Here is a 57,671-nt window from a genome sequence, read left to right as displayed (position 1 = left end):
CGCGCCTCGAGGAGCGGCGTGAAGCCGTCGTCGTCGAACACGCGCTGGATCGACGGGCCGCTCGTCGGGCGCTCCTCGACGAGGCTCTCGCCATCCCAGCCGAACCAGGTGCTCTCGCCATTGCCGTGCGCCTGCGCGACGCAGCGGCCGAGGGGGTCGTAGAGGTAACGGACGGCGAGGCCGTCGCCGCGGACCGCTGCGACGAGGCGGTCGCGCTCGTCGTACTGGTAGCGCCAGGTCTGCAGCGGCCCCTGGCCGGCGCGGCCCGCGAGGCGGCCGCGGGCGTCCCACTGGATCTCGGCGCCGCCCGCGCGCAGGGGACGGCCGTCCCCGCCGATCGACCACGCGGGGCCGCGCGACGGGATCGGGGTCCCCTGGGGCGCGTACGCGAACTGCTCGTCGGCGCCGAGGCCGTGGAGGCGGAGCGGCCTGCCCTCGACATCGAGGTCGTACCGGCGCGCGCCGCGCTCGCTGTCCTCGACCGCCGCGACCGGGCCCACCCGGCTCCAGGTCCACGCGCGCGTCCGGACGGGCTCGCCCCGCCCATCCAGGATGGCGACGCTCTCCGGCATGCCCTGGACGTCACGCGACCAGACGAGCGCGCGCGTCCCGTCGAGCCGCCTCCGCCGCGACTCGCCGCGCGCGTCCCGTTCGAAGGCGAGCCCGTCCGCCTCGGCGGCGGCGACCTCGAGCGACGCCGGCTCGCCATCTTCCTCGCGCCGGTGCACCTCGACCGACCACCCCGTCGCATAGCGACGCTCCAGCACGCGGCCCGCGTCGTCGAAGCGGCGTGCGACGGCGAACGCGAACCCGGCGGCCTCCTGGACCTCCCGGACGACCCGGCCGTCCTCGTCGCGCTCGAACGTGACCATCACGTCCGCGTTCCGCGCGCGCGTGAGGTGGCCGAGCGCGTCGTACTGGAGCTCCTCCACGAGCCCGCCCGAGGTCTCGAGCTTCGTCACGCGACCGGCGCCGTCGCGCTCGTAGCGCACCCACGTTCCGTCGGCGTGGGTCGTCCGGACGAGGTGGTTCGATCCGTCGTACTCGTACGCCATGATCGAGCCGCCGAACGAGGTCTCGCGGGAGAGGTTGCCGCAGCCGTCGTAGTCGCGCGCATGGCGCTCGCCCGCGGCGTTCTCGATCCAGCGGAGCCGGAGGAGCGCGTCGTAGCCGAGCCGGAATCGCCTGCCGTCCGGGCGCACCACCTCGACGAGCGCGCCGGCGACATAGCGGTACCTGGTGATCCCGCTCGCGTCGGAGCGCGCGGTGACGCGGCGGCTGGCGTCGATCTCCAGCTCCTGGACGTTGCCGTTCGGCTCCTCCAGGCGCACCAGCGCGAAGCGCGAGTCGTACGCGAATCGATAGACGCCGCCCTTCGGGGTGCGCGCCTCGACGGGGCACCCGAACAGATCGAAGACGTACTCGTAGACGTCGCCGGCCGGCGTCTCGACCCGCAGCGGGTTGCCGTGCGCGTCGTAGTCGTACGTGAGCTCGGCGCCGTCCGGCCCGGTGGACGCCCGCACGAGGCCGTGCGCGTCCCACTCGAGGGCGTGCTCGCGGCCGCGCCAGTCGACGCTCCCGGTCGGGACGCCCCTCCGGTACGTGGTGCGGGTCTTCTTCCCGTCGGGCCGCGTGCGGACGATGGCCTGCGCCTCTTCGTCGACCGCGTCTCGCCAGGTCGCGCCGCCGGGCTCGGTGACGCTCGCGAGGTGCCCCGCGGCGTTGTACGACAGCCGCGTAGTCCGCCCGCCGCCGTCGCGGATCGAGAGCAGCCTGCCAACCGTGTCGTACGTGTAGGTGCGCGCGTGGCCGCGCGGATCGACATAGGAGGTCACGAGGCCGAGCGCGTTGCCCGTGTATGTGTGGGTCGCGCCCTCGCCGTCGATGACCACGGTCCTGCGCAGGGCGGTGTCGTACGAGAGCCGGGCGTGGTGGATGCCCTGGGCGCCCGGGAGGCAGGGCGCGCCGAGCTCCGCGAGCACGTCGCGGCCGGCGATCTCGCCCCACGTCTCGACGCACCGCCTGACGCCGTCGATCGCCTCGTACCTGAAGCGGAAAGCGAGCCCGTCGGGCAAGATCTCCCGGATGAGGTAGTGCTCCTCGTCGTACTCGTACCGGATCTCGGCGCCGCCCGCGTCGATGACCCGCACGAGATCGCCCGCGCCGTCGAGCTCGTAGGTCACGGCGCGGCGGGTGTGCGGGGTGCCATGCCCGTCGGTCGCGGTCACCTCCCACCAGGCGAAGGGTCCCTGGCGCTCGAGCCGGGCGCGCCGCCCGACGGCATCGACGATGCCCGTGAGCTCATCGCCTCGCCATTCCAGGGTGGCCTTGTTGCCGAACGCGTCGCGGAGCTCGACGAGCGCGAAGCGCTCCTCCGGGCCGGCGCGGCGCAGCACCCGCACGAGGCCGTCATCGTCTTCGACGAGGAGATCCTCTCCGACGGCGGCGACGCGAACACCGAACGGCAGGAGCAGGACCTGATCCTGCGCGGGCCAGGAGAGCACCTGGGTGCGACCGCCCGGCGACGTCAGCTCGAGCGCGTCGCCGCGGCGCCGGGCGCTCCAGGCGAGATCGTGCGACCACCCCCACCCCATACCGCAGCGGTGCCGCACCGCCGCGGTCGAATAGCTTCGCTCCAACGTCACGACCAGGGGCCCCGGCAGCTCGACGTCCGCGACCGGGTTCGTGTACATGGCCCCTGTCACGACGTCGACCGGGTGCCCCGCAGACGCCTGGCCGTCCGCAGACGGCGGCGCGGGTGGGCTCGGCGGCCCCGCGCCCTGACCGCTGCCCCCGCCGCCCCCGCCGCCGTTGCTTGGGCCCTGAGGGCCGCCGCCGCCCGGACCGCCGCCGCCCCCGCCGCCCCCGCCGCCCCCGCCGCCCCCGCCCGCGGCGTTGCTCGCACTCGCGCCTGCGCCGACAGCGATGCTCTTGTTCATCTGGCCCATGCTGCCCGTGATGCCGGCCATGCCGAGCTCGATGAGGACGTTGGGCGCGCCCAGCCAGGGGAAGCACGGTCCTCCCGTGTTGAGGCTGACTACCTCTTTGAGCGTGCCTGGCTCGTTGCCGTGACAGGCCTTCATGCAGCCGCCGACCGTGAGGATCTTCGCCCCTTCGATCTTGGTCCGCATGCACGGATCGATGATCCCCTCGGCCACGGTGCCCATCGTCGGATATGGGATCGGCAGCGGACTCGGCGCTGCGGGCGTCAGGCACACGCTGACGGCCATGCCGGTCATCTGGTGGCCCGACTTCTCCGTGATCGTGGCCATGTGAAGGGCGGTGACCTTGGCCATGACGCTCTCGAGCGTCTCACGAGAGGTGCCCCGTCCTCAATGCGGAGGTCGGCGTGACGCGCGCGGGTCCGTGTCAGCCGACCTCGCGATCGCGCCCGGCGTTCTCCCGGCCGCGTCCGCGGCGCTCGCGCCCGGCGCCGCGACGACGGCGACGGCGCTCACCCGCCGAGCGGCGCGGCCTCCTCGGGCGCCACCGGGGCCTCGCCACCCGGCTCGGCCGGCGGCGCGTCGGCCTCGATCTGGCCGGGCCGCCGCGAGGACGGGCGCACCCGCGCGGCCAGCTCCGGGTGACCGGCGAGCCGGAACAGCCCCACGAGGAACGTCGCGGCGCGGCTGAACCGCTCGTCGTACGCCGCGATCGCAGCGGTCTTGGCGAGCAGCGTCGCCTCGGCCTCGCGCGCCTCGCGAGCCACATCCTTCAGGTGGCCGCGGAGCGCGCCGCGCAGGCCCTCGATCCGGAGCACCGTCTCCTCGGCGTCCCAGCGGATCCCCTTGCGGCGCGGCTTCGGCAGGTCCTTGGCGCCGAGCGCGCGCGCCACCTCGCCGGCGAAGCGCTCCAGCTGCGCCGGGTCGCGCGGCGTCGCGTCCGTAAAGCCGAGGCGCGTCAGCGCCGCGGCGCCGTACAGGCCGGTGAGCCACTCGCGGAGCTCGGTCAGCTCGGTGTACAGCGCGGCGGCGGCCTCGTCGCGGGCATCCCGCGGGGCCGCGTCGTCGGCGAGCTCCGCCTGGTGCGCCTCGTCGGCCGCCACCATGCGATCGCGCGCCTCGCCGAGGGCGCGAGCGACGATGTGTGTGAAGAGCGAGACGTCTGGCATCTTCTCTCCCTTGCGCAGGTGCGGAGAGAGCAGCGCGTCGAGCTCCGCGGCGATCCGGCCGGCGTGGGCCTCGCCGGACGCGACGACGGAGTTGGCGCTCTTCTGACGATCGGTGACCAGCTTCGAGGGCATGACAGCTCCTTCCCGTGAGGGTCGACGCGCGACGGCGGGCGCCGTCGCGGCGCGGACGAACGCCGCGCAACCGCGCAGGGTACAGGGTCCGGCCGCGCGCCCTCCATGGCCGGGCAGGCTTCCGGCGCTCGAGATCGCCGGATCGGGGTGGAACGCCTGCGGAGGAGCGCACCCGCTCGAGGAGGCGACGACCCCCTCGGGGCGTGCCGTGACGGTGCTGCGGGCCTAAACGCCGGCCCGAGCGATCCTGGCTCAGTTGCACTCGGCGGGCGGCGTGCTCCCGGCGAGGCTCGCTCGGATCTGGGTGAGCGCCTTGGCGCGCGGGGTTTTCCCGCTCTTCACGAGCTTCTCGATGCCGGCGCAGAGATGGGATGCCGTCGCCGCCTTCGACTTGGCTTCCGGCGACTTGCCCGACTTGGTGGCGACCGCGTGGAGCGCCGTGCAGCACGCCTGGATGGAGGCGCCTCCCCCCCGTGACGTCGCCCCCTCGGCCGTCGCCGCCCCCGCATCCGCTGTCGCCGCAGGCTCCGCGGAAGCCGCCGCCGCGGGCTCTTGGGCCGCCGCGGGCTCCTGCGTCGCCGCCGCCGTCGGGGTCGCCGTCGGCACCGGATCGGCTGCCACAGGCGCGACCGTCGGCGTAGGCGCGGGGATCGTCTCCGGCTCTGCCTCTTCTTTCCGGCAGGAGCTAGACAGGATGCTGCAGGCAAGAACGACGAAGGCGATGGACGAACGCGACCGGTTCATGCCCGTCTTCTACAGAGCTTCTCCGAGCGCATCCATACGGCTGCCCGAGTACAAGCCCGTACGGCCCCACCCGCCGCGCTCTCGCCCCCGCCCCACCCCAAACGCTCCGCGATCTCCCCCACCCTCCCCGTTCCCCCCCGAGTCGGCGGGGGTGGGGGTGACGAGGGAGGGGTCGGCGGGGGAGGGCCCCACGAACCCGAGCGCCGGCCCGCATCGCAGCGACGCCTTCCAGACCGAGCTCCCCCGTTCACGAGGCAACAGCCACGAAAAGGCGCGAGTTCGTGGGAGGGCCCCCCGCCGGCCCCTCCCTCGTCACCCCCACCCCCGCCCGTCGCAGCTCAGCTGCATCCCATGCTGTTGCCGCAGTTGAGGCACTTGTAGCAGGCCCCGTTCCTCACGGTGATGTGCCCGCAGCCGTCGCAGACCGGCGCGTCGCCCATCATGTCCTCGAGCTGCGCGTCGAGCGCGCTCGCCGCCCGCCCCCCGCCCTCGACCAGCGCCGCCGCGGCCGGCGCGGTTTGCGAGAACGACGCCACGCCGCTCTCCTGAGCCCGCGACTCGACAGGGTCCTCCATGGCCGAGGTGACCGGCTGGACGTGGGCGAGGTCGTAGCGGTTCAGGTACTCGACCCCGAGCACGCGGAAGAGGTAGTCCACGATCGACGTCGACATCTTCACGTAGTCGTGCCCCTCGACGATGCCCTGCGGCTCGAAGCGGGTGAAGGTGTACTGCTCGACGAAGGTCTCGAGCGGCACGCCGTACTGGAGCCCGATCGACACCGCCATCGCGAAGCAGTTCATCATCGAGCGGAACGCGGCGCCCTCCTTGTGGAGGTCGATGAAGATCTCGCCGAGCGTCCCGTCGTCGTACTCGCCGGTGCGGAGGTAGATCTTGTGCCCGCCGACGCGCGCCTCCTGCGTGAAGCCCTTGCGCTTCCTGGGCAGGCGGAACCGCTCGGGCGCCGCCGCCGAGGGCGAGCGCGGGCGCGCCTGGCTCGCCAGCGCTGTCGCTGCCTGGACGATGGGCGCGGCGACCTCGGCCTTGTCGGCCTTGCCCTTGCTCTCCTTGCTGTCGCTCGAGGAGGTCGACGAGAGCGGCTGCGACGCCTTGCAGCCGTCGCGGTAGAGCGCGACCGCCTTGAGCCCGAGGCGCCACCCCTCCTCGTAGATCCGCTGCACCTCCTCGACCGTCGCGTCGTTCGGCAGGTTCACGGTCTTCGAGATGGCGCCGGACAGGAACGGCTGCGCGGCCGCCATCATGCGGACGTGCGCCATCGGCGCGAGGTACCGCCGGCCCTTCTTGCCGCAGCGGTTGGCGCAGTCGAACACCGCGTAGTGCTCCTCGCGCAGGTGCGGCGCCCCCTCCACCGTCATGCGGCCGATGATCGTCTCGTTCGCCTCCTCGATCTCCGCGGCCGAGAAGCCGAGGTGCTGGAGCAGCGAGAAGCCGAAGCGCGCCCGCGACTCCTTGGAGACGCCGAGCCTGTCATAGGCCTCCTCGCCGAGGATCCAGGGACCGAAGGCGAGATCCAGATCGAAGACGCCGGGGATCGCGGCCTCGACCTTCGCGAGGTCGTCGCTCGTGAGCCCCCGCGCCTTGAGCGACGCCCGGTTCACGTGCGGCGCCGCCAGGAGCGTGTTCGTGCCGGAGACGTAGGCGACGATCTCCTGCACCTCGGCCTCGGGGTACCCGAGCCGCCGGAGCGCCTCGGGCACGGACTGATTCACGATCTTGAAGTAGCCGCCGCCGGCGAGCTTCTTGAACTTCACGAGCGAGAAGTCGGGCTCGATGCCCGTCGTGTCGCAGTCCATCAGGAGGCCGATGGTGCCGGTCGGGGCGAGCACCGTCGCCTGGGCGTTGCGGTAGCCGTGCTCCTGCCCGATCCGGACCGCCTCGTCCCAGTCGGCGCACGCCGCCCGCCAGAGCGACTCCGGGCAGCGGTCACGGTCGATCGCGTAGGCGGCGTCGCGGTGCATGCCCATCACCCGGAGCATCGGCTCGCGGTTCCTGGCGAAGCCGGCGAACGGCCCCTTCGCGGCGGCCATCTCCGCCGAGACCCGGTAGGCGTGCCCGCAGAGGATCGCGGTGAGCGCGCCCGCGACCGAGCGCCCCTGATCGGAGTCGTACGGGATGCCCTGCAGCATGAGCAGGGTGCCGAGGTTGGCGTAGCCGAGCCCGAGCGGGCGGTAGTCGTGCGAGTTCTTCGCGATGGTGCGGGTCGGGTACGCCGAGAAGTCGACGAGGATCTCCTGCGCGACGAAGAACACCCGCACCGCGTGGCGGTAGCCCTCGATGTCGAACGAGCCGTCCTCGCGGAGGAACTTCGTGAGGTTCAGGCTCGCCAGGTTGCAGGCCGAGTCGTCGAGGAACATGTACTCCGAGCACGGGTTCGAGGCGTTGATGCGCGCCGTGTTCGGGCAGGTGTGCCAGCGGTTGATGGTCGTGTCGTACTGCACGCCCGGATCGGCGCAGCCCCACGCCGCCTCGGCGATCTGGCGCCAGAGGTCCTTGGCGCTCAGCGTGTCGACGACCTCGCCGGTCGTCCGGGAGCGCGTCTCCCACGCCGCGCCCGTCGCCGCCGCGCGCATGAACTCGTCGCTCACGCGCACCGAGTTGTTCGAGTTCTGCCCGCTCACCGTGTGGTACGCCTCGCCGTTGAAGTCGGAGGGGTACCCCGCGCCGATGAGCGCCATCGCCTTCTTCTCCTCGCGGACCTTCCACTGGATGAAGTCGACGATCTCCGGGTGGTCCATGTCGAGGCAGACCATCTTCGCGGCGCGCCGCGTCGTGCCGCCGCTCTTTGTCGCGCCGGCGGCGCGGTCGAACACCTCGAGGAAGCTCATGAGCCCCGAGCTCGTCCCGCCGCCCGAGAGCTTCTCCTGCTTCCCGCGGATCGCGCTGAAGTTCGTCCCCGTCCCCGACCCGTACTTGAACAGCCGGGCCTCGCTCTTCACGAGGTCGTAGATGCTCATCAGGTCGTCCTGGACCGCCTGGATGAAGCACGCGGAGCACTGCGGCCGCTCGTAGGCGTTCCGGGTCTCGACGATGTCGTCGAGCGCGCCCGTCGCGTTCGCTCGAGGCGCCGACGCCTTCCCGTTGGCGCTCCCGTTCCCCGCGTCGGCCGAGGCCTCGTTCCAGGCGAAGTTGCCGCCCGACCCCTCGATGCCGTACCGGTGGTAGAGCCCGCAGTTGAACCAGACGGGCGAGTTGAACGCGCCGTACTGGTGCACGAGCAGGTAGGCGAGCTCCGCCTCGAAGGTGTCCGCGTCCTTCGTCGAGGCGAAGTAGCCACCGAAGTGCTCACCCGCCTCGCGGATGGTGCGCGCCAGCCGGTGGACGACCTGGCGGACGCTCGTCTCGCCGAGCTCCTTCTTGCCGTGGATCCCCGCCTTGCGGAAGTACTTGGAGACGACGATGTCGGTCGCTAGTTGCGACCAGCCGGCGGGGATCTCGGCGCCTTCCATCTTGAAGACGACCGAGCCGTCGGGGTTGGTGATGACGCTCGATCGGCGCTCCCAGGTGACCTCATCGAGCGGATCCGCGGCCCGGTGCGTGAACCGCCGGTCGAACCCGAGCCCGCGGGGGCGCGAGGCCCCCTTTTTCGCGCTTTTCTTCGAGGCTGCGCCGTCGACCTGCGCCTTGGTGGCCCCCCCGGTCACCGGACGCCCACCCCCATCTTCCTTCGTCCGTGCCGTCATCTTGCCGTTCCCGGCGGGGAGCTTACCGCCGTCACCCACAACTGCCGACTGGGCCATTTCCAAGTCCTCCTGTGAACCACCGCACCTGGCGGTGACCCGGGTCCTACCGAAAGCACAAAGAGTTCCCTGGAGAACTCCGAGGCATCATCGCCTCGATCTCCACAGGTCTCGTCGCTTCTCCCCTACTACCTGCTCAAACGTTCCGTCTTCCGACCAGTGAGCATAGTTTCAGGTGCCATGCCTGAAAGGCGTGCGCCGACATGCGGGAGCGCCTGACCGCCTGCTATCCAAACTCGCGAACGGCCCGTGCGTCAAGGAGAACCGCTACAGGTTGGGATCTCCCTCCGAACAGGGCCCACATATAGGGTCTCTCTGTCCGGTGCGGGATTCCTAGCGATCCGTGATCAGTTCTGAACAGGTGCTACCCACCGGGCGCACAGATTACGCACAGCTTCTCCCGCGACAAAATCCGCCGCTTCCATGGAATGCGCCCAACCAACCACCAGCTCTTCCATGAAGCCGGCCGTCGCCGCCTAGTCCAGGTCGTCGGCCTCCGCGCAGTACGCGAGCACCCGCTCCCCCTCGCAGTGGATGGCGAGCGCCACCTCCTGGGCGATCCCGCGAAGCCCGACGAGCTCGAGCAGCGTGGGCACCGGCGCGGGCAGCAGCGGCGGAGGTGGGATGTACCGCGACGCGCGCACGATGGCCGGCTCGATGGCGGCCGCCTTGGGCCCGATCATCTGGCGCAGCTCGTGGAGCGCCCGCTCGAACCCGCCGAGCATGTCGACGAGGCCGCGCGCCTGCGCCTCGGCGCCGCTGTAGACGCGCCCCTGCGCGAGCGGCTCGATCTCCTCGACCGGGCGGCGGCGGCCGCGGGCGACGACGCGGAGGAACGCCGCGTAGATCGCGTCGAGCTCGCGCTCCACCACCGCCCGCTCCCCCGCGTCGAGCTTGCGCGACGGAGAGAACAGGTCCGCCCGCGCGCCGCGCTTCACGACGTCGGTCGAGACGCCGAGGCGCTCGAGCAGCGGGCCGAGCGCGAAGCGCGCCGACACCACGCCGATGCTCCCCGTGATCGTCTGCGGCTGCGCGACGATCGCGTGCGCGGCAGCCGCCACGTAGTAGCCGCCGCTCGCCGCCACGTTCGACAGGCACGCGACGACGGGCTTCACCTCCGCGAGGCGGGTGACCTCGTGGTGGATCCTGTCGGAGGCGAGCGCGGAGCCGCCCGGCGAGTCGACGTGGAGGATGACCCCCTGGACGCGCGGGTTCTGCCGCGCCGCGCGCAGGCTCGCGACGAGCCGCTCCTCGCTGGCCAGCGACGCGCCCCGGAAGTGGGCGCGGCTGACGATCGCGCCGTGCACCTCGATGACGCCGAGGACGGGCCGAGGCCACACCGGCGTCAGCGAGAGAGCGCGCCGCGCGCCCAGGTAGCGGTCCGCCGACACGAGGCGGTTCTTCGAATGCCGCGCAGCAGCAGGAGCTCCTCCGCCCGACGCGCCGTCCGCGTCTTGCGCGCCGCTCTCGGCGCGGCGCGGCGCCGCGGTCGCGGACGGGAGCGACCCCGACACGAGCATGTGCTCGAGCTCATCCTCGTACGCGACAGCGTCGACGATGCCTCGCGCGACGGCCTGCTCCGCGCCGAAGGGGGCCTCGTCGATCCACCGCGCGGCCGTCTCGCGATCGACGCGGCGCCCCTGGGCGAGCGCCGCGGTCAGGTCCCCGAGGCGCCCGTCGAGCAGGGCGCCCACCTGCTCGCGCTGCGCGGCGCTCATCGTGTCCCGCACGAGCACCTCGCCGGCGTTCTTGTACATCCCCTTCGCGAACACCTCGGGCTCGACGCCGACCTGCTCCAGCGCGCGGCGCACGTAGCGGCCCTCCACAGCGAACCCGAGCGGCGACACCATCGTCTCGGGCCCGACGACGATGGCCCGCGCGGCCGAGGCGAGCAGGAGCGTCGTGGTGTCGGCGCCCATCGGCAGGTAGGCGACGACGTCCTTGCCCCCCGCCCGGATCTCGAGGAGCGCGTCCCGGAGCGAGGCCGCCACCGCCGGCCCCGCGTGCACCGACCGGATCCGGAGGAGCAGCCCCGCCGGGCGCGGATCCTTCATCAGGTGCTTGCCGAGCTCGCGGACGCGCTCCACCGAGAGCGGTGCCCTCTTCCTGGGACGCCACGAGAGCGCCAGGCGGACCCTGGGCGGCTGGAGATCGACCACGCGGCCGTCGATTTCGAGAACGACATACCCGCCCCGGGGTGCAGCAAACGCCCAGCGGAGCGCGCTGACGGGGAGCAGCAGCAGGCGGAGGAGATTGACGAGCAGGGCAGCGATCACCGGAGGCTCCTCGAAATCTGGGGAAAGGCGGCTCGGCGTCCGCCGGCGGTCACGATGGGGTGGGGGGAGACAGGGTGTGCAGGAACCGGTCCGCGCGGCACGAGATCCGGTGGCGAGGTCGGCGCCGCCTGGCCCCGGCGCCGGAACTGGAAAGAGAGAGCGTGACGCAAGGGGCCACCCTGTGGCTACACTGTCGCTCCAAGTTTCGAAGGGGACGGCGAGCCGATGTGGGTTACGTCTTGAAGAAGTCGTCCTCTCTCTTTCAGACCAGCTCAGCAAGCTGCGGGCCGTAGGCCCCCGGCGCCCTGGGTGGCAGACCCCCTCCACCGAACGTGCATCCCGAGCAGAGCGCCCCCGCCCCGAGCCAGCTCCCCCTGCCACCGCCGTCCACCTTGCGGCTCGTGCCCCTCGGAGGGCTCGGCGAGGTCGGGATGAACTGCCTCGCGCTTCAGCAGGCGGATGGGCTGCTGCTCATCGACTGCGGGGTGACGTTCCCGAGCACGGACCTCGGCGTCGACGTTTACCACCCGCGCTTCGATCACGTGCTCGCGCTCCGCGATCAGGTGCGCGGCATCGTGCTGACGCACGGCCACGAGGACCACATCGGCGGGCTGCCGTTCCTCCTGCGTCACCTCGACGTCCCCGTCTGGGGCCCGCCGCACGCGCTGGAGCTGGTGCGCTACCGGCTCGCGGAGCACGCGCTCGAGGACAAGGTGCGCCTGCTGCCCACGCAGGTCGGGCGCGAGGTCGCGATCGGCGGCTTCGTCGTGGAGCCGCTCCGGGTGACGCACTCGATCGTCGACGCGACGGCGCTCGCGATCCACACGGCCGCGGGGCTCGTCGTCCATACCGGGGACTTCAAGCTGGACCCGACGCCGCTCGACGGCGAGCCGACCGACGAGGCCCGCTTCCGCGCGCTCGGCGACGCGGGCGTCCGGCTGCTCCTGTCCGACAGCACCAACGTGGACTCGCCCGGCGAGGCGGGGAGCGAGCGCGCCGTCGCCCACGCGCTGGCGGAGCTCGTCGAGACCGCGCCCGCGCGCGTCGTGGTCGGCGTCTTCGCCTCGAACGTGCAGCGCCTCCTCGCCCTCGGTCAGGCCGCGATCCGCGCGCGCCGCAAGATCTGCCTGCTCGGCCGCAGCGTGCAGACGCACGTGCGGGCCGCGCAGACCGTGGGGAGGCTCCCGTGGCCGAGCGACCTGCTCGTCCCGCCCGAGGTCGCCTCGTCGATGCCGCGCGAGCGGCTCCTCGTCATCGCGAGCGGCACGCAGGCCGAGCGGGCCTCCACGCTGACGCGGTTCGCCTCGGGGACGCACCCGCTCCTGCGCCTCGAAGAGGGGGATCGGGTCGTGCTCTCGAGCCGCGTCATCCCTGGCAACGACCGCCCGGTCGTCGACATGATGGCCGGGCTGCTCCGCCTCGGCGTCGAGCTCGTGACGTGGTCGACGGATCGGCGCGTCCACGCGAGCGGGCACGCGCACCGGACGGAGCAGGCGCGCATGATCGATCTCACCCAGCCGCGCGGCTTCCTCCCCGTGCACGGCGCGCTGCACCACCTGACGCGGCACGCTGAGCTCGCGCGGGAGCGCGGCGTGGCCGAGGTGCTCGTCGCCGAGAACGGCCACGTCGTCGAGATCGGCACGACGCAGCCGCTCGGCCGGAGCGGCCGGGCCGTCGCCGGCCGGGTGGCGACGGCGGGCGGCGAGGAGCTCGGGGAGGAGGTCCTCCGGGAGCGAGCGACCCTCGGTCGCCAGGGGGTGGCCTTCGTGTCGCTGGTCGTCGATGTGCACGGCGCCCTCGCGGCGCCGCCGCAGGTCCTCGCCCGCGGGGTCACCGGGGAGCTCGAGGGCGGCGCGCTGAGGGCCGCGGCGCGCGCGGTCGCGCAGGCGGTGAACGACTGCGAGCCGCGCGCGCGGCGCCGCGACAACGACATCATCGAGATCGCCCGGCTCGCGGCGCGCCGGACGCTCGAGGCGAAGCTCGGGAGGCGCCCGCTGGTGACGGTGGCGCTCACGCGTCTGTGACGCCGCTCGAGGGGAGCCCTCCGCCCTCGGGTGGCGCCGGAGCCGGCGACGGCGGCGGCGCGAGGCTCTCCGCGCGAGATTTCCTGGGCCCGGTGCTGCTCTCCCACATCGAGCGCGTCCGCGCCGATGCGCGGCGCGTCGTCACCGGGAGCGAGCAGGGCGCGGAGCCGGACGCGGAGGCGGTGCACGACTTCCGGGTCTCGCTTCGCCGGCTCCGGACGCTGCTCAAGCCGGCGCGACGCATCTACGGACGGAGGCGGCTCCGCCCCGTGGCCGAGGGGCTCCGGGAGTTCGCGCGGGCGACCGGCGCGCTGCGCGACGAGGAGGTGCTGCGCGAGACGCTCACCGCGCTCGATCTGGACGAGGCGGCCCGGGCGGCCGTCGCTGGGTGGGTCGCGCAGCGCGCGCGCCGCGAGCGCGAGGCGAGGGCCCACATCGTCGAGCTGCTCCAGCAGGATCGCCCGGACGACACGGGCGTGGCGCAGGCCGACGCGCCGGCCGAGGGCGACACGGGTGCGACGCAGACCTACGCGCCGGCCGAGGGCGAGCGGCTCCGGCTGGAGCCTCACCTCGCGCGCCTCGAGCGGCGCATCTCGCGCCGGAAAGCGAGGAAGCGCGGCGCCGAGGCGCTCGCGAGGCGAGCGATCGGTGATGCCCTGGACGACGTGCGCACGCTCGCCGCGAGCGACCCGGGCGACGGCGCGGCCATGCACGCGCTCCGGATCCGCTTCAAACGGCTGCGCTACTCCGCGGAGACGTTCTCACCGCTCTTCGGAGAGCGCGCCGAGCGCACCGCGAAATCCGCGTCACGGATGCAGCGCCGCCTCGGCCAGCTGCACGACGCCGATGAGGCGCTCGCGCAGATGACGAGAGCGGAGGCGCTGGCGCCTGACGCGCGCGCTGCCGTCATCGAGGCGCTCGCCGCAGAGCGGGCGCGGCTCGCTCACAAGGCGACCGAGGAGCTCGCGCGAGAGCTCGATGCGCTCACATCGCTCTGGTCGGGCGATCCCCGCGCGCTCCCGAGCGGATGACGCAGCGCACGGGGCGCGGTGCAGCAAGGAGCGCCGCAGCAGGCGCGCTCCGGACTGGGCGAACGGGCGCCGGGATCGCCGGCTGCGGAGCTCGCCGTGCGGACAGGCGCTTCGTGGTACCGTCGGTCGGGCTCCTTCGAACCGAGGCGAAGCCCGCCGATCCCGGAGGTCGTGTTGCGCCGCTCTGCGTTCCAAAGCGTCACCGCGCTCGTCGCTCTCCTCGCGGCGAGCGCCTGCACCCAGGACTTCGACCAGTTCGAGCCCGCGCTCTTCCCGGGGCCGTCCGGGAGCGGCTCCGGCGGGGCCAGCAGCTCGGGCGGAGATGGAGGAGGCCAGACGGCGGCCGGGAGCACCACGAGCGGCGGCGCCGGCGGCGGCGAGCGGTGCACCAACGGCGAGGATGACGATGGCGATGGCGCCGTCGACTGCGCCGACGACGACTGCGGAGGGTTCGCCTGCGTCGCCGCGCCCGAGGACTGGCAAGGGCCCGGCCTCCTGTACCAGGGCCCCGACGCCGCGGACGTCGCCTGTCCCGAGGGCTTCTCCGAGCGGGTGGACGTGGGCGGCCGCGAGCCGCTCGACACGCCCGCGACCTGCAGCGCGTGCGCGTGCGGCGCGCCGACCGTGGCGTGCGAGACGCCCGCGGTCACGGTGTACACGCGTGGCGCGTGTGGCGGAGCGAACGCGACGCTGCCGGTGCAGACGGAGGACTGCATCAACCTCGGCGGCGACCTCCAGGCCGGCAGCTACAGCGCCGAAGCGCCCGGCGTGGATTCGGCGACGTGCGCTCCGTCGGGCGGCGAGGCGACGTTGCCGCCGCCGCGCTTCGGTATCGAGGGGCTCGTGTGCGCCGCCGGGCCGGACGCCGGCGGATGTGGAGCCGGCGAGGCCTGCGCCCCGCGAGAGGTCGACGCGCCGTTCGAGCAGGGCGTCTGCGTCTGGCGCGACGGGGACCAGCGCTGCCCCGAGGGGTTCGGCGAGCGACACGTGTTCGCGAGCTCGATGGTCGACAACCGCGGCTGCACGCGATGCACGTGCGACACGGGCGGCGTGCGCTGCGCGGCGACGCTGACGCTCTTCGAGCAGAGCCGCTGCCGGGGGCCCGGCGAGACCGTGCCGTTCAACGGGGCCTGCGTCGACGATCCGCCCCCTGCCGTCTCGGTGTCGCTCGAGGTGACCGGGACCGGCAGCTGCCAGCCGCGCGGCGGCGGCCCCACAGGCGAGGTCGAGGAGGGCGAGGACAAGATCACCGTCTGCTGCGCCCGCTGAAGGAGCGGAGCGGTGCGCTGGCCGCGCGGCGCTGAACGGCGCCGCGCGGCGCGCCGCGCGCTTACTGCCGGAAGATCTCGACGCGCTCGAGGACGACGTCCTGGTTGGGCCGATCGCGCGTGGTCGCCACGTTGGCGATGCGGTTGACGATGTCCTGCCCGCTCACGACCTTGCCGAACACCGTGTGACGGTTGTCGAGGTGCGGCGTCGGCCCGTCGGTGATGAACCACTGCGCGCCGTTCGTGTTCTTGCCGGCGTTGGCCATGGAGAGCACGCCGGCGCCCTCGTGCCTCAGCGAGGGGTTGAACTCGTCGGCGAACTTGTACCCGGGGCCGCCCGTGCCCCAGAGCGCCGCCTTGTCCGGGTAGCGCGAGAGCGGGTCGCCGCACTGGATCATGAACCCCGAGATCACGCGGTGAAAGCGGACGCCGTCGTAACAGGGAGTCCCCTGCATCCCCTGGCCGGTCTTCGGATCGGTCCAGTTGATGGTGCCCGTGGCGAGGCCGACGAAGTTCTTGACCGTGTTGGGGGCGCCCTCCTCCTCGAGCCGGACCGTGATGTCACCGAGCGAGGTCTTGAGCCGGGCGTGGAGCTTGCCGGTGCCGGGCACGTTGATCTGGGGGAATTCCATCGGGACTTCTCCTTGTTTTGGCCGCCGAGGCGGCGCCGTCAGCCGAGGGAGGTGAGCCGCGGGCCCCCCTTCCTGCGTTCTGCTGCGCCGGTCTTATCTCATCTGGCGCCGCGGACGAGCGGCGAAATGACCTCACGCGCGCTCGAAGAGCGTCGCGATGCCCTGGCCGACGCCGATGCACAGCGAGGCGACCCCGACCTTGGCGCCGCGCGCGCGCATCGCATGCACCAGGGTGCACGCGATGCGCGCGCCCGAGCAGCCGATCGGGTGCCCGAGCGCGATCGAGCCGCCGCGGACGTTGACGCGCGCCGGGTCGAGCTCGAGCGCGCGCGAGCACGCGAGCGCCTGGGCCGCGAACGCCTCGTTGAGCTCGAACAGATCCACGTTGGGTACGCGCAGCCCGGTCCGCTGAAGGAGCTTCTTCACGGCCGGGATCGGCCCCTCCCCCATGAGGTTGGGATCCACCCCGGCGGTCGCCGTCGCGATCACCCGCGCGCGCGGCGTCGCGCCGGCGGCCTGCACGGCGTCGCCCGAGGCGAGCAGGAGGGCCGCGGCGCCGTCGTTGAGGGGGGACGAGTTGCCCGCCGTGACGGTCCCGCCCTCGCGAAAGGCGGGCTTGAGCTTCGACAGCGCCTCGAGCGTGGCGTCGGCGCGCACGCCCTCGTCGCGCTCGAACAGGACGGGATCGCCCTTCTTCTGGGGGACGAGCACGGGGACCACCTCGTCGGCGAAGCCCCCCGACTCCCACGCGAGCGTGGCGCGCTCGTGGGAGAGGAGCGCGAACCGATCCTGCTCGTCGCGGCTGATGCCGTGCTTCTTGGCCACGTTCTCGGCCGTCTCCCCCATCGACTGGAGCTCGAACCGCGCGGCCATCCTGGCGTTCGGATAGCGCCAGCCGAGGGTCGTATCGTAGAGGGTCGGCGCGCTCCGCTCGAAGCGCTCGGCCTGCTTGGGCATCGTGAACGGCGCGCGCGTCATGCTCTCGACGCCCCCCGCGATCGCGCAGTCGGTCTCGCCGGTGGCGATCATCCGCGCGGCGTCGGCCACCGCCTCGAGCCCCGAGCCGCAGAGGCGATTCACCGTGACGCCCGGGACCTCGTAGGGGAGGCCGGCGAGCAGCGCGGCCATGCGCGCGACGTTGCGGTTGTCCTCTCCGGCCTGGTTCGTCGCGCCGAAGACGACGTGATCGAGGCGCGGCGCGAGCGAAGGATTGCGACGCACGAGCGCGTCGAGGACGTGCGCTGCGAGGTCGTCGGGGCGGACCGTCGCCAGCGCGCCGGCGTAACGGGCGATCGGTGTCCGGACGGCGTCGACGACAAAGACAGGGCGCAGGGCAGCAGCCATGACGAGAGCGTAGCGTCGCCTGGTCAGCGCGCAGCGGAGATCGTGCGCGCCCTGGAATCTCCGCTCGGCTCGACGCGCGCCGCGCCGGCGTCGATGTCGCGTGCGCCCGCCCGATCACGCCAGGGGTGAGCACGGGGGCCGATCGGAAGGCCGGTGCGGAGGACGACCGATCGGCCTGGTCCGTCCTGCACAGGGTGGAAGAGGCGGCGCGCAGCGGCTCAGTAGCTATCGCTGGATCCGCCCCCGCCGGAGCGACCCCCGCCGCCGCCGCCGAACCCGGACCCACCGCCGCCGCCGCGGCCGCCGCCGCCACCTCGGAAGAGGAGCGCCTGGAGGACGAGCCACAGGAACCAGCGGAAGGAGGGCGAAATCAGCGCGAGCACGAGCGCCCCCACGATGGCGACGACCGTCACGCCGATCCTGATCGGCGAGACCGGGGCGGGCGCCGGCTGGGCGCCGGGCGCCGGGCGCCGTTCCTCCTCGGGTGTCCCGGCGACGAGCGTCCTGGCGATCTCTGCAGTTCCCTGGTCGATGGCCTCGCGGAATCGATCCTGCCTGAGCAGCGGGTTGATGGTCTGCCGGATGATGTCGTTCGACTGGAGATCCGTGAGCGCTCCGCCCACGCCCTTGCCCGTCTCGATCCGGACGCGCCGCTCGTTCGGGGCGATCACGAGGAGAACGCCGTTGTCGGCCCCGCGCTGGCCGAGCTGCCAGGTATTGAAGGCCTCGTAGGCGACGTCCTCGATCGTCTCGCCTTCGAGGGATCCGGCCACGAAGGCGACGATCTCGAACCCCGTCTCGCGGCGGATGCGATCGAGCTTCGCGTCGAGAGCGCGGATGTCGGACGGCTCGAGCCGTCCAGCGGTGTCGACGACGTGCCCTGTGAGCGTCGGCGGCGTGAAGTCGGCGAGGGCCGGCCGCGCGACGAGCGCGCAGACCAGCGCGAACGCGGCCGCGACGGCCCTGGCCACGGCCCGCAGCCGCGCCCCGCCCATGCCGATCCGGCGCATCGCCGCGCCCCTCATCAGAACGAGACCTTCGGCGCCGACTGGACCTCGGGAGACGCGGTGAAATAGACGCGCGGCTTGAACGGCTGGCCCGTCGCCTTGTTCACCACCTGGCCCCGGATCTTCAGGAGCTCCGCGTTGTACTCGCGCGCCGCCTGGTTGTACTCCTGGCGCGCCCGGAGGATCCGGTTCTCGATTCCCTCCAGCTGGATCTGGAGGCTGTGGAAGGCCTGGTTCGCCTTGAGATCAGGGTATTGCTCCTGCACGACGAGGAGCCGCGAGAGCGAGCCGCTGAGCTGCTCCTGCGCCTTCTGGAAGGCCTGCACCTTCTCCGGATCCGTCAGATCGTCGGCCTTGAGCTGGACGCTTGTCGCGCGGGCGCGCGCCTCGGCGACGCTCGCGAGCGTCTGCTCCTCGTGCTTGGCCGACCCCTTCACGACGGCCACCAGGTTCGGGACCAGGTCGTAGCGCCGCTGGAGATCCGCCTCGAGATCGGACCATTTCTGGGCCGCGATCTGATCTTTCTCGACCAGCAAGTCGTAGCGCTGGCAGCCGACGACGGACGTCATGACGGCGAGCACCGCCAGGAACAGGGAGGCCACCGCGAGGCGCTTCCGAAATGTCGATTTGTGAACAATCCGCATGACTGGCTCCAGGGTCGCTTGCATTACCCGTCGGGGTTGCGTCGCGAGACGCCTTGCAAAACCCGGCCCCATGGCGCCCGCGGCGGGCTGGCGTGCTGCGGCGCCCCCGCGACGTGATACCCTTTCCCTGTCGTGCCCTCGGTCGGCGCGCGCCATGCACCGTGCAGGAGGGCCGCAGGGAGGCCACACGCGTGGCGCGCCGCCACAGTCGCCCATGACGATGAGCCACCGCCCGCGCATCGCAGCCCATTCGCTCAGCCCTGCAGCTTATGCGCCGTACGGCGACATCCTCATGGCCTCGCCGCACGGCGAGCCCGGGAGGCCTGCCAACCAGGGGACGGCGCGGCGCTTCGATCACCTCGCCGCGATCGAGAACCTCCGCCCCGGGCACGCCTCGCTGAACGTCTCGGTGTTCCGCTGCGCCCCGCGCTCGAGCTTCCCGCTCCCGATCGCCCTGCTCGAGAAGCACCCCGGCTCGACCCAGGCGTTCGTGCCGATGAGCGCGCGGCGCTACCTCGTCGTCGTGGCCCTCGGCGGCGACCGGCCCGAGCTCGCGACGCTCGGCGCCTTCATCGCCCACGGCGCCCAGGGCATCACCTATCGCCCCGGCGTGTGGCACCACCCCATGATCGCGCTCGACGCCGAGGCCGACTTCGTCTGCCTGTCCTGGGAGGACGGCTCTCCCGGCGACTGCGCCGTTGTCGAGTACGCAGAGGGCGAGCGGATCGCGGTCGCGATCGACGCGATCGGCGCGATCGACGCGATCGATCGCTGACGGCCGGACGTCGCCTTCCTCCTCGCCGATCCCGCGCGGCGCGATGGCCCGCGCCGCCGCTGCTGGGAGGCACCGCGGCGGCCTTGGGGGGCGGTCGCCTCCGGGCCGCGCTGCGCCGCAGCCTCCGGGCGCGCGCCGCGCTATAGAGGCGCCCTCCCCCGCCATGCGCCGCTCGACCCCCAATTGCTCGTTCGTCGCGCAGGAGCAGCGAAGGCTGCTCGCCGCGCTCGACTCCCTCGACGTCGCCGACGTCGCCCGCATCCTCGAGGAGTTCGTCACGGACGAGCGCAGGGCCCGGCTGCGCGGCGTCATCGCGGCGCGGCTCGATGCCGTCACCGTGGCCATGGATGCGCCGCACGATCCGCACAACGGGGCCGCCGTGCTCCGCTCCTGTGACGCGTTCGGCTTGCAGCGGCTCCACATCATCGAGCGGGCCGAGCAGTTCCTCGTCTCGAACACGGTCTCGCGTGGCTCCGAGCGCTGGGTCGACGTGCGCACGCACGCGACCACCGAGGCCGCGGTCGCCGCGCTCCGCGCCTCGGGGCACGAGCTCGTGGCGACCCACCCGGAAGGCGAGCTCACCCCGCGCGACCTCTCGAGCATCCCCCGCCTCGCGCTGGTCCTCGGCAACGAGCGCGACGGCATCCGCCCCGACCTGGCCGCCGGCTGCGCCCGCGCCGTGCGCGTCCCGATGCGCGGCTTCGCGGAGAGCCTCAACGTGAGCGTCACCGCGGCGATCCTGCTCGAGCACGCGACGAACGGCCGGCCCGGCGACCTCCCGGAGCCCTACCGGAACCATCTCTATGCGCGCGCGCTGGTGCTCACCGTCCCCCACGCGGCGGAGATCCTGGCCGCGCGGGGCATGCACCTCCCCCAGCCCCTCGGAGGAACGCCGCCCCCTCCCCCGAAGCCGCGCGGCCCCAAGCCGCGGAGGCCGCCCGCGCCGCCCGCGCTGCCCGCGCTCGAGCCGCGCAGCGCCGGCGCCCCGCGGGAGCCTGAAGGCGGATAACATGCAGCTCCCCATGCGAAGCCCCGGTCCCCCGCGGCGCGAGCCGCGCGCCCGCCGCGACGCGACGCGCCTTCCGGCGCCTCACGGCCTCCGCGCGCGCCTCGCCCGCGCGGCGATCGACGTCGCGCGCGGCGCGGCCGCCCTCGCCCTGCTCCTCGCCGGCTGCATCGAGGTGCCGCCGCCGCCGCCCAGGCCGCCCCTCCAGCCGAAGGACATCAAGGTCTCCGAGGGCGTCGGGCTCGAGATCGCCTGCACACCGACGGGGGTCGAGCTCTGCTTCGACGCCCGCGACAACAACTGCAACGGCGTGATCGACGAGGGCTGCGGGCTCCACACCGGGATCCTCCAGTTCACGATCGCGTGGGAGGAGCCCGAGGCCGACGTCGATCTCAACGTCTATGACCCGGCGGGAGAGCTCGCGCGCGTCGGGGAGCCGACGGCGAGCGGCCTCATGAAGGATCGCGACTGCCCGCGCGTGAGCGGCGAATGCCAGGAGCAGAACGTGGAGAACGTCTTCCTCACCGAGGGCGAGCCGGCGCGGGGCCGCTACCGCGTCGTCGTGCGGCTCGACAAGCTGAACGACGCGACGGCCCCCATCCGCGTCCGCCTGAGCGCGCGGGTCGGTCAGCGCTCGTACAGCATGGCGCTCGATCTGTCTCCCTCCGCCGCGACCGAAGAAAAGAGCGTCGAGTTCACGCTCTGAGCCGCTCGCGCGGCGCGCCGCCCGCGCCCCTTGGCGCCGCGCGAGGAGCCACCCAGCGCGCGCCGACGTATCCGCCCTTGCAAGAACAGAAATCCGGCGAAGGAGCTCCGCGCGATCCATCGCCGCCGCGCGGTTGACGTCCGGCAGCCGCCCACCTTAAAAGATGTGGCCATTTTGCACCTGGAGACGCCCCGCGAATGAATCCCACGTGGATGCTCACATTGCTCGTCGGCCTCTTCGCCGCCTTTGCGTGGAGCGCCAACCGGCGTTGGCAGCTCCTCAAGGTCGGGCGCGGGGAAGACCGGCTCGACCGGATCGCCGAGCGCCTCAAAGGCACCTGGGAGTACGCCTTCCGGCAACGGAAGATGGGTTACTACCCGCTCGCCGGGCTGGCGCATAAGCTCATCTTCTTCGGATTCCTGGTTCTCCTGCTCCGGACGCTGATGCTGTGGGGGCGCGGCATCGACCCGTCGTTCGACCTGTGGATCCTGGGGCACGAGCCGGTGCGGCTCCCGGGCATCGGCGCGGTGCCGCTCGGCGGAATCTACGAGTTCGTGAAGGACGTCATGGCCACGCTGGTCGTGGCCGGCGCGCTCGTGTTCATCTACTACCGGGCGATCAAGCGCGAGCGGCGCATGACCCTGTCCGGCGAGGGGCTCCTCATCCTCGGCATCATCGTCACGATGATGGTGAGCGACATGCTCTATGACGGCGCCTCGCTGGTGCTCCACCACCGCTGGTCCACGGCGGCGTGCGGCCCGGCGGACGCGGCGCTCTGCGAGCGCGTCGCCACCGTGACGGCCCCGTTCGCGGGCGTCCCCGCGGACCCGGCGGCGCTCCGCTGGCACCTGTTCCCGGCCCCGGCGGGCTCGCTGTTCGCCGTGCTCCTGAGCGGCGCCAGCCCGGAGACGCTCGTCGTGCTCGCGCACATCGGGTTCTGGACGCACGTCACGCTGGTGCTCGTGTTCCTGAACCTGCTCCCGCACTCGAAGCACTTCCACATCATCACGTCGATCCCGAACGTCTTCACGCGCAACATCGAGGCGCGCGGCCGGCTGCCGCTCGTCGCGGGCAGCGCCGAGGCGATCGGCGAGATGGTCATGAAGGCGGCCGAGGAGCCCGAGAAGGCCGCCCCGGTCGGCGTCGCGCGCATCGAGGATTTCACCTGGAAGGCGATCCTCGACTTCTACACGTGCACCGAGTGCGGCCGCTGCAGCGACAACTGCCCGGCCCACAAGACGGGCAAGATCCTGAGCCCCAAGCAGCTCACCCTGGACCTGCGCGATCACCTGTACGGCCGGGAGGGGGAGTTCATCAACAGGCCGGGCGGTCCGCGGGGTGGCGACGGCCACGCGGCCCAGGCGAACGGCCAGGCCACCGACGGGGCGGCGCAGGACGGCCAGGCGGCGGAGGCGGCGGAGACGCAGGAGCACGCGGAGCAGGCAGCGCCGGAGAACCCGGTCCCGATCCCCGAGGTCGCGTACAAGCCGGTCGACCTGGTGGCGAACGTCGTCCATCCGGACGTGCTCTGGGCCTGCACGACGTGCCGGGCCTGCGAGGAGCAGTGCCCGGTGATGATCAGCTACGTTGACAAGATCGTCTCGATGCGCCGCCACCTGGTCCTCGTGAAGGGCGAGTTCCCGGCGGAGCTCGGGAATCCGTTCAACGCGATGGAGGTCAACGGCAACCCCTGGAACCTCGCGCGCCTCGACCGCGGCAACTGGGCCGAGGGGCTCGAGATCCCGACCATGGCCGAGAAGCCGCAGGCCCCCGTGCTCTACTGGGTCGGCTGCGCGGCGAGCTACGACGACCGCGCGAAGAAGATCGCCCGCGCGACCGCCAGGCTCCTGAAGGCCGCCGGCGTCGATTTCGCCATCCTCGGCCAGGAGGAGACCTGCACCGGCGATCCGGCGCGCCGCGCGGGCAACGAGTACCTCTTCGCGATGCTCGCCGAGCAGAACGCCGCGACCCTGAACGGCTACAAGGAGCAGGGCGGCATCCGGAAGATCGTCACGACCTGCCCGCACTGCTTCAACACGCTCGCGAACGAGTACCCCGACTTCGGCGCGAAGTTCGAGGTCGTGCACCACACCGACTTCCTGCTCGGCCTGGTCGCCGAGAAGAAGCTCGTCCCCAGCAAGCCGGTCGAGGGGAAGGTGGTCTTCCACGACTCCTGCTACCTCGGCCGCTACAACGACGTGTACGAGCAGCCGCGCGACATCCTGAAGCGCATCCCCGGGCTGCAGCTCGTCGAGGCCGAGGGGTGGAACCGGCAGAAGGGGCTGTGCTGCGGCGCCGGCGGCGCGCAGATGTGGATGGAGGAGCAGAACAAGGACCGCGTGAACGTCAAGCGGACACTGCAGCTGCTCCAGACCGAGGCGAAGACCATCGCGACCGCCTGCCCGTTCTGCCAGACGATGATCACCGACGGCCTCAAGGATCAGTCCAAGGAGGAGTCGATCCGCCAGCTCGACGTTGTCGAGCTGCTCGAAGAGAGCTGCGCTCTCGACCGCTCGGCCGGCAGCCGCTCGGCCGCCGCCCCGGACACCGCCGAGACGGCTGCGTCCGCCAGCGCCTGATCCCGCCGAATTCCGTCACTATTGCACGCTGGAACGGTGCGTCCTGCGGTCCATGACGCGCCGTTCCAGCGCGTTCGCCCACATGTGCGCCCTGGAGCAAGCCTGATGGTGTTCAGGCGCAGCCTTCTCGTGCGTCCCGTCTCGGCCTGAGCTAGATTCGGCCCTGCCGCCGGAGGTGGATGTGATTGAAGGCGCTCTGAAGGGGACCCCGAACCTGGACCCCTGCCCTACGCCGGAGGGGACCGCAAGTGCGGATTACCGGCTCACAGGGATACTGGCCCATCCGATTTGCGTCTCGGTCGACGCGATCGCCGACAATGCGCTGCGCGCGCGTCAAGCAGCCTCAGGCGCAACCGAGCACCGCTGCGACGTGTGCGACAGGGCCATCGCGGGCGAGCCCCACGGGCGCGGCCTCTACGTGTGGTCGCGTGGCGACGAGCTCCGGTTCGAGGAGCCTGCGCTGTGCTGCCTCTGCTCGGTCGCCATCGGGATGACCGCGCTGTCCGCCTGGAACGTCGAAGAAGAAGAGGGCTGAGCGCCCGCGGCCTGCGCCGAAGGCGCGGGCCCAACCGCCCTCCGTCGCCCGCCGGACGGATCACCGCACGTCAGAACGCCTCGCCGATCGCCAGGTTCACGGCGATGGGCAGCACATCGAACAGCTTGCCCGGGCGCCGCTCGTCCTCGGGCCAGCCTGCTGCTTCTGTCTCATTGCAGACACCGAGCACCTGCAAGCAGGGGATGCGGTAGCCGACGTCGAAGCGCAGCGGTCCGACCGGCGTGACGTAGCGCAGACCGAAGCCCGCCGAGAGGTGCAGGCGCTGCGCTCCCGAGCGGAACAGCCGGTGCTCCCGGGTGACATCGCCGGCGTCGGCGAAGATCACCGTACCGAAGCTCTCGCCGAGCGGTATCCGCAGCTCCAGGCTCGTCTCCCACAGCAGACGGCCTCCGATGGGGACCAGCGGGGCCTCCTCGTCGGCGCTGCCGCCGGCTGTCAGGCTCGGCACGCGGGCGTGCGGGCCGACCTCGTTGTACCCGTATCCGCGGTTGCTGGTCGCGCCGCCGCTGAAGAACCCACGGAACTGCATCAGCTGAAGGTCGGCCCCCACGTCTCTCCGGCAACGGTCCCTGTCCACGCCGGCGAGGGCGTCGCACTGGGCAGGATCCACGGAGGCGTCGCCGTAGTCGCCCGTGAAGAGCCACCCGGTCATCAAGCGGAAACCCAGGGTCCATCTCCTCGAAACAGGGAAGTAGGCGCGAAACTCGGGCTGAAGGCGGATGTCGTGCGCGGAGTGAAACCGCTTGTCCCGCTCGTCCTGCGCCTTCTCGCCGACCAGGGCCTCCGCGATCGCGGTATCGAACCCCAGGTAGCCGGCCAGCTGCGTGTCCAGCGCGATGTAATAGCCGTGATGGGGGGTGACCCTGTCGGGCTTCCCCGCCTGGTTCAGGCGGCGGTCATAGGACACCAGCGCCTGGAGGTAAGGGATGAAGAGGGTCCCGAACCCGGAGGGCAGCCGCGCCGAATTGTAGGTGAACGGACTGTTCAGCTGGACGTTGTAGAGGAGGGCCGCGTTCAGGTCCGATTTCAGGAAGGGCCGCTCGATGCCGATGGACCCGACGTACTCGCGGTAGCCGACGATCGCGTGCTCCGGAGCCTCCTGGGCAGGACTTGGTGCAGCTCCTGACTCCCCCTCGCCGCCCTGCTTGTCCGGCTTGGTGCAGAACTCCCCTGTCTGGGGGCAGTAGAGCTTGAACGAGCCGCGCAGCACCGCGGCCGTGCGCCGCTCGATCGCCCCGGGCTGGCGGAGCTCGGACCGGAGCTGGATCTCCGGCAGGAGCCGGAACGTGTCCCCGAGCTCCTTGCCGAACAGGTTCGAGAACTCCACCGGATAAAAGACGAGGCCCGGCCGGGCCTCGACGCTGAAGCGGCGCAGCCCCCCGAGGAAGTTGCGATCCTCCCACCCGGCGACGAGGTGCGCCTCGACGCGCGAGCCGACCTCGGCGCCTCCGCCGAGCCTCACGGCGCGCAGCGCGGACGGCTCCACGGAGAACGTCACGGGGACGACCGGGTTCCTGGGCTGTCCGGGCGGCGCGAGCTCGGGCTTCACGGCGACCGCGCCGAACACGCCGAAGTCGGCGAGCGCCTGCTCCGCATCCGCCAGCTCCGCGGTCGAGAAGCGCTCGCCCTCCTCGATGCCGATCGCGGTCCTGACGGGCGCCTCGGGCAGCTCGCCGAGCCCCTCCAGCTTGACCTTGCCGAACCTGCACTCGGGGCCGAGCTCGATCGTGTAGCGGATCCGTGCCTCGTTCTTCACGAGGTCGACGTCGACGTGCCCCTCCACGTTCGCGTAGGCGAAGCCGCGATCGGTGAGGACCCGGACCAGGCGCTTCTTGAGCTCCTCGTACCGAGCCTCGTCCATGCGCTCGCCGACCTTGAGCTCGCCCTTCGCCTCGGTCACCGGCCGGTCGATGTCCCTGCCCTTCTCCAGGGTCCAGTCCCGCCACGCGAGATCCACCGACGCGATCTTCACGGGCGCGCCCTCGGAGACGACGATGCGCACCCGCACGCGCCCCTCCTTGCCGGGGCCGCCGAAGCGCTGCACCCGCGCCGCCCGCACCCGCGCGCCGTAGAAGCCGCGCGCGCGGTAGTACCGCTCGATGCGGGCCAGGTCCCGCTCGAGGACGAACCGGTCGAACCGCTCGTACTCGACCGTGAGCGCGTCCCAGATGCTCAGGATCGGCACGGGCTCGAGCGCGCCGGCGAGGAGGCGCGAGCTCTCGGCCGTCGCGATCCGCGCGGCGAGCTCGTCGCCGCTGATCACCTCGTCGCCCTCGAACGAGACGTTCTCGATGGCGCACCCGCTGAGGTCGGGACGCGTACACGGCGGCGGTTGACGCGAAGCGGCACAGGCGGAGGCCCCGAACACGGCGAACATCACGAGCGCTGCGGCGATGGGGCGAGGCATCGGGACAACTGAAGGAGAACTTTCGGCTGTGCCGGCCGAAACGCAATCGCCCCGATGTGCGCGATGGCGAGGATTCAACGTTACGCCTGTGTTTTCGATATGCTGCGTCCGCTTCGGCCGCCGAGGGCCCGCTCCAGTCTGGGCGGCATTCGGAGAGCGGCGCGAGCGAGGGAGAGCCTACGAGATGGCAGAGCCGACGCAAAAGGAACCTGGTGCCGGTGGGTACCTGGGACATGGATTGCCGCACGAACCTGGGCCTCACGGGGTGCTAGCGGGCGCCGGCGCGCCGTCCGCAGTCCCCGCCCCCGAGGAGCGGCGTGGCGCCCTGAAGGCGCTCGTGGCGATCGGCGGTCTGGCGTGCGCCGGCGCGATCGCCGTACCGGCGGCGAGCTTCATCGCGGCCCCCGCCGCAGGCAGCGCCGGCGCCGCAGGCGGGCGCGAGCGCTGGGTCCGGGTCGGGCGCCTCGCGGACCTCCCGCCGGGCGAGCCGCGGCGGCTCAAGGTGATCGGCGAGGAGCGCGACGCCTTCACGGTCGCGAAGGACCAGATGCTCGGCGCGATCTGGGTCATCCGGGAGGGCGAGAAGATCCGCGCGATGAGCGCCACGTGCCCGCACCTCGGCTGCGGGATCGAGCTCAACGACGACAAGAAGAGCTTCAACTGCCCGTGTCACGCGTCACGCTTCGGCCTGTCGGGCGCGCCTGAGACGGGGCCGTCCCCGCGCGCCATGGATCCGCTGGCGACGAGGGTCGTCGACGGCTGGCTCGAGGTGGACTTCCGGCGCTACCGTGACGGGGTCGCCGAGCTCCAGGAGATCGCAGGATGAGCCTCGGCGACTGGCTGAACGAGCGCATAGGGCACCGCGAGCCGCTGCGCCGGTTCCTCGACGAGCCCATCCCTGGCGGCGCGCGCATCGGTTACGTGTGGGGAGGCGCGCTCGCGCTGCTGCTGCTCATCGAGGCCGTCACGGGCGCGCTGCTCATGTCGGCCTACGCCCCGAGCGCGACGACGGCGTGGGCCAGCGTCGCGCACATCAACTTCACCCTGCGCGCCGGGTGGCTCATCCGAGGCCTCCACTACTTCGGAGCGCAGGCGCTCGTCGTCCTGGTCGCGATCCACGTGGCGCGGATCGCGCTCCACGGGGCGTACCGCGCGCCGCGCGAGATCGGCTGGTTCCTGACCCTCGGCCTGCTCGGCGTGATCCTCGGCTTCGCCTTCACGGGCAACCCGCTCCCGTGGGACCAGGACGGCTACTGGGGCGCGCGCGTCGAGACCGGCATCATGGGCTCGGTCCCCGTGGTCGGGTCGTTCACGCAGCAGCTCGTCATCGGCGGGAGCTCGCTCGGGCACCTGACGCTGACGCGGCTCTACGGCCTGCACGTCTTCGTGTTGCCGGCGGTCATGGCCTTGCTGCTCGCCGCGAGCTTCGCGCAGTTCCGCAGGCACGGCTTCGGCGCGCCGCACGGCGCCGACCTCGGCAAGGCGGATCGGTTCTACCCGAAGCAGCTCGGCCTGATCCTGCTGGCCGTGGCGCTCGTGCTCGTCGTCGTGTTCGATCTCGCGGCCATGGAGCACGGCGCCCCGCTCGAGGCGCCCGCGGATCCCGTCAGCGACTACAACGCCCGCCCCGCGTGGTACTTCCGCCCGCTCTTCGAGCTGCGCAAGTTCTTCCCTGGCTCGCTGGAGCTCATCGCGACCGTCGGCCTGCCGGGGGTCGTCGGGCTGTACCTCGCCCTGCTCCCGTTCATCGACAGGAAGCCCGGCCCGCTCCGCGCGCGGCTGCCGGCGCTCGCGCCGCTGTTCTTGATCGGCCTCGGGGCCGTCGGCCTGCTGGGGAAGTCGCTCGTGAAGGACGCGAAGGACGAGGCCTTCCAGCGCTCGGAGGCGCAGAGCGCCGCGCGGACCGCGCGGGCGGTGGCGCTGTTCAAGCAAGGCGTCCCGCCCGAGGGCGCGCTCGCGATGCTCCGGAACGACCCGGAGACGCGCGGCGAGGACCTCTACAAGAAGGAGTGCGCGAGCTGCCACCGGCTGAACGATCTCGGCCCGCCCAAGGAGAAGCAGACGGCGCCGGATCTCACGGGGTTCGGGACGAAGGCCTGGGCGCTCGAGGTGCTCAAGGATCCCGACGCCGACCACCTCTTCGGCAAGACGGCGTTCAAGGAGATGATGCCGTCGGCGGTGAAGCCGCCCGCGGATCCCGAGGCGGCGAAGGTGTTCACGCCGATGAGCGCGGCCGACCAGGAGACGATCGCCGCGTTCCTCGAGGGGCAGGCGCGCGGGGAGCCCGGCGCCGGGACGCCCGGAGAGAAGATGGTCCGGCAGCGGTGCACGAGCTGCCACCGGCTCGACGGCAAGACCGACGACGAGGAGTCGGCCGCCCCCGAGCTCCGCGGCTGGGCCTCGGTCGCGTGGATCGAGGCGCAGATCACGAACCCCGGCAGCGGCAAGGCCTACCCGCCCGCGGCCATGGCGAAGGATCTGGAAGGCCACATGCCGGCGTTCGAGGAGAAGCTCTCCGCGAGCGACCGGAAGGTCCTCGCCGCCTGGGTCTACCGCCGCGGCCGCGGTGAGTCCGGGACGACGGTCGCCGCCAAGGCGCCCGACAAGAAGCCCTGAGCGAGCCGCCCGCCGGCGCTCGCTGCCCTCCGCTCTCCTCCTCCCGATCACCCTCTCGTCTCGATGAGCGCCGCCGCGGCGCGCGCTCGGCGCTCGCGCGGCTCGTGGACGCGCGCCGATCCGTTCGGGTCAAGGCGCGCGATCCGACAGGCGCTCGCGCGGGGCGCGCGATCTGCCAGGTGCGCGCGCGGGCGCGACGGGCCGGCACGCGCGGTGCTGCGCGTCCCGAGAGGGAGGGTCGGTGGCGACATTGTGCACGGTCGCCTCCACGCCGGCGTGCGCGCGGCGCCCGCCTCGAGCGCGGGCGGCGATCGAGCCCCAGAAAGAGCAGGACCCGTGGACCTGGATGCGGCTGTAAAGCACCACTTCCTGTGGATCGCGGGCACGATGATCGCGTCCGCCGCCTACTTCCAGGCGTCGGGGGTGTCTCACCTGCTCGGGAAGACGATCATCCCGGACAGAGCCGCCAGGCTCTCTTCCACGCCCCCTGCGCCTCACCGCGCGCTGCGCGACGGCCTCCACGCGACGAGCGCCGAGGCGATCCTGCAGCGCAACCCCTTCGACTCGGCGACGGGGCCGCTCCTCCCGCCCCCGGGCGGCGCTCCCGAGGAGCGCGCGCCCGTGGCGCACGGCGATCCGTGGAGCGATCCGACCTGCGACGCCGGACGCGTGGTGCTCATCGCGGCGTCGCAGGACGCCGCGTGGTCGTTCGCGGCCATCGAGGGGCCCGACGGGCAGACGCAGCTCCGCCGGCTCGGCGGCGACGCGGCGGGAGGCACGCTCACGCGCATCGCGTGGGACCGCGTGTGGATCACCGCGGGCGGCGCGCGCTGCCAGATGCAGCTCGGCAAGGCCGGCAAGCTCGGGAAGGGCGCGCGCGAGGAGGCGCCCGCGCCGCAGCCCCGGCCTCAGGCGAGGCCGGTCGGGAGCAACGACAACCTGAACGCGATCCCGCCGGAGATCGCCGCCCGCATCCGGCGGGTGAGCGCCACGGAGTTCAACGTCGACCGCGCGGCGGTCGATCAGATCCTCGAGCAGCAGGCGCTCCTCATGCGCTCCGCCCGGGTGATCCCGGAGCGGCGAGGTGACCAGGTCGTCGGGCTGAAGCTCAGGATCAGGCGAGGCTCGCTGCTGGAGACGCTCGGGCTGGAGAGCGGAGATACCCTGAGGTCGATCAACGGCTTCGACGTCACCGATCCCCAGAAGGCGCTGGAGGCCTACGCGCGGCTCCGGACCGCGAACCGCCTGTCCGTCGCGATCGAGCGCGGCGGACAGCTGATGACGGTCGACTTCAACATCCGCTGAGGACCTGCGCCGGGCGCGCGCGGAGCTCAGCCGAAGGCGTCGACGGCCGCCCTGGCCGCCTGGCCCGAGAGCGACGGCGGCGCGACCGTCTCCCACCACGCCGCCGCGTGCTGCTCGGTCCAGTCGGCGTCCATGTGGAGCGCGGCGAGCCGCTCGGACAGCTCGCGCGCCGACTGCGGCCGCCGCGCGGGATCCTTCTCGAGGCAGTCGAGCACGATGCGATCGAGCGCGGGCGGGATCGCGCGTGCCGCGCGCTTCGAAGGCGCGACGGGCGCCTCCGTCGCGTGGAGCAACATCGTCTTCATCGACGTCTCGGCCTCGAACACGAGGGCGCCCGTGAGCAGCCAGTAGGCGACGCACCCGAGCGCGTAGATGTCGGTCCGGCCGTCGATGGGGCGGTCGCCAAGCACCACCTCCGGGGCCATGAACGCGGGCGTGCCGGTGATCGCGTTGTCCGCGGTCAGCTTGGAGGGGTCCGCGTCCTTCTTGCGCTGGGCCACCAGCCCGAAATCGAGCACCTTCAAGAAATCGAGATCTGCGCCGTAGCGGCACAGGAAGAGGTTGGCGGGCTTGATGTCCCGGTGCACGAAGAAGGCCCTGTGCGCCTCGTGGAGCGAGTGGCAGGCCTGCCGGAGCAAGTGGACGACGCGCGCGGGCGGCTGCGGGCCGTCCAGCTTGACGAGGGTGTCGAGGTCCATGCCGTCGAGCAGCTCCATCACGTAGTAGAACGACCCGTCGCGGGCGACGCCGAAGTCGAAGATGCCGATCGTGTGCGGCGATCGGAGCGCGGCGGTCGCCTGGGCCTCGCGCTCGAACCGCGCCTTCGCGTTGCCGTTGCTCGATGGCTCGCCCTGGAACGCCTCGGGCCGGATCAGCTTCACGGCCGCGGGGCGGGCGAGCATCCGGTGCTTCGCCCGCCACACCTCGCCCATGCCGCCGCCGCCGAGCCGCTCGACGAGCCGGTAGCTGCCGAGCTCCCGCGCCGCGTCGAGCTTGCGCCCGAGCCCGAAGACGACGCGCGACACGAGGACGGAGAGCGCGAGCGCGATGACGCTCGGGAAGAACCTGCGGAACATCGCCTCGCGCGAGGGCGGCTCCATGAAGCCCGAGCGGACGAGCACCCAGAGGCAGGCCGGATCGGTGAGGATCGCCAGCGTCGAGGTGAACAGCGTGCGCACGCTCGGGGCGGGGACGATGATGGGGAACATGAGCACCCAGACGGCCACCGGCGGCCATCCCGGCAGCATCGGCCCCTCCGGCCACGGCTGCGCGTTGGAGATGACCGAGAGCAGCGCGGCGCCCAGGATCTTGTAGGCGAACGAGAGATCGACGATCCGCGGCGGCGACAGGAGCCCCCTCCGCGCGATGACGAAGAGCGCGGCCGAGACCAGCATGAACGGCAGGAAGACCGCGACGCGGATCGGGTAAGGGCCGAGCTCGAGGCCCGGGATGAGCTCCGACACGAGGAAGCCGAGGGCGCCCGCCACGATCGTGCAGAGCGCCATCCACGCGACGCGCCTCGTCGCCTCCTGCTCGAGGTCCGGAGGGAGGCGCGGCGACAGCCACTCCCAGCGCGGCCTCGCGCAGGTCTTGCTGGCGTCGGGGCCGAGGAAGACGGTCTCGCTCATGGAGTCGCGCGCGAGGCCCACGGCCTCATCCGTTCTGCTCTAGGGGAGGACGCAGGCCGCGGGAATAGAAGAGTCGCGCGCGAGGCGCGCGCCTCTCGGCATGCGCGCGGCGGCGCTCCTTGGAGTACGGGCGGACGCGGCCAGCCCGCGCGGGGGAGCGTTACTTGATGAAGACCTGCGCGGCCGCGATCCCCGCGCCCTTCGTCGCCTTGAGGATCACCTTGCCCGGGCCGCCGATCGGCAGGGGGTTCTTCCAGCAGCCGGAGGCCTTGCCGCCGAGCGTCGCCGCGGCGCCGGTGGTGCTGTCCTGCGCGAGCACGACGGGCGGCAGCGCGGGCGCGGGCTGCGAGACGAGCTGGATGTCAAGCTCCTGGACCCCGAGGCCGATGCCGACGACCGTGTAGCACTTGCCGGGCGAGATGTTGATCTGCTGCTCGAGCGCCTGGCCCTCCTGGAACTGCCCCGCGAACGGCCCGCCGTCCGGCTTCATCCCCGGGGCCTCCGTCGTGCCCATCCCCTGCAGGATCGGCGTCGCGGCCACCGCGGCGACCGGCGGGATCGGCGTGGCGGCGGAGCCCGCGGGCGCGGCGGTGGTGGTGGGCGTGGGCACCGCCGTCGCCGGCGTGGTCGGCACGGCGGAGGCGCACCACTGGCCCGGAGGGCACGGGTTGTTCGGGTCGATCGTCGGCTCGGGGGTCGACGAGCACGCGAGCGCTCCGAGCGCGGCGAGGGAGAGCGGGAGTACGTGGAAGACACGCATCATGAGAATGCTCCTTCGATGGGCATGAGCTCGCCCGATCGCAGAACGAGGTGCCAGCGCTTCTTACACCGGCTGCGGTTCGACGTGTGGGTCGAGCTCACGAAGCAGCGATCTCGACAGTGCGCCGGGTGCAACCCCTGCGGAAACGGAGGAAACCGGGTGGGAGCGGTTGCAAGCGGATGCGAACGGTTGCGAGCGGAGGCAAACGGAGTGCAGACGGAGTGCAGACGGATGCAAGCGAAACGCAACCGCGCCGCTTTGCGCCGCGCGCACGGCGTGCTACCGAAGTCGGGCACGCGTGGTCTTGCAATCCCGAGTAGTTAAACTATACACGTGATCCGCGTCACCCGCGCGGGGACGGCAGCGCGCGCCCAGTGGCGGACTCCGCAGCGTGCCTTGCCTCCTGGCCACCTCTGGCCCGGGCGGCGTGCTCACGCCGCACAGGGCCCGATCCGCTGCATCCTGTGCGCCCGGCGTCGTCGCGCGGACTACGCGCATCGCCGGAGCAGCCATGAGCCAGGATCAAAAGCCCCCTCCCGTCGAAGGCAGCGCCCTCTGGTACAAGGACGCTATCATCTACGAGGTCCATGTCCGCGCGTTCAGCGACTCGAACGCAGACGGCATCGGCGACTTCGAGGGGCTCGTCGACAAGCTCGATTACCTCCAAGATCTCGGCGTCACCGCGATCTGGCTCCTGCCCTTCTACCCCTCGCCGCTGCGCGACGGCGGATACGACATCGCGGACTACGCCAACATCAACCCGTCTTACGGGACCCGGCGCGAGTTCGCCCGCCTCCTGCGCGAGGCGCACCGCCGCGACATCCGCGTCATCACCGAGCTCGTCCTGAACCACACCTCGAACGAGCATGAGTGGTTCCAGCGGGCGCGGACCTCGCCCAAGGGCTCGCGCTGGCGCGACTTCTACGTGTGGAGCGACACCCCGCACCGCTACAAGGACGCCCGGATCATCTTCAAGGACTTCGAGACATCGAACTGGGCCTGGGATCCGGTCGCCAACGCCTATTATTGGCACCGCTTCTACTCCCACCAGCCCGACCTCAACTTCGAGAACCCGGACGTCCACGCCGCCGTCTTCAAGGTGGTCGACTTCTGGCTGGAGATGGGCGTCGACGGGCTCCGGCTCGACGCCGTACCGTACCTCTACGAGCGCGAAGGGACGAACTGCGAGAACCTGCCGGAGACGCACGAGTTCTTGCGGAAGCTCAGGCGCCACATCGACGCGAACTTCGCCGATCGCATGCTCCTCGCGGAGGCCAACCAGTGGCCCGCCGACGCCGCGGCGTACTTCGGGAGCGGCGACGAGTGCCACATGAACTTCCACTTCCCGCTCATGCCCAGGATGTTCATGGCGGTCGAGCTCGAGGACAGCTTCCCGATCGTCAACATCCTGAAGCAGACGCCGGTGGTCCACGAGAGCTGTCAGTGGGCGACGTTCCTCCGGAACCACGACGAGCTGACGCTCGAGATGGTGACCGACGAGGACCGGGACTACATGTACCGCGTCTACGCGCAGGAGCACACGGCGCGGATCAACCTGGGCATCCGCCGGCGGCTCGCCCCGCTCATGAAGACGCGGCGCAGGATCGAGCTGATGAACGCGCTGCTCTTCTCGCTGCCGGGGACCCCCGTCCTCTACTACGGCGACGAGATCGGGATGGGCGACAACATCTATCTCGGCGATCGCGACGGGGTGCGCACGCCGATGCAGTGGAGCGCCGATCGGAACGCCGGATTCTCCAGGGCGAACCCGCAGAAGCTCTATCTGCCGATCATCATCGATCCCGAGTACCACTACGAGGCGATCAACGTCGAGGCGCAGCAGCAGAACCCTGCTTCGCTCCTCTGGTGGATGAAGCGGCTCATCACCCTTCGCAAGCAGAACAAGGTGCTCGGCCGCGGGACGATCGAGTTCCTGCACCCGGACAACAGCAAGGTGCTCGCGTTCATCCGCGCGCACGCGGACGAGCGGCTGCTCATCGTCGCGAACCTCTCTCGGTACGCCCAGCACGTCGAGCTCGACCTCGCGCGCTTCGAGGGCATGGTGCCTGTCGAGCTGTTCGGCAGGAGCCGCTTCCCGGAGATCACGAGCCGCGGTTACTCCCTCTCGCTCGGGCCGCACGACTTCTTCTGGTTCGCGCTGGAGCCGGCGACGCCGGCGACGTCCGTCGGCGACGCCGAGGCGGCGCCCGCGATCTCGACGAAGGGCTCGTGGCGGACGCTCCTCTCCCCGGAGGGGCGCAAGGTGCTCGAGCCGGCGCTCGGCAAGTTCATCGCGGCGCGGCGCTGGTTCCGCGGCAAGGCGCGCACGCGGCGCGGCACGACCCTCGCGGACGTCATCCCGATCCTCCGCGGCGAGCAGACCGCGGCGGAGCACTACCTCCTGCTCGTGCGCGTCGAGTACACGGACGGCTCGCCGGACACGTATGTCGTGCCGATCGGCTTCGCCACGGGCGACTACGCGCGGACGCTCGCGACGCGCACGCGCCACGCGGTGATCGCGGACGTCACGATCCGCGATCCCGAGCCGGAGAGCGCGGCAGCGCCGGAGGGGATCCTGTACGACGCCCTGACGACCCCGGAGTTCGCCGCGCTGATCCTCGCCGCGATCCGGGCGCGGGGCGTCGCGACGGGCACGGCCGGCGAGCTCCATGCGCTGCCGCTCGGGACGACGCTCGAGTCGCTCGGCGAGGGAGAGCTCCCGGCGCGCATCTCCGAGAGCGAGCAGAGCAACACGACCATCATTTACGGCGACAAGCTGCTCCTCAAGATCTTCCGGCAGGTCGAGGAGGGCATCAACCCGGAGCTCGAGATCGGCAGGTTCCTGACGGACGAGCAGTTCCCCGCGACGCCGCGGCTCGCCGGGGTGATCGAGTACCAGGGCCGCGGTCGCGAGGCGACCACGGTGGCGATGCTCCAGGAGTACGTGCGGAGCCAGACCGACGCGTGGACGAGCACGCTCGAGGCGCTGAACCGCTTCTTCGAGCGGGTGCTCACCGACGAGGGGTCGGTGAAGGGGAGCGCGCCGCCGATGCCGCCCGGCACGCTCGTCGACGCGTCGCGCGCGGCGCCGCCCCCGGTGGTGAACCAGCTGATGGGCACCGAGCTCGTGAGGATGCGGCTGCTCGGCGAGCGCACCGCGCAGCTCCACCTCACGCTCGGCAAGCACAGCAAGGACCCCGCGTTCGGGCAGCAGTCGTTCACGACGCTGCACCAGCAGTCGATCTTCCAGTCGGCGCACGGCATGCTCGCGCGCACCTTCGCGCTGCTGAGGAAGCGCGAGCGCTCGCTCCCCGAGAGCGTGCGGGAGCAGGTGTCGGCGATGCTGCCGCGCGAGGCCGAGATCAACGCGAAGCTCCAGCAGATCGTGTCGAGGAAGTTCGACATCCCCCGCATCCGGACGCACGGCGACTTCCACCTCGGCCAGGTGCTCTCGACGGGCGACGACTTCATCCTGATCGATTTCGAGGGGGAGCCGGCGAGACCGCTGAGCGAGCGCCGCTACAAGCGTGGCCCGCTCCGGGACGTGGGCGGGATGCTGCGCTCGTTCGACTACGCCGGCGCCTCGGCGCTCCGGGACGCTCGCCTCCGGCCCGAGGACGTCGCCGTCCTCAAGCCGTGGACCGACGCCTGGGTGGCGTGGATCTCCGCGAGCTACCTCGCGGGATACATGGAGACGGTCGCGCGCGCTCAGGCGACCGCCGAGCCGCGGGCCGACGCGACGACGCCGTACGTGCCCGCGAGCGACGCGGACACGGCGCTCCTGATCGACTTCTACATGCTCGAGAAGTGCATTTACGAGGTCGGCTACGAGCTCAACAACCGACCTGACTGGCTGGACATCCCGCTGCGCGGGCTGGAGCGCCTGATCACGCCCAGAGCATAGGTCGCTCCGGACTCTCTCTACTCTTCCTCTCCTCTTTTCCCGACCTCTGGATGCGCCGGCGACGCTGGACGCAGCGGGAGGCGCCGTTATTCTCGGAGCATTGGTGGCGCGATGATCCGGCTTGAGCTCGCGGGCATGCACACGCGGCTGCACTCGACGTTGTGCGGCTCATGCCCGCAGGGCCCGACGGGCTGCTGCGCCAGCCCGCCGGGGGTCGAGTGGTCGGACATCGGGCGAATCGTCTCGCTCGGCGGCGCAGGCTGGCTGCTCGAGCAGATGGCCGCGGGCAACCTGCGCCCGGGCCGGCGCGGCCTGCTCATCCTGCGGGTCGAGCCCCAGGACAGCGATGGCCGAGCGCTCCCCAAGAGGTGCGCTTTCCATGGTCATGAGGGCTGCACCATCCCCCCCGAGCGGCGCGCGGCGACGTGCAACTACTATGTTTGCGACGACGCCTTCGCGCACGGAGGCGAGCCTCGCGGGGCCCCTGAAGCGCTGGCCGGCCGCAAGGCGCATGACGCGCTCGTGGATCTCTACGGGAGATGGGATCTAGAGCTCGCCGACCGCATACGCGAACGCTGGCCCGACGGGCCTCCGTGGAACCACGATTTCCTCGACTGGCTCGGTCGAGAAGTCCGCCGCCTCGCGGCCAGGGCAGCGCCATCCATGCGGGTCCTCAGGGCCGGCACTTGAAGTATCCCCCGAATTTTTCGGGGGAATTCACAGGGAGACGAGGAGCCCTAATTGGACGGTATCGTGCTGACGTCCTGACGCCGGAGCGCGACGGTGCGCTCGACGACGTCGGACGCGGAGAGCTGCAGGAAGATCGACACGTCGACCCAACCGGCCCTGGACACCACGACGACCTGCATCCCTTGAGGCAGCTCGACGCTGAGGGGCGTCTTGCCGAGCATGGTCCCGTTCCAGCTCACGTTCGCGTCCGCGGGCTCGCTCTTGATCGTGACCTTGGCCTTCATCGGGCTCGCTTCGAGCGCCGCCGCAGCCGTGGACACGGCAGCAGGCTGCTCCGACGCGACGGGCTCCACCGAGCGGTCGCGGAACATCGCGAAGGCCCCCGCGGCGAGCAGCGCGACCACGCCGAGCGCAGAGGCGAGATACCCACGCTGCCGCCAGGACGAGGCGCGCCCCACCGTCGCGCCCAGGCTGCCCGGGTCGACGGCCGTGGGCTCCTGCTGGTGGTTGGCGGGGCCGCTGTGGCTGTGATCGCTGAGGAGGGGTAGACCGGCCGCGGTCGCGGAGGGCCACATCGAGCGGTTCATCCCCATGACCATCGAGGCGCGGGGGAACTCTCCGACCATCGAGGCGCGCTGGATGTCGCCCGCGACGTCCAGCGAGGTCAGGTACTCGAACTGCGCGGTGACCTGCTGGCGCACGAGCGCCCTGCTCTCCGAGAACATCTCGAGCACGTGCGCGCCGAGCTGCTCCGTGCGGACGTCCCCGCCCGAGGCCCGGAGGTAACTCTCCAGCGCGTCGCCCATCTCCTGCGCGGTGGCGAACCGCCGATCCGGATCCCGCTGGAGGGCCCTCGCCACGATCTCATCGAGCGCCGGGTCGATGTCCGGCACGACGGTGGAGAGCCGCGGGATGTCCCGCGTGAGCAGCTGGTGCATCACGGCGACGTGATCGCCATCGAACAGCCGCCGCATCGCCAGGAGCTCCCAGAGCACGATGCCGATGGCGAAGATATCGGCCCGCCGGTCGACGTCGGTGCTCGCCATCGCCTGCTCGGGCGCGGCGTAGGCCATCTTGCCCTTGAAGGTTCCGCTCTCGGTGTGCGCATCGTTGAGGGCCGCCTTCGCGACGCCGAAATCAACGATCTTCACAGCTCCGTCGTACGTGATGAAGATGTTGTGCGGCGAGACGTCGCGGTGCACGACGCCGAGCAGACCGCCATCGAAGTCCGCGAGCTCATGCGCGTAGTGCAGCCCGCGCAGCGCCTCGACGATCGTCCTGACCCACGCCCCCCGCGTGAAGCTCGCGGCGCCAGGACAGCCGCTCACCACCGCCCTCACGACGTCCTTGAGCGGCTGGCCCTCGAGGTACTCCATCACGATGAAGTACCCGCCGCTCTCGCCCCCGATCTCGTAGGTCTGAACGACGTTGGGGTGATTGAGCCGGGCCGAGAGCTTGGCCTCGTCCAGGAACATCAGGACGTAGCGCGGGTCATCCGCCATCCCGACGCGGAGACACTTCACGACGACAAGCTTGTTGAACGACCCGGGCCCGCGGGAGACGGCCAGAAACACATCTGCCATCCCTCCACGGCCTAATTTTGCAATCAGGCGGTATCGACCAAGCAAGCTGTTGCTCGCTTGCTGGGTCGAAGAGATGGTTTGGCCGCCTGCATTCACGACATCCCCCGCTATAAGAGCTTAATTAGCCCGTTGACCTGGAGTTTGCAAAGACTTTTACGCCTGGAAACAATCCGCGCCCCCTGTAGAGACGCGTGCCGCATTGCTCCATCGCCTGGCCATCCACCATGGCTCATCCATGGCACATCGCAGCGTTCTGGCGCAGCGCTCCATCGCCGGATTGCTGCGCAAGGACACCCCCGCCCAGGCTGTGGATGTCATGGCCCTAACGAAATGGCCACGATCGAACCGGCAAGCACGTGACCACACACACATGGTGCCCCTGTCGGGTCACCCGGTGTTCGGTCACCGCTCCATTGTACACCAAGCGCTTCACGAGCGGTGAAACTGGATGCGTGTCGCAGGTCGATCCTCGAGACCCTCCTCGGGGTCGCACAAGGCCAGCGGGACACAGGCCCGCTGGCCCGAGACGGGGCCAATCAGTAATGGCGCATACATGTTTGACCTGGAGGGCGGCGGCTCCCGAGCAGGCCGGACGACCTCGGCTTCCCTGCGGCGCCGGGGGCTCCGCAGGAAATCGACGTCCGCCCTGCGCGGAGCTCTCTACAAGGCTGTCCTGGTCGTTCTGTGGAGGAGATCTACCAAGGGTCCTGCGCCCAGAACCTGCGCACGGCATCGAGCGTGGCGTCGAGCTGCTCGAAATGCGGGAGACCCAGCGTCGGCGCGATGCGGGCGACCTCCACGCGCGCGTTCTGCTGCGTGAGCTCGCCGAGGCGGTCGAAGCGCGAATAGGGGTCACGGTCGTGGAGGATCAGCGTGGCGACGGGCAGACGCGCATACAGGCGCTGGAGAGCGTCGTCCGTGAACAGGTCACCGGTGATGAACGCGAGGGGGGCCCGGTGGGCAAAAGGCTCCTTCGACGCGCTGATGGCATAGTCGACGAGGCCCGGATCCGGCGCGCCGACGAAGTTCTTCTTCAGGAACCAGCGAATGCTGGGCGGCGCGGCCAGCACGCGAAAGAGCGCCTCCGCGACGTAGGGGACGCGCGAGACAGCCCGGAAGAGGGCGCTCGCGCCGGGAGGCTCGCGGCCGAGCCCCGTCGGGGACACGAGCACGAGGCTGTGAACGATGCTCATCTCCTCGCAGGCGACGGCGGCGGCGAACTCGGAGGAGAGGGAGAGCGCGATGACGTCGGCGCCGCCCGGCGCGCGGACCACGTCCGTGAGGAAGCGGCGCAGCGCGGCGCGGTAGAGCTCGCGATCGTACACGCGGTCCGCTCGCTCCGAGAGGCCGAACCCGGGAAGATCGAGCGCGTAGACAGGCCGCTCGCCGCGGAGCGCATCGAACAGGGGCGCCATCTCCCTGGACGAGGCGGCGGCGTCGACCCCGTGCACGAGCACCACGGGGCGCCCGGCAGCGCGGGTGTCCACGTAATAGGCGAGGCGCCCCGCGCTCCACGTGTCCACGTGCCGTACCTCCGCGTCGAGCGCAGGGGCGAGGGGCGCGCGCTCCGCGGGGCGGAGCGCGCTCGGCACCAGCCGATCGACGAGCCCATCGAGGCTCATCGCGCGTGCGCTCATCACGTCTCCCCCGGCGGCAGCATCCCCTCGTTGTCCGCGCGCTCGAGGTCGGCGATGCTCGGATTCCTCGGCGCCGGCCGCGACTTGACGCCGCCGTCGCCCGGCCTCGCCTCCTGGCCGGCGTCGCTGCGCTTCTCGCGCTCTCGACGCTCTGCTTGACCAGCGACCTCCTGCGCTGCGCGCACAAGCCGCTCCAAACGATCCTCCTCCAGGTGATGGCGAGCTCCATCGGGACCACCGTGCCGATCCTCGAAACGGTGGTGCCCAGCGTCGACATGGCCATGAGACACCGCGCGATCAGGTCGAACTGTCATGCTCAGCTCCTTCCGCACGAGGTCGAAGCATGGACCGTGCCCCCGCGGACCGCGGCCCCATCAGCGCTCGCCGAGACGATACCGGGCTGAACAGGAGCCAGGACGCCTCGAATGTGACCATTTGCCTCGGTCACCCGCGCTGATCCGGGTGACAGTGGCAGGGGAGCAGGTGATGAGCCGTATCAGGAGCAGATGGAATCGGGTCCTCGACGCCGATCCGGAGGGGACGTCGTCGCCAATCAACCTCGCTGTTGCTGCGCCGCCGACGCGGAGTTTGCGCAGGTCCTGGAAGGTCTGGCACGGGAGAAGGAGGGCGGCGGTCCGCTGCCGCGCCGGCGCTGGAGGCCTAGGGAAGCCGCCCGGCCGCGATCCCCGGGCTCCGGACGTCAGCCCGTGACGTCGAGCTTCCGGCCGGCCGGCTTGTTGATGTCGGCGAAGAAGTCGTTGCCCTTGTCGTCCACCACGATGAAGGCGGGGAAATCCTCGACCTCGATCTTCCAGACGGCTTCCATGCCGAGCTCGGGGTACTCGAGCACCTCGACCTTCTTGATGCAGTCCTTCGCGAGGCGCGCGGCCGGGCCGCCGATCGAGCCGAGGTAGAAGCCGCCGTGCTTCTTGCACGCCGCGGTGACAGCGGGCGAGCGGTTGCCCTTGGCGAGCATGACGTAGCTGCCGCCGCTCGCCTGGAAGAGGTCGACGTACGCGTCCATCCGGCCGGCCGTGGTGGGCCCGAACGAGCCGGAGGCGTAGCCCACGGGCGTCTTCGCGGGGCCGGCGTAGTAGACCATGAACTCCTGCAGGTAGCTCGGCACGCCGTCGCCGCGGTCGAGGCGCTCCTTGATCTTCGCGTGCGCGATGTCTCGCGCGACGATCATCGGGCCGCTCAGCGAGAGCCGCGTGCGGATGGGGTACTTCGAGAGCTCCGCGCGGATCTCGCTCATGGGACGGCGGAGGTCGAGCTTCACGACCTCTCCCTGGAGATCCGCGTCGGTCGTGTCGGGCAGGTACTTCGCAGGATCGGTCTCGAGCTGCTCGAGGAAGATGCCCTCGCGCGTGATCTTGCCGAGCGCCTGACGATCCGCAGAACAGGAGACGGCGATACCGACAGGGCACGAGGCGCCGTGGCGCGGCAGGCGGATGACCCGCACGTCGTGGCAGAAGTACTTGCCCCCGAACTGCGCCCCGATGCCCGTCCGCTGCGCGAGCTCGAGCACCTTCTGCTCGAGCTCGCGATCGCGGAAGCCGCGCCCGCGCGCGTTGCCCTCGGCCGGGAGCGTGTCGAGGTACCGCGCCGAGGCGAGCTTCGCGACCTTGAGCGTGTGCTCGGCCGACGTGCCGCCGACGACGATGGCGAGGTGGTACGGCGGGCACGCCGCGGTGCCGAGCGCGCGGATCTTCGCCTCGAGGAAGGACAGCAGGCTCTCCGGGTTCAGGAGCGCCTTGGTCTCCTGGTAAAGATAGCTCTTGTTCGCGGAGCCGCCGCCCTTCGCCATGAACAGGAGCTTGTAGGCGTCGCCGTCCGTCGCGAAGATCTCGATCTGCGCCGGGAGGTTGTCGTTCGTGTTGACCTCCCGGTACATGTCGAGCGGCGCGAGCTGCGAATAGCGCAGGTTCTGCGCGCGGTAGGTCTCGAAGACGCCGCGCGCGATCGCCGCCTCGTCGCCGCCGCCCGTGAAGACGAGCTGGCCCTTCTTGCCCATGACGATGGCCGTGCCGGTGTCCTGGCATGACGGGAGAACGCCCCCCGCGGCGATGCTCGCGTTCTTGAGGAGCTCGAGGGCGACGAAGCGATCGTTCGAGGAGGCCTCGGGATCGCCGAGGATCCGCGCGAGCTGCGCGAGGTGACCGGGCCGGAGGAGGTGGGCGATGTCGCGCATCGCCTCGCGCGCGAGCAGGGTGAGCCCCTCCGGCTCGACCTTGAGGAACGTCGAGCCGGCGGCCTCGAAGGTCGAGACATGGTCGCGGCTGACGAGACGGTACGGGGTCTCGTCATGGCCGAGGGGGAGCATGTCCTGGTACTGGAAATCGGTCATCGTTGGGGTCTCCGGGGGAGCAGAGAGGCAGAGAGGCTGCGGGTCCCTCCTTCTTTGCATGGCTCCTGCCCTGGGCTCAACACCCACCCAGCGCCGGTCGTCACGGGGGGAGCGCGCGCGCGACGTCGTCGAGGACGGCCGAGATCGACCGCAGGAGCGGCTCCCGGGCGCTCCGCAGGAAGAAGTGCCCGCCGGGGAACATCTCGACCCGGAAGGCCCCGCGCGTGTGATGGCGCCAGCCTTCGAGCTCGGCGCGCTCCGCGCGCTCGTCGTTGATGCCCCCGAACGCGGAGATCGAGCACTCGAGCGGGGCCCCCGGGACGAACGGCTCGGCCTCGTTGACCGCGACATCCGCGCGCAGGAGAGGCAGGAAGAGCGCCAGGAGCTCCGGCTCGCGCAGCACCTCGTCGGGCGTGCCCCCCATGCGTCGGATCCGCTCCAGAAACGCGGGCTCGGGCAGGCCGTGGAGCGGATCCGAGCCGGGAAGGTGAGGCGGGCGCCGGCCCGATACGAGGAGATGGCGCGGCAGCGGAGCACCCCGGCGGCGGAGCTCGCGCGCGAGCTCGAAGCAGACGAGCGCGCCGAGGCTGTGGCCATACAGCGCGAACGGCTTCGTGAGCCATGGCTCGAGCGCGGTGGCGAGGGCCTGGACGAGCGGCGTGATGCGCTCGAACGGCGGCTCGCTCATGCGCGCCTCCCGGCCGGGGAGCTTGAGCGCGCAGAGCTCGGTGTGCGCGGGGAGCTCGCGCCACCAGGCGTTGTAGATCGACGAGCCGCCGCCCGCATAGGGCGCACAGAAGAGGCGAAGCCGGGCACCAGGGTTCGGCCGCGGCACGCCGACCCAGAGGTCGCGGCTCGGGCTGGGGGTCGTCATCACGGGGCGCTCAGCATAGCTCGCCCCGGCGGCGCTCGCTCCCTACCATTTGCTGCCCAGGGCGACGCGGATGGTGGCGACCTTCCCCTGATCGAGGCCGAAGCCGAGGTCGTCGTCGAGCGCGACAAGCGCGCCGACGCGGGTGAAGGAGCCCTTCACGAGCGGCTCCCAGTCGACGAACGGCTCCGCCGCCAGCTGGGCCGAGTTGGTGGAGGAGAGAGGGAACGCCGCCTGGAGGCGCACGCCGATGCCGAAGCTGCCGAACGGGCGGAACGCGATCTCGTTGCCCTGCTCGATCACGGTCTTCGTGTCCTCCCCGTCCCGGGTCGGAAAGAAGACCTGACTCGCGAGATCGTGGGTGAGGAACAGGACCTTGCCGACGTTGATCTCGGTCCCGACGCGCGCCCGGAAGGCCCAGTGCGCGAGCAGCACGCGCTGCGCATCGAAGTAAGCCCGCGCGGGGAAATTCGCCACCGACGCGACCTCGAGCTCCGTGCCCGGGTGCGGGTGGAGCGGGATCGTGAAGCTCATGCCGCCGAAGAGCGCGAGGATGGGCAGCGCGTTGGCAGCGTAATGGAGGCCGAACGTGGGATTCCCGATGAAGAACTGGCTGTATCCTGCGCCGCTCGAGAACGGCCTGCCGAACAGGTCTGTGGACTGGGGGCCCGAGACGTCGCCGTAGACGAACGGGATCTCCGCGTCGAGGTGGAGACCGGCGAAGAGCTTGTACTGGGTGGCGGCGGTGATGGCGACGCCGAGCCGCGACGACTCCTCGACGGAGGCCTCTTCGCCGTTCGCCGCCGCGATCTCCCGCTGGTAAGACGAGCTGAGGACGTCGATCTCGAACCCGAACCGGCCTCCCTGGCTCTTCGCCCAACGCTCCTTCGTCTTGTCCGTGACGGGCTGCCGCGGCGCCGCCTCTTGCCCCAGCGCAGGCGCGGCCAGCGAGAGCATGAGGAACAGGGTCCCAAGAGACGCTTTGGTCGTGCTCACCTGGTGTCTCCCATCTCGTTCTCAACTCGCGGGCAGCGCGGGCGATTGACCACCTTGTCGCACCGTCGCCGCGGCGTCGTACGGGAGAGGCCCCCATGACCGCGGCGATCGCCCGGATCAATGCAGCTCCAGCGCCCTGGATGCAAGCGTTTTGACCGTCGCGACCCTGCGACGCTCTGCGTCGGTCCTAGAAAGAGCCCGCGAGCTCGAGAGACGCCGGCGCGATCTTGAGGCTCACCGGAGGAGATGACGCGCGCTCTGCGTCGGCGCGCTCCGGGCCTGCACCAGCGACAGTGAGGTAGATCGAGAGGCCGCCGGCGAGCACCGCGGCGCCCGCGAGCAGGTCGGTGGTGAGCGCGAGCGCCTCGCTCCTCGCCCGCGCTCGCTCGATGGCGCGGGCGTCGCCGGGATACCGATCGAGCTCCGCGTCGAGGTCGCCGGAGGCGCCGAGCGCAAGGACCCCCGTGGCGGCCGCGCCCACGGCGAGCGCGCCGGTCGCGAGCCAGGGGAACAGGGGCACGCTCCGCTGCTGGCGAGGCGCGCGGTCGTCCATCAGCAGCGCGCCTGGCGGCGCCGGCCGCACCGCGCCCGGCGGTGCCGGCGCGCCGCCCGCGCCCTCGCCGGGGCCCTGCGAGGCCCGCGCTTCGGGGAGTTCGATCTTGAGCTGAACGTGATCGCCGCCGGCCACATCGACGACCCTCAACAGGGCCGGGCGGCCCGGCGCCTCGGCGACGATGCGGCGGCGCCCGGCGCTCATCAGGAGGGGCTCAGAAAGCGGCGTCTCGCCCGCCGGCACGCCGTCCACGGAGATCTCGACACCCGGCGCCGATGTCGAGATCTCGACCGTCGCGACGCGGCCCCTCAGGACGGCGAGGTCCCGCTCCACCTCCGCCCGCCGGCCGCCCGGGATCTGCTGGCCACCGTCGGCGAGGTACTTCTCGAACGCACGCAGCGCGCAGGCGTAGTCCTTGAGCTGATAACACGTACCCGCGATGTTGTAGAGCACCTGATAGGCGGGCGCGAGCTCGTAGGCGCGGCGAAACTCGGTGAGCGCAGCGCCATAATCAACCTCGTTGTAGAGCTCGACGCCTCGCCGGAAGCGAGCGTCGGCTTCCTCGGTCTTGTTGCCGGCAGGCTGAGCGAGCGCGCCGAGCGGGGCGCTGAGCACGATCGCAGCGCAGAGGGCGAGCGCTGTCGGGGTCTTCATCGGGCGTACGGGCTCTCCAGATCGATCCCCCGCTTCGGCTTCTGCTCGGCAGACGGCGGCGACAGCGGCGCAGGCGCGCTCGACGGCGGCGCGGCGGACGCAGGCGGCGCCGCGGCGGCGCCCGCCGGGGCGCCCCGACCGATGGGGGCGAGCCTCCCTGGCTGCGCTTCCGGAGCGCTCTTCAACGCGAGGCTCAAGAAGAGATCGTTGCTCGCCGTGATCGTCTCTTCCTGCGCGATGAAACCCGGCGCCTCCACGCGGATGACGTGCACGCGGCCATCCCTGGCGAGGCGGCCCTCGTAGGCGCCGCTCGACGTCGGGGAGCCGTCGATGGAGACCTTCGCGTCGACCGGCGAGACGCGGACGACGAGGCGGATGTCCTCCTCCTGCGTCGGAGAGGGCTCCATCGCGGGCGGCGCCGCGACCTGCGCCTGGCGGTGATCGCCCGCGGCGAGCCGCCATGGCTGCGCGCGCAAGACCCCGACGCTCACGGTGCCCCCGATGGCGACGAAGGTGACCGCGACCAGGAACATGGCGCGGTTCGGGCGCGCGGCGCGCTCCTTCGCCTCGGTCGCGCTCACCGAGGGCACCATCGAGGTCGCGTCCGAGGAATGGCTGATGGCCGCGGGCGCGGTCATGGTCGGTGTCGTCGACATCCGACCGGTGCCCAGCTTCGGTAGATCGGGCGTCAGCGTGACCCTCGGATAACTCCCGGTCCAGCGCACGCCGCGCAGCTGCTCCTCCACGACCTGCTTGATCCGCGCCCGATCGTCCGCGAACTGGCTGGCGACGATCTCGCCGGCTTCCCGCGCGGTCATGCCCCGATGGCGCTCGACCAGCCAGCGCTCGAGATCCGCCTGCAGCTCGGCCGCGGTGGCGTAGCGGCCTTCGAGCGCGGGCGCGAGCGCCTTCTGGCAGATCCGCTCGATCTCGGGGTCGACATCGACCTTGGACGCTTCTTCCCTGAGGCTCGGAACCTCCCCGATGGCGAGCCGCCCGAGGATCGCGAGGTCGTTGAAGCCCTTCCACATGCGCCTCCGGGCGATCGCCTCCCAGAGGATCACACCCACCGAAAAGACGTCGGATCGCCGGTCGACGCGCTCTCCGCGCGCTTGCTCCGGCGACATATACGACACCTTTCCCTTGAGCATTCCGGTGCGCGTCTCCGTCAGCGAGTCGGCCGCCTTGGCGATCCCGAAGTCGACCACCTTGATCACGCCGTCATAGGTGACGAAGATGTTTTGCGGGCTCACGTCGCGGTGGACTACCTGGATCGGCGTCCCGTCGAAATCGCGCAAATTGTGCGCGTAATGGAGCCCGGCGAGCGCGTCGCACAGGACGCGCACCTGGAGCGGCAGCGGGACTTTGTCGTGCCCCATGCGGGAGCGAACGCTGCCGAGCGGCTGGCCGTCGAGGTACTCCATGGCGATGAAGAAGCGCGCCCCCTCATCCCCGACCTCGTGCGTCTGCACGACGTTCGGGTGATTCAATCGGGCCGCGAGGCGCGCCTCGTCGAGGAACATGGCGAGGATTTCGGCGTCCTCCACGAGCTCGGCGCGCACCCGCTTCAGCACGACAAGCTTGTTGAACCCCGCGGGCCCCTGGGCGACCGCGAGGCAGACGTCGGCCATGCCTCCCCTGCCGATCTCGGCAATCGGGCGATATTTCCGCCAACCGTTGGGATCGCTGGGAGCGCTCATTCGACCTGTGCCGGATCGATCCCCAGAGGGAGGCCAGCCCGGGCGGGAGAATGCCCTCGAGCTGTTACCTCGAAGCGGCCGTCATGTGACGTTCTCGCGAATAGGATGGGCCCTTAGCACCGGTTTTCCCCACCTCCTGTCAGCCGGACAGCGCGGCCCTGCTTGACAGAAACGATTCTCTTGCCATCGGGTCATTGCAATGAACCGCAAGCGCAGCCTCGTCGACTCATCACCTTCCGCCGCCCTCGCGCTCGCCATGGGCGCGCTCGCCACGGGCGCCCTCGCGTGCTCGTTCATCATCGAGCAGCGGGATGTGCAATGCAGTTCCGACGCGGACTGCGCGCAGTTCGACGGCGCCATCTGCAATCTCACGGACAGCATCTGCGTCCCCTCGTCGAGCGGCTCAGCCGGCGGCGGGGGCGGCAACCCGCCCATCGGGTGCGCGGCGGCCGACAAGCCGCCCGTCGAGATCACCGGTGATATCACGGAGGATTTCACGCTCAAATGTGACAAGAATTACATCCTCAAGGGGCAGGTGAACGTCTCGGCCGGGGCGACGCTGACCATCGAGAAGGGCACGACCCTCCTCGGCGAGACGAACCCGCAAGTCCCCGCCGCCCTCGTGGTGCACCCGGGCTCCAAGCTCATCGCCGTGGGCACCAGGGATGAGCCCATCGTGTTCACGAGCAGCAAGCCCCCGAGGGATCGCATGGCCGGCGACTGGGGCGGCGTCATCCTCCTCGGCAACGCGCCGACCAACCACGTGGACGCGAACGGCGCACGCAGCCCGGGCCAGATCGAGGGATTGACGAACAACGGACAATACGGGGGCATCGACGAGAACGACTCGAGCGGCACGCTCAAATACGTGCGCATCGAGTACTCCGGCGTGAAGCTCGCGCCGAACAACGAGATCAATGGGCTCACCTTCGGGGGGGTCGGCAGGGGGACGATCGTCGATTTCGTCCAGGTGAGGCACGTGTCCGACGACTGCTTCGAGTTCTTCGGGGGCACGGTGAACGCAAAGCACCTCGCCTGCCAGTACAGCGGCGACGACGCCTTCGACTGGGACCAAGGCTATCGCGGAAAGCTCCAGTTCCTCGTGGCGCAGCAGGACCCGGACGTCGCGGAGGAGACCAACGGGTTCGAAGGGGACAACGACCCGCTCGCGCTCACGCCGGCGCTCGAGCCTCGGAGTGAGCCGACGATCTACAACGCGACGCTCTGCGGGAAAGGCGTGGACGTGGGCAAGGAGCAGTACGGCATCCTCCTCCGCCGGTCGACGAAGGCGAACATCTTCAACACGATCGTCACGGGCTTCGAGTCGGGCCTCGACGTGCGCGACCCGGACCACGAGCAGAGCATATCGAGCTCGATCTTCTCCAATCTGGTGAATGACTTCGCCTATGCCGAGACGAGCGACGGGACAGGCATTCTCCAGGACGACGACGGCGGCTTCGATGAGATCGCGTTCCTGAGCGAGCCCGATCGGAAGAATCGGGAGGAGGACCCCGGTATCCAGGGCTGCTTCGACCCGTCAGCGCCGGTCTTCGGTCCCGCGACGTCCCTGACCAAGGACGCTGTCGCGCCGCCGGACGGCTTCTTCGACTCGAGCGCCGCGTTCATCGGCGCGTTCAAGGATGCGAGCGACACATGGGCCACGTCGGGGAAGTGGGCCGTGTGGAGCCCGAAGTAGCACGGCTGTGGGAAGTCAGACCGAAAGCCAACCGCCATGACGCCAAGGCCGCCAAGAAATCGGGGGAATAGGACCGAAGAGTGTCAGGGCCACCATCCACCTCTCTCTTGGCGGCCTTGGCGGTGGTTCTGCTGATCCGGCGCAACTTCCCGCAGGAGAGCTAGCCCGGGCGGCGCTCCAGCCGCCTGGCGAGGTTCCCGCGCTCCTCCGACTCCGCGCCCCCCCGCGCGCGCAGCGCGAGCGCGAGCACGCGAGGGAGATCGAGGGCCGCGCCGCGCGCGCGCATCTCCAGATAGGACCGCTCGTAATCGCGGGGGACCCGCAGAGACCAGTTGTGGTCGCCCACCGTCCCGGGCGTGTTGTAGATCTCCTTCATCCCGAGCAGATCGGCGAAGAAGACCATCACGTTCGACGCCCGGCTGGCGAAGAGGTCGGCGAGCTTGGCCTGCGCCAGCGCGCGGGGGTCGGACGCGAGCGCGCGCGCCATCGCGCCCTCCTCGGCCGGCGAGGGCGCGAGGCGCGTCGCCAGGTACGCCGCCTGCCGCCCCAGCGCGGAGGCGCGCTCCCAGGTGTCGAGGAGCCTCCAGAGCGGCGGCGTGTCGTGGGTCCCCACCATGATCCAATCGGCGGGCGCGGCGTTCTCGCTGCGATAGACGTCCTTCGGGTTGTCGAGATCGGCCTTCTGCGTGACCCGGAAACGCCCCAGCCCGTGCCGCTCGAGGACGGCCCCGAGCGGGAACGGGAGCGTGCTCAGGACCTCGCACACGACGTCGGAGATGGCGCGCCCGCGGGCCTCCGCGCAGCGCGCGATCGTGTCGAAGACGACGCTGTAGCGCCCGACCTGCTCCGGGGACAGCGAGGCGACCCAGTCGTCGGCGTACCGGGGCACGGCGCGGTTCAGCTGCCCAGGAGAGACGATGGCGTACCGCGCGAGCAACGGGTGCTCCGGCAGGTCGGGCGACGAGAAGAGCCGCGCCCCTCCCTGGACGGCGCGGAGCGGATCGGGGGCGTCCGCGGCATAGACCCAGGGGCAGACGAGCCCGTGCGGGTGATCGAGGCGCACCCCGTCGAACTCGTCGAACATCTTGTCCATCCGCGCCCGGACGAGCGCGAGCCCGCCGGACGACGCATCCGCGTACTGCGCGGGATCCAGGACAGGATAGCTCCACACCTGGCCCTCCGGGTTGGTCCGGCTCGGCGGCGCCCCCATCAGATAGCCCCTGAGGAAGACCGATTGATAGGCCCAGGCATCCTGAGGCGAATAGCCGATCTGCAGATCACCGTAGAGCTTGAGCCCGAGATCGGCCGTCACCGCGCGGAGCGCCGCGTGCTGCTCGTGCGCGAGGAGCTGGCAGAAGGCGTAGAAGCGGAGCTCGTCGCGGTACCGGTCGAGGAGCGCTCTCCTGCGCTCCCCGCACGCGACCACCTCGCCAGGGCCAGGCGCGTACAGGCGCCGGTCCAGATCCGGCTCGCCGGACCAGCCGTGAAACCAGCCGCTCCGGTGCTCGGCGCAGAGGGGGCCGTAGAGCCCGTCCCTCTCGAGCCACGCCGCGTTCCGCCGCGTGAACGCGTCCAGGCGGCGCTCGAGGTCGCCAAGGTCGCCGAGCTCGCCGCGCCTCCGCCGGCCCTCGAACGACGCGTACGCCTCGCGGAGCGCGGCGCGCTGCGCGCGGTACGCATGGCCGTGCTGCGCGCGAGCCTCGCTGCCAGGAGGCCGCCCCGCGACGATCTCCCGGAGCGACTCGGGGCGGAGGAGCGCGCCAGAGGGGCCGTCCTCGACCAGCCGGGCGAGCGCGATCGACAGCGTGCTCCGCGAGAAGATGGTGCCGTCGTACGGAGACGCGTTGTCGGCGGAGGTCTCCCCCTGCGGCCCCAGCTGGACGCCGTTGAAGCCGAGATCCCGGACGAACCGGAGGAATCGGCGCCCGCCCTCGGTGTACGGGGACCCGCGCCCGATGTCCTCCGCGTCGTCCGAGGGAAAGCTCGGATCGTGGATCGCGAGCACGAGGTTGCGGATGCCCAGCAGCCGCAGCGCGGCTTCCACGAGCCCCCTCTCGTCATCGACCCATCGAGCCTCGGCCGGCGCCGCATCGCCCCTGTCGTCCCCGACGTCCTTCATCGTGGCAAGGTATAGCGATGAACGGATCGGGCCGCCAACGCGCAAAGTGAAGAGACAATCTGCCTCGGTGATGTGATTACACCGATGTACGGCAAACCCCGAATGCCGCCGTCATAGCGGGGTGCAGGTTCGTGCGCTACGGGCTCATCCGCGTCGTTCGGCTCGCTGCGGCGTACTTTCGTACGCCTCACTCGCCTGCCTAGCGGCTGAGCCCGTAGCGCACGAACCTGCACCCCGCTATCAGGCCCCGAGGCGCGTGCCTGCCGCGACTCCCGAGGTCGCGCTGGTGGCCTCCACCATCGGCAGCGTGAAGAAGAACGTGCTGCCCTCGCCCACCTTGCTCTCGACCCAGATGCGCCCGCCGTGCACCTCGACGAGCGCCTTCGCGATCGAGAGGCCGAGCCCGGTGCCCTTGTGGGCCGTCTCCTTCGCCTGCCAGTAGCGCTCGAAGATCCGCGCCCGCTGGTCCTCCGGGATGCCCGGGCCGGTGTCGCGCACCGAGAGGCGCACCTCCCGGCCCCACGGCTCGGCCCGGATAGCGACCTCGCCGCCGGCCGACGTGAACTTGATCGCGTTGCCGACGAGGTTGGCGATCACCTGGAGGATCCGCTCGCGATCGCAGAGCGCCCGATCGACGCCGAGCTCGACGCTCTGCTCGAGGCGCAGCGACTTCTCCGCCGCCTCCTCCCGCAGGAGCTCGATGGCGTCGCCGAGCAGGCCGGCGACGTCGTGGGGCACCGGCTGGATCGAGATGTGGCCGCCGTCGAGCTTCGCCAGGTCGAGCAGATCGCGGATGAGGCGGTTCATGCGATCGGCCGCCTTCTGGATGCGCTCGACGGGGCGCCGCACCTCGACGGCTTCGTCCGCGCCCGGCAGCTTCCGGCGCAGGAGGCTCGTGTTCATGACGATGGTGGCGAGCGGGCTCTTGAGATCGTGCGACACCACCGCGACGAGCTCCTCCCGGGCCCGGATCGCCCGCTGCGCGCTCTCGTACAGCCGCGCGTTGTCGATCGCCAGCGCGGCCCTCCGCCCGAGATCCTCGGCGAGCGCCCGGTCCTCCACGCCGTACGTCAGATCGTCGCGGCCGGACGCGATGGTGAGCACGCCGAGCATCGTGCCGCGCGTGACGAGCGGCACGGCGATGTAACGCCGGAGGCCGAGCTCCATGAGGAGCGCCTCGCTGGCCGACACCGGCGGCTCGCTGTCGTACGAGCCGCGCTCGCTCTCCGGGGCGAGGGGCGCGCCCGCGACCTCGCAGAGCGCCGCCTCGCCCGTCTCCAGCACGCGCGCGACGCCGGACGGGAGGACCGAGTCCATCGGCGTCTGGCCCTGCAGGAGGCGCGCGAGCTCGCTCTTCTGGGGATCGGCGTGGACGACGACAGCGCGCCGGAGCATCGCCTCGCGCTCGATGATGTCGACCATGCACCAGTCCGCGACGAACGGGACCGGCAGGCGCGCGACGCGCACCAGCGTCGCCTCGTAGTTGAGCGAGCTCGAGAGCAGCCGGCTCGCCTCCGAGAGGAACGCCGCGCGCCGCTGCGCCGCCTCCGCCGCCGCGCGCCCCGCCTCCGCGGCGGCGAGGTTCCGCGCTCGCTCGCGCTCGTTCTCGAGCATGCGGGCGTAGAGCAGGCGGTGCACGAGCGCCGTGCGGAAGGTCGCCGTGAGCCGGCGCATCATGCCCCGGTACCGAGGCGCGAACGGGGGCTCGCTCTCGAAGCAGAGGAGGAGGCTGGATGCGCCGCTGTCGCCCTGCCCCTCCAGCGAGAAGTGCCACGTCACGAGCCCGGGCCGCGCGAGCTCGGGGTAGGGCAAGGAGAGGCCCGCGCCCCCGCCGGTGGGCTCGCCCGCCGCGGCGGGCGAGCGCGGCGGGATGGGCAGCGCGCGCGAGCTCGCCGACAGGCCCGCGGCGTCGAGGAGCCGCGGGGCGAGCGGGGCCGGCTCGACGAGCACGAGCACGGCGATGCAGCTCAGGCGCTCGGCGAGCCGCTCCAGGAAGACCGCCATCGACTGGTGCGGATCGAAGAGGTCGAGCGCCGCGACCGTGAGCTCCTGGAGGACGCTGAGGAGCGCCAGCCGTTCCTCCTGGATCTCGTGCTCTTCGCCGCTCGCCATGACAGGGCTCCAACCGCTCCGGCGCTCAGGCCCCCAGGGCGAGCACGACAGCGGTCTTGTTGTGAAACTGCGGTACTCCTCGGCCCAGCGTGCCGACCTCTCCAAAGGTCAGACAGCCCATCACCGGGACGCTCTCGCCGAGCTCGCTCTCGAAGGTGGTCAGCTCGTCGCGCACCGTCTCGCCGAGCATCATGCACCGCGAGATGCAGTCGAACACGAACGCTCCGGCGATGGGCCCGGCCACCGCGTCGCGCGCCGTGGTCGCGGCCTCGCGCGCGGCGCCGACGAGGCCGATGGGGTCGCCCTCCATGACGCGGATGAGGCACCCGTCCGGGACCTCGCCGACGCAGTAGAGCCCCCCCGGCGAGACGACGCGCAGCGGGTCGCGGATGACGTGCTCGCCGTCGGCCTGCGGGATGCCGAGCGGGTGGGTCATGGCGAACGTGGCGAAGCCGTCGATGTTCACCTGATGCCCCCTCGCGCGCGCGGTGCGCTGGTAGACCGAGAAGGCGCCCTCGTACTCGAGCTCGGCGAGGACCGTGCCCTCGGCGCGGGTGACCATCGTGGGCGGGCCATACGGCCGGAAGCCGTGGCGGATGCCGGTCGCCATGCGCGCCGGCGAGTCGATGGCGACAACGACCACGCTGTCCGAGTAGGCCCTGCCGCCCGCGAACTGGGCGGTGCGCACGAAGCGAAGGTTGTCGCCCGCGCCGCCGCCGGCCCAGACGACGCCCGTCCCGCCGACCTCGACCGCGCCGCGCACCACGTCGGCCCCGTTGCCCGTGACCGCGTCCGGCAGCACGATGAGCGCGCGGCTCCACCCGGGAGCGACGGACGACGGGAACGCCTCGAGGGCGCGCGAGGCGGCCAGCACGCCGGCGCGCCGCCCGTCCTGGCTCACCGGCTGCGCGACCCCGACGCCGACACGCACCGTCCCCGAGGCGACAAGCCCCACCACGAGCCCCTGCCGGAGCAGCCGGCTGCCGGCGAAGACCCCTGCAGTGCAGCACCCCGCCCAGGGGACGCCCGGCAGCTGGCTCGTCACGGCCGCGGCGAGCGCGTCGGCGTCGTACTGGTCCGTCGATAAGACGAGGGCGAACGCCGGTCGCGCCGCATGCTCCGTGCGGGAAGACCCGCGGAGCGCCGTCGCCACGGCCTCTGAGGCAGCCTCTTTCGGATCCGCCGCGGAGCTCGCCCCGACAAATACCTGTGTCGCCATGTTCCCTCCCCCCCTCGGAATTTCGGCACTCGCGTTATACTGGAGATTCATCCGATCGTCACGGCGGGTGATCCTCCCGTGATGTCATCCGTACAGGGCGCTCCCGTTCGTCGAGCGACTCGCGTCTTTTCAAGTCTTTCCACGTCTTTTCACGTCTTTCCCGGCGCGACGCGCCTTGGCGAAGAGCCAGGCAGAGCCGTGGGGAGGCCTGCGAAGCGCAGACCCGCGAGGAGAGAGGGAGGCGCCTGAGGCCGAGGGGGCAGACCCCTCATCCTCCAATAAGACAACGTGCGCCGCAAGCTCGGCAGACGCGCCGGACACACTCGAATCGGCCGTACAGAAGCAATCAGGGTCTTGCGCAAATACTGGACAACACGGCACCACACGGCAGCAGCGTGGCATTGCGAACCGCGCTCGATGGAGCCTTGATGCCCGAGGCGGAATCAAGGGAGTCCACGGCGCGCTGCCGGGCGAGGCGTGGTCGTTCCGTCCGACGAGAGACGGTGAACACCGGAACCTCGCCGGGGATGGGATGATTCGGGGACGAGCTCAGGGATTCGCCCGCACGAGCGAGTACGTCAGGGGGTGCCAGAACCCGCCCTGCTCCGCCCCCGGAGCAGCCCCGACGGCCACAAGCACGAACCCGAGACCGTCCCCGATGTCCGCCGCCGGCACGTCGCTGCTCGCCAGGATCTCGCGCATCGGCACCGACGAAGTCACCGCCCCCTCGATGGGATCGCGGGTCTCGATCGTGACCTCCTCGAGCGCGCCGAGGTCGCCCACCGAGAAGCCGGTGGACGGCGGGAACGGGGCGATCGCGCCGTACGAGAGGTCCTGCGCCAGCGTCGCCCCGGTCGCGCCCCCGCGCCCGGGCGTCAGCTCCACCTGGACCACCGCCGTCGCCGCGCTCGCGTGCGCGACCTGCAGGCTCACCCTGTCGAACCTCGTCCGCCGCGACATGGCGACCGCGACGAGCCCGGCGGTCGGCGTGTCGATCGTGTAGGCGTCGCCGCAGCCTTCTTTCTCGCTGGCGTGGGTGTGCCCCTCGCCGCCGAGGCATCCGGTAGCGACCAGGAGGAGGCTCTTCTCCTCGGCGAACACGGGCGCCGGCAGCACGGGGAGCCCCGCGGCCACGATCGGGGCCGCGCTCTCCGCGGCGAGCGCGAGGATCTCCGCGCAGTCGAGCCCCTCCGTCGCGCGGAGGTCGCCGGCGATCACGTGCGCGCGCAGGCTCGTCCCCTCGGGGATCGCCGAGCCGAGCGGCTCGACCGCCTGCGCCCGGGCGAACGCGAGGCCCGCGGCGGCGCTCGGCCAGGGGTCCACGCCGGCGCCGGTCCCGTCGGGGTACGCGAGGAAGCAGAAGCGGACCGCGTCGTGATCGCCGACGCCGTTCACCACCGTCAGCTTCGTCGGCCCCGGCGGCTCGACCTCGCCGCCGCCCGCGCCCGAGGTCGTCGTCGCTCCGCTCGTGGTCGCCCCCGGGCCGCCGCCGGCGCCGGAGGTGCTCGCCCCGCTCGACGGATCCCGGCCGAGGACGCCGTGGTCCTGCGTGCAGCCTGCCGCGACGGCAAGCGCGATCCCCCCGAGGCAGACCCATCCGGACGAACGAACTCGGTGCAGCACGCTGCGAGCTTACCGTGCTAGGCGGGGTCGATGCGGGTCCATCTCACCGCGACGGCCGCGGCCGCCGTCCGCCGCGGCCACCCATGGGTCTACCGAGACGGCATCGCGGACGGCGGCGGGCACGGGAGCAAGCGCGGCGACGGCAAGCGCGGAGAGCGCGCGCATCGCGGGGGCGCCGCGGCGTCGGGCGACGTCGTCGAGCTGTCGGCCGAGGGGGCGCCGTTCCTCGGGCGAGGGCTCTGGGACGCGAACTCGGCGATCGCCGTCCGCGTCTTCCAGCGCACGCAGGCGCCGCCGCTCGACGAGCGGGCGATCGCGGAGCGGCTCGAGCGCGCCTTCGCCCTGCGCGACGGCTGGTTCGCCGGCCGCGACACGACGGCCTACCGGCTGTGCAACGGCGAGGGGGACCGGGTGCCGTCGCTCGTCATCGATCGGTACGAGCGCGCGGCGGTGATCCGCCTCGACGGCGACATGCTGGCGCCCTGGCTCGATCGCCTGCTCCCGCACCTCGCGCGCGCGCTGGGCGCCCGCGGCGTGCGCTCGATCGGCCTGCGCGCGCGCGCGTCGGCGGCGGGCGAGGACGCCGACGGGAAGAAGCTCGCGCACCTGCACGGGCCGCCGCTGCCGGATCGCCTCTTCGTGAGGGAGACGGGGGTCGCGA

Annotated in this window: 39 protein-coding genes (2 of these 39 cut by a window edge); 15 read left to right on the top strand and 24 right to left on the bottom strand. The window is 71.4% G+C overall.

All coding sequences use genetic code 11. From position 1 onward, the window contains the following. The 5 genes from POL72_RS22135 to sppA all read right to left on the bottom strand — a co-directional run. On the bottom strand, positions 1-3,296 hold the 5' portion of the coding sequence (locus tag POL72_RS22135; protein ID WP_272097496.1) for a PAAR-like domain-containing protein. It extends 865 nt beyond the left edge of the window; 3,296 of the gene's 4,161 nt are visible here — the first part of the coding sequence; its start codon is at positions 3,294-3,296; the stop codon falls past the left edge of the window. Between the two features lie 158 nt (positions 3,297-3,454). Next, on the bottom strand, positions 3,455-4,243 hold the full coding sequence (locus POL72_RS22130; RefSeq protein WP_272097495.1) for a hypothetical protein: 789 nt from the start codon (positions 4,241-4,243) through the stop codon (positions 3,455-3,457). A 252-nt stretch (positions 4,244-4,495) separates the two neighbouring features. Further along, entirely contained in the window at positions 4,496-4,987 is a 492-nt protein-coding gene (locus tag POL72_RS22125) for a hypothetical protein (protein ID WP_272097494.1), read from the bottom strand. Positions 4,988-5,325: 338 nt separating this feature from the next. Continuing rightward, positions 5,326-8,742: a vitamin B12-dependent ribonucleotide reductase gene (locus POL72_RS22120; RefSeq protein ID WP_272097493.1), complete on the bottom strand. Its 3,417-nt coding sequence runs from the start codon at positions 8,740-8,742 to the stop codon at positions 5,326-5,328. A 476-nt stretch (positions 8,743-9,218) separates the two neighbouring features. Beyond that, positions 9,219-11,018 carry a signal peptide peptidase SppA gene (gene sppA / locus POL72_RS22115; protein ID WP_272097492.1) on the bottom strand — a complete coding sequence of 600 codons (1,800 nt, stop codon included), beginning with the start codon at positions 11,016-11,018 and terminating at the stop codon, positions 9,219-9,221. Between the two features lie 431 nt (positions 11,019-11,449). Between sppA and POL72_RS22110 the strand changes: the two genes are divergently transcribed. From POL72_RS22110 to POL72_RS22100, 3 genes are all read left to right on the top strand, one after another. After that, positions 11,450-13,042, top strand: a complete 1,593-nt coding sequence (locus tag POL72_RS22110) for a ribonuclease J (RefSeq protein WP_272097491.1) — start codon at positions 11,450-11,452, stop codon at positions 13,040-13,042. Further along, the gene (locus POL72_RS22105; RefSeq protein WP_272097490.1) at positions 13,039-14,073 is read left to right on the top strand and encodes a CHAD domain-containing protein; all 1,035 of its coding nucleotides are present in this window, start codon (positions 13,039-13,041) and stop codon (positions 14,071-14,073) included. Before POL72_RS22110 ends, POL72_RS22105 begins: the two co-directional genes overlap by 4 nt. A 171-nt stretch (positions 14,074-14,244) precedes the next feature. Next, complete coding sequence (locus POL72_RS22100) at positions 14,245-15,342, top strand: hypothetical protein (RefSeq protein ID WP_272097489.1); 1,098 nt, start codon at positions 14,245-14,247, stop codon at positions 15,340-15,342. Positions 15,343-15,403: 61 nt separating this feature from the next. Here the strand turns inward: POL72_RS22100 and POL72_RS22095 are convergent, their stop codons facing one another. The 4 genes from POL72_RS22095 to POL72_RS22080 all read right to left on the bottom strand — a co-directional run bounded on the left by POL72_RS22095 (position 15,404) and on the right by POL72_RS22080 (position 18,968). Further along, entirely contained in the window at positions 15,404-15,973 is a 570-nt protein-coding gene (locus POL72_RS22095; RefSeq protein WP_272097488.1) for a peptidylprolyl isomerase, read from the bottom strand. Between the two features lie 132 nt (positions 15,974-16,105). After that, positions 16,106-17,317 (bottom strand): thiolase family protein, encoded by a 1,212-nt coding sequence (locus tag POL72_RS22090; RefSeq protein ID WP_272097487.1) that lies wholly within the window; start codon positions 17,315-17,317, stop codon positions 16,106-16,108. A gap of 218 nt (positions 17,318-17,535) precedes the next feature. Next, positions 17,536-18,327, bottom strand: coding sequence for a TPM domain-containing protein (locus POL72_RS22085; protein WP_272097486.1), 792 nt, complete (start codon positions 18,325-18,327; stop codon positions 17,536-17,538). A 14-nt stretch (positions 18,328-18,341) separates the two neighbouring features. After that, positions 18,342-18,968 (bottom strand): LemA family protein, encoded by a 627-nt coding sequence (locus POL72_RS22080; RefSeq protein WP_272097485.1) that lies wholly within the window; start codon positions 18,966-18,968, stop codon positions 18,342-18,344. A 214-nt stretch (positions 18,969-19,182) separates the two neighbouring features. Here POL72_RS22080 and POL72_RS22075 point away from each other — a divergent pair, with 214 nt between their 5' ends. The 5 genes from POL72_RS22075 (at position 19,183) to POL72_RS22055 (ending at position 24,569) form a co-directional block, all read left to right on the top strand. Continuing rightward, positions 19,183-19,743 carry an ureidoglycolate lyase gene (locus POL72_RS22075; RefSeq protein ID WP_272097484.1) on the top strand — a complete coding sequence of 187 codons (561 nt, stop codon included), beginning with the start codon at positions 19,183-19,185 and terminating at the stop codon, positions 19,741-19,743. Between the two features lie 163 nt (positions 19,744-19,906). After that, positions 19,907-20,752 carry a TrmH family RNA methyltransferase gene (locus POL72_RS22070; protein WP_272097483.1) on the top strand — a complete coding sequence of 282 codons (846 nt, stop codon included), beginning with the start codon at positions 19,907-19,909 and terminating at the stop codon, positions 20,750-20,752. Positions 20,753-20,765: 13 nt separating this feature from the next. Beyond that, a complete protein-coding gene (locus POL72_RS22065; RefSeq protein ID WP_272097482.1) occupies positions 20,766-21,455 on the top strand; it encodes a hypothetical protein in 690 nt (229 codons plus the stop codon). A gap of 212 nt (positions 21,456-21,667) precedes the next feature. Further along, positions 21,668-24,034, top strand: coding sequence for a (Fe-S)-binding protein (locus tag POL72_RS22060; RefSeq protein WP_272097481.1), 2,367 nt, complete (start codon positions 21,668-21,670; stop codon positions 24,032-24,034). Between the two features lie 370 nt (positions 24,035-24,404). Then, complete coding sequence (locus POL72_RS22055; RefSeq protein WP_157906386.1) at positions 24,405-24,569, top strand: hypothetical protein; 165 nt, start codon at positions 24,405-24,407, stop codon at positions 24,567-24,569. Positions 24,570-24,639: 70 nt separating this feature from the next. Here the strand turns inward: POL72_RS22055 and POL72_RS22050 are convergent, their stop codons facing one another. Then, positions 24,640-26,997 (bottom strand): autotransporter assembly complex protein TamA, encoded by a 2,358-nt coding sequence (locus tag POL72_RS22050; RefSeq protein WP_272097480.1) that lies wholly within the window; start codon positions 26,995-26,997, stop codon positions 24,640-24,642. Positions 26,998-27,334: 337 nt separating this feature from the next. Here POL72_RS22050 and POL72_RS22045 point away from each other — a divergent pair, with 337 nt between their 5' ends. The 3 genes from POL72_RS22045 (at position 27,335) to gspC (ending at position 30,918) form a co-directional block, all read left to right on the top strand. Beyond that, entirely contained in the window at positions 27,335-27,823 is a 489-nt protein-coding gene (locus POL72_RS22045) for a QcrA and Rieske domain-containing protein (protein WP_272097479.1), read from the top strand. Next, complete coding sequence (locus POL72_RS22040) at positions 27,820-29,613, top strand: cytochrome b N-terminal domain-containing protein (protein WP_272097478.1); 1,794 nt, start codon at positions 27,820-27,822, stop codon at positions 29,611-29,613. Before POL72_RS22045 ends, POL72_RS22040 begins: the two co-directional genes overlap by 4 nt. A 336-nt stretch (positions 29,614-29,949) precedes the next feature. Beyond that, on the top strand, positions 29,950-30,918 hold the full coding sequence (gene gspC, locus POL72_RS22035; RefSeq protein WP_272097477.1) for a type II secretion system protein GspC: 969 nt from the start codon (positions 29,950-29,952) through the stop codon (positions 30,916-30,918). 26 nt (positions 30,919-30,944) lie between these two features. Here the strand turns inward: gspC and POL72_RS22030 are convergent, their stop codons facing one another. Together POL72_RS22030 and POL72_RS22025 are read right to left on the bottom strand one after the other, a co-directional pair. Further along, entirely contained in the window at positions 30,945-32,567 is a 1,623-nt protein-coding gene (locus tag POL72_RS22030) for a serine/threonine-protein kinase (RefSeq protein WP_272097476.1), read from the bottom strand. Between the two features lie 139 nt (positions 32,568-32,706). Beyond that, positions 32,707-33,309 carry a hypothetical protein gene (locus POL72_RS22025; protein WP_012232997.1) on the bottom strand — a complete coding sequence of 201 codons (603 nt, stop codon included), beginning with the start codon at positions 33,307-33,309 and terminating at the stop codon, positions 32,707-32,709. Positions 33,310-33,817: 508 nt separating this feature from the next. On the opposite strand from POL72_RS22025, the gene treS reads away from it, so the two are divergent. Beyond that, entirely contained in the window at positions 33,818-37,210 is a 3,393-nt protein-coding gene (gene treS, locus POL72_RS22020; protein ID WP_272097475.1) for a maltose alpha-D-glucosyltransferase, read from the top strand. A 111-nt stretch (positions 37,211-37,321) separates the two neighbouring features. Then, on the top strand, positions 37,322-37,900 hold the full coding sequence (locus POL72_RS22015; RefSeq protein WP_272097474.1) for a hypothetical protein: 579 nt from the start codon (positions 37,322-37,324) through the stop codon (positions 37,898-37,900). A 47-nt stretch (positions 37,901-37,947) separates the two neighbouring features. On the opposite strand, the gene POL72_RS22010 is transcribed toward POL72_RS22015, so the two are convergent. The 8 genes from POL72_RS22010 to POL72_RS21975 all read right to left on the bottom strand — a co-directional run bounded on the left by POL72_RS22010 (position 37,948) and on the right by POL72_RS21975 (position 48,241). After that, positions 37,948-39,579, bottom strand: coding sequence for a serine/threonine-protein kinase (locus POL72_RS22010; RefSeq protein ID WP_272097473.1), 1,632 nt, complete (start codon positions 39,577-39,579; stop codon positions 37,948-37,950). Positions 39,580-40,178: 599 nt separating this feature from the next. Then, the gene (locus POL72_RS22005) at positions 40,179-41,120 is read right to left on the bottom strand and encodes an alpha/beta fold hydrolase (RefSeq protein WP_272097472.1); all 942 of its coding nucleotides are present in this window, start codon (positions 41,118-41,120) and stop codon (positions 40,179-40,181) included. Then, complete coding sequence (locus POL72_RS22000; RefSeq protein WP_272097471.1) at positions 41,120-41,317, bottom strand: hypothetical protein; 198 nt, start codon at positions 41,315-41,317, stop codon at positions 41,120-41,122. The genes POL72_RS22005 and POL72_RS22000 overlap by 1 nt, the downstream gene beginning before the upstream one ends. Before the next feature lie 503 nt (positions 41,318-41,820). Beyond that, complete coding sequence (locus POL72_RS21995; RefSeq protein WP_272097470.1) at positions 41,821-43,467, bottom strand: fumarate hydratase; 1,647 nt, start codon at positions 43,465-43,467, stop codon at positions 41,821-41,823. A 100-nt stretch (positions 43,468-43,567) separates the two neighbouring features. After that, positions 43,568-44,341, bottom strand: a complete 774-nt coding sequence (locus tag POL72_RS21990; RefSeq protein WP_272097469.1) for a thioesterase II family protein — start codon at positions 44,339-44,341, stop codon at positions 43,568-43,570. A 42-nt stretch (positions 44,342-44,383) separates the two neighbouring features. Continuing rightward, entirely contained in the window at positions 44,384-45,334 is a 951-nt protein-coding gene (locus POL72_RS21985; protein WP_272097468.1) for a hypothetical protein, read from the bottom strand. A gap of 187 nt (positions 45,335-45,521) precedes the next feature. Beyond that, positions 45,522-46,541 (bottom strand): PEGA domain-containing protein, encoded by a 1,020-nt coding sequence (locus tag POL72_RS21980; RefSeq protein WP_272097467.1) that lies wholly within the window; start codon positions 46,539-46,541, stop codon positions 45,522-45,524. Continuing rightward, positions 46,538-48,241, bottom strand: coding sequence for a serine/threonine protein kinase (locus tag POL72_RS21975; protein WP_272097466.1), 1,704 nt, complete (start codon positions 48,239-48,241; stop codon positions 46,538-46,540). The genes POL72_RS21980 and POL72_RS21975 overlap by 4 nt, the downstream gene beginning before the upstream one ends. Before the next feature lie 199 nt (positions 48,242-48,440). Here POL72_RS21975 and POL72_RS21970 point away from each other — a divergent pair, with 199 nt between their 5' ends. Further along, the gene (locus POL72_RS21970) at positions 48,441-49,937 is read left to right on the top strand and encodes a beta-helix domain-containing protein (RefSeq protein WP_272097465.1); all 1,497 of its coding nucleotides are present in this window, start codon (positions 48,441-48,443) and stop codon (positions 49,935-49,937) included. Positions 49,938-50,097: 160 nt separating this feature from the next. Here the strand turns inward: POL72_RS21970 and POL72_RS21965 are convergent, their stop codons facing one another. The 4 genes from POL72_RS21965 to POL72_RS21950 all read right to left on the bottom strand — a co-directional run bounded on the left by POL72_RS21965 (position 50,098) and on the right by POL72_RS21950 (position 57,010). Further along, positions 50,098-52,056 (bottom strand): 4-alpha-glucanotransferase, encoded by a 1,959-nt coding sequence (locus POL72_RS21965; RefSeq protein WP_272097464.1) that lies wholly within the window; start codon positions 52,054-52,056, stop codon positions 50,098-50,100. Positions 52,057-52,296: 240 nt separating this feature from the next. Then, positions 52,297-54,168 (bottom strand): GAF domain-containing sensor histidine kinase, encoded by a 1,872-nt coding sequence (locus POL72_RS21960; RefSeq protein ID WP_272097463.1) that lies wholly within the window; start codon positions 54,166-54,168, stop codon positions 52,297-52,299. A 25-nt stretch (positions 54,169-54,193) separates the two neighbouring features. Beyond that, positions 54,194-55,387: an FIST signal transduction protein gene (locus POL72_RS21955; protein ID WP_272097462.1), complete on the bottom strand. Its 1,194-nt coding sequence runs from the start codon at positions 55,385-55,387 to the stop codon at positions 54,194-54,196. Between the two features lie 549 nt (positions 55,388-55,936). Beyond that, positions 55,937-57,010, bottom strand: a complete 1,074-nt coding sequence (locus POL72_RS21950) for a hypothetical protein (protein ID WP_272097461.1) — start codon at positions 57,008-57,010, stop codon at positions 55,937-55,939. A gap of 30 nt (positions 57,011-57,040) precedes the next feature. Between POL72_RS21950 and POL72_RS21945 the strand changes: the two genes are divergently transcribed. Continuing rightward, positions 57,041-57,671, top strand: the 5' portion of a protein-coding gene (locus tag POL72_RS21945; RefSeq protein WP_272097460.1) for a class I SAM-dependent rRNA methyltransferase. 611 nt of this gene lie beyond the right edge of the window; only the first 631 of its 1,242 coding nucleotides appear in the window; it begins with the start codon at positions 57,041-57,043; its stop codon lies beyond the right edge, outside the window.

It is taken from the genome of Sorangium aterium, assembly GCF_028368935.1.
Lineage (GTDB): Bacteria > Myxococcota_A > Polyangia > Polyangiales > Polyangiaceae > Sorangium > Sorangium atrum.
Note: the sequence above shows the minus strand (reverse complement) of the source record. Positions and strands in the feature narration are given on the sequence as shown.

What these genes read in the sequence shown, in the direction of transcription:
- POL72_RS22130 (WP_272097495.1), bottom strand. Translation starts at nt 4,243, where the DNA reads ATGCCCTCGAAGCTGGTCACCGATCGTCAGAAGAGCGCCAACTCCGTC.
- POL72_RS22125 (WP_272097494.1), bottom strand. Translation starts at nt 4,987, where the DNA reads ATGAACCGGTCGCGTTCGTCCATCGCCTTCGTCGTTCTTGCCTGCAGC.
- POL72_RS22120 (WP_272097493.1), bottom strand. Translation starts at nt 8,742, where the DNA reads ATGGCCCAGTCGGCAGTTGTGGGTGACGGCGGTAAGCTCCCCGCCGGG.
- POL72_RS22110 (WP_272097491.1), top strand. Translation starts at nt 11,450, where the DNA reads ATGAACTGCCTCGCGCTTCAGCAGGCGGATGGGCTGCTGCTCATCGAC.
- POL72_RS22095 (WP_272097488.1), bottom strand. Translation starts at nt 15,973, where the DNA reads ATGGAATTCCCCCAGATCAACGTGCCCGGCACCGGCAAGCTCCACGCC.
- POL72_RS22090 (WP_272097487.1), bottom strand. Translation starts at nt 17,317, where the DNA reads ATGGCTGCTGCCCTGCGCCCTGTCTTTGTCGTCGACGCCGTCCGGACA.
- POL72_RS22085 (WP_272097486.1), bottom strand. Translation starts at nt 18,327, where the DNA reads ATGCGCCGGATCGGCATGGGCGGGGCGCGGCTGCGGGCCGTGGCCAGG.
- POL72_RS22080 (WP_272097485.1), bottom strand. Translation starts at nt 18,968, where the DNA reads ATGCGGATTGTTCACAAATCGACATTTCGGAAGCGCCTCGCGGTGGCC.
- POL72_RS22075 (WP_272097484.1), top strand. Translation starts at nt 19,183, where the DNA reads ATGACGATGAGCCACCGCCCGCGCATCGCAGCCCATTCGCTCAGCCCT.
- POL72_RS22070 (WP_272097483.1), top strand. Translation starts at nt 19,907, where the DNA reads ATGCGCCGCTCGACCCCCAATTGCTCGTTCGTCGCGCAGGAGCAGCGA.
- POL72_RS22065 (WP_272097482.1), top strand. Translation starts at nt 20,766, where the DNA reads ATGCGAAGCCCCGGTCCCCCGCGGCGCGAGCCGCGCGCCCGCCGCGAC.
- POL72_RS22060 (WP_272097481.1), top strand. Translation starts at nt 21,668, where the DNA reads ATGCTCACATTGCTCGTCGGCCTCTTCGCCGCCTTTGCGTGGAGCGCC.
- POL72_RS22050 (WP_272097480.1), bottom strand. Translation starts at nt 26,997, where the DNA reads ATGCCTCGCCCCATCGCCGCAGCGCTCGTGATGTTCGCCGTGTTCGGG.
- POL72_RS22040 (WP_272097478.1), top strand. Translation starts at nt 27,820, where the DNA reads ATGAGCCTCGGCGACTGGCTGAACGAGCGCATAGGGCACCGCGAGCCG.
- POL72_RS22025 (WP_012232997.1), bottom strand. Translation starts at nt 33,309, where the DNA reads ATGATGCGTGTCTTCCACGTACTCCCGCTCTCCCTCGCCGCGCTCGGA.
- treS (WP_272097475.1), top strand. Translation starts at nt 33,818, where the DNA reads ATGAGCCAGGATCAAAAGCCCCCTCCCGTCGAAGGCAGCGCCCTCTGG.
- POL72_RS22015 (WP_272097474.1), top strand. Translation starts at nt 37,322, where the DNA reads ATGATCCGGCTTGAGCTCGCGGGCATGCACACGCGGCTGCACTCGACG.
- POL72_RS22005 (WP_272097472.1), bottom strand. Translation starts at nt 41,120, where the DNA reads ATGAGCGCACGCGCGATGAGCCTCGATGGGCTCGTCGATCGGCTGGTG.
- POL72_RS21995 (WP_272097470.1), bottom strand. Translation starts at nt 43,467, where the DNA reads ATGACCGATTTCCAGTACCAGGACATGCTCCCCCTCGGCCATGACGAG.
- POL72_RS21990 (WP_272097469.1), bottom strand. Translation starts at nt 44,341, where the DNA reads ATGACGACCCCCAGCCCGAGCCGCGACCTCTGGGTCGGCGTGCCGCGG.
- POL72_RS21980 (WP_272097467.1), bottom strand. Translation starts at nt 46,541, where the DNA reads ATGAAGACCCCGACAGCGCTCGCCCTCTGCGCTGCGATCGTGCTCAGC.
- POL72_RS21975 (WP_272097466.1), bottom strand. Translation starts at nt 48,241, where the DNA reads ATGAGCGCTCCCAGCGATCCCAACGGTTGGCGGAAATATCGCCCGATT.
- POL72_RS21970 (WP_272097465.1), top strand. Translation starts at nt 48,441, where the DNA reads ATGAACCGCAAGCGCAGCCTCGTCGACTCATCACCTTCCGCCGCCCTC.
- POL72_RS21965 (WP_272097464.1), bottom strand. Translation starts at nt 52,056, where the DNA reads ATGAAGGACGTCGGGGACGACAGGGGCGATGCGGCGCCGGCCGAGGCT.
- POL72_RS21960 (WP_272097463.1), bottom strand. Translation starts at nt 54,168, where the DNA reads ATGGCGAGCGGCGAAGAGCACGAGATCCAGGAGGAACGGCTGGCGCTC.
- POL72_RS21955 (WP_272097462.1), bottom strand. Translation starts at nt 55,387, where the DNA reads ATGGCGACACAGGTATTTGTCGGGGCGAGCTCCGCGGCGGATCCGAAA.